The organism is Paenibacillus gorillae, from assembly GCF_000513275.1.
Classification (GTDB): domain Bacteria; phylum Bacillota; class Bacilli; order Paenibacillales; family Paenibacillaceae; genus Pristimantibacillus; species Pristimantibacillus gorillae.
The window spans coordinates 1-57,671 of record NZ_CBVJ010000106.1; the positions used below are offsets into that span (position 1 = coordinate 1).

Here is a 57,671-nt window from a genome sequence, read left to right on the forward strand (position 1 = left end):
CATCTCCAAAAAGAAATAAACCTCCATAAGCAGCCAATCGCCACCCGGCGCAGCTTGCCCACAAAGGTTTATCATCACTATCTATTAACGGTACGTCGATATGCCCGTCTCGTCGGTAAAGATCTGCAAGTGCGACGGCAGTACTGAGAACGTAAACGGCAGCCTGCCGCCATATTCCCCGTCCAGATTAATCTGGACGTAATCCGGCGTGGTCACCTTCAGCTCGCTCGTCCGAAAATGAATAAAATGCGAGTCGTTCAAATGCTCGCCGCGCAGCGCCATCGTCGCAAGGCGGATGAACTCCGCCAAATTGCATTTTTTCAGCAAAATGACATCAAACAGCCCGTCGTCCACCTTGGACTCCGGGGCCAGCTTCTCGAAGCCGCCAACGGAGTTGCTGTTGCAAATGAGAAACAGCATGAACTCCCCGTCAAAGCCGCCAACGCCAGCCGCTTCAAAGCTAAGCTGCGTGGGGCGAAGGCGGGTCATTTTCTCCAGCCCCTTCATATAATAGGCCAACTGCCCGATCATCGTCTTCAGCTTACTTGGAACGTCGTAAGTCAGCTCCGTCAGTGACCCGCCGCCGGCGATATTAATGAAATAGCGGTTATTCGCCTTCCCTACGTCTATCGGCCGAGTATACTGCTGAATGATCAGGTCGCAGGCATATTCCCAGTGCCGTGGAATTCCCATCGCCCGGGCAAAATCATTCGTCGTTCCCAGAGGTAAAATGCCAAGAGGCGGCAAGTTGGGCTTTTCAGCCAAGCCATTAATGACCTCATACAGCGTCCCGTCGCCGCCAGCTGCAATAATCATGTCGTATCCGCGCTCTGCGGCTTCGGCAGCAGCAAGTGTCGCATCGCCTTCGCCTGTCGTCGCATGGCAGCTTGCCTCGATACCGGCCTGATCCAGCTTTTGCAAAATATCCGGCAGCCGGCGCTTCATCTCTTCCCGTCCCGATGTCGGGTTATAAATTAATCTTGCTCTTTTATTTACCATACGATAAAGCCCCCACTACGAATACCGTTCCGTCGCCTCAAGCTGCTCCAGCCAGGTTGCGATCCGCCGTTCCACCCAACGTGCAACAGCAGGATGCGGCAGCATCGCTTCGCCGTTATAGCGATAGTCCAGTCCGGACAGCCGCTTCGGAATGACAGTATTCGTAAAATATCCTTTACTCAAAAATAACGGCACAACGATTACTGCTTCATTCGGTCTGTCCTGTTGAAGCTCCTGCATACGCGCCGCAGCTTGATCTGGCAGCAGCATAGCTGTTGCCGCATGCGCAAAGCCGCCAAGCTCTCTCAGCCGTTTCCCAAGCCGATTCAGCCCTTGCTGCCATCGTTCATGAAATACCGGCTCCTTACTGCCATGGCCTACCAGCAGCAGCGTCTCCTGGTCAGCAGCCGTCGATAAAGGCTTTATATTCGACAGCAGCAGCTCCACAATTTCTTCATCCTCATCGATCGGCTGGCCCATATGAATGCTGGTGGTATGCTTCACACGGAAGGTTCCAAGATCGCCCTCCAGCTCCGAGATCGGCGGCAGTCCGAAGGCTTGCCCAATTTCGTCGACATGCGTGCTGCCGGAAGACACGAACAATGGAAGAACGAATAGTTCCGTCACGCCCTGCGCTTCCAGCGCATCAATACCATCCTGAATGAGCCGTCCCTCCACAATCTCGAGAAACGACGAATACACCGGTACGCCCTGAAGAGATGTCGATGAAACGGCGGCAGCAGCCACCGCTTCATCGACAAGCCTTACCCACTCCGCTTCCCGCGATCCATGGCTGATAACGAGTATGCCAGGCTTCATTTCTTATCGTCCCAAACGCTCTAAAGCCATTTTATACCCGTCGTTGCCGTAATTCAAACAACGCTTCACCCGCGATATCGTTGCTGTACTAGCGCCGGTCTCCGCCTCGATCTGGTTGTAGGTGCTGCCTTTGCCCAGCATGCGCGCAACCTCAAGACGCTGAGACAGCGACTGGATCTCGTTGATCGTGCACAGATCGTCAAAAAAGACGTAGCATTCCTCCACCGATTTCAGAGTCAAAACCGCCTCAAACAACTGGTCGATCGCTTTATCGTTAAGCTTTTTAAGCTGCATGCAAATCCACTACTTTCCTATTAAGTTATTGCTCACATTGTAACTTTTTTAGGGCATTTTTTCAAGCATTACCGTTTCGACGCTTTACAGGACGGAAGAGTCTTTTATTAGGGAGACAGGGCTGCTATCCCGATTTTTTATTCATGACCCGTGACAATCGTCCAATCCGTATGTTTGCCTATCCCATAGACTGCTATTAAGCAGAACATACAATGAGAAAAGGGTTGTGATCCGCGTGAACTACCGCAACAACAACGGCGGCGGTTATCCGCAGCACTACTATCCGCCGCACTCGCCTCACGGCGGCCATCACCGCCAGGCGCTGACTCAGAAGAGCCAAGGCGTCTCCAGCCTGTCTCAGACATTCGGCGTGAACCCGGAGATTGACCCGCCCGTTTCGGCTGTTCCCATACAGGCATCTCTGGCTCCCGTCGTCGTACCTGCCACAGCTGCCGAACTGGTCGAGACGACCCAAGCGGCACCGGCAAAAGGGGGGCTGTTCTCCCTCGACAAGCTGGGTGACATCAAAGGCTTTGTCGATCGTCTCGGCGGCATCGACGGTATTCTGAACACTGTCACCAAAGTACAGAAGGTCGTCTCCACTGTGTCTCAGATGGCGCCGATGGTCAAAGTGCTGATGGGCTCCTTCAAGAAATCGAGCGATGATTCCGACGAGTCCGATGAATTTTTCCCGAAAAAAGCGCAAGCGCAGACGCAAACGTACCGGCACACCAAAAGGAAGGCGCAAACGTAAGGCGATTAAGAAAAAGCTGTAGCTATTCCCAGCTTCGCAACACTAGACGCAAGCCATCCGGCTTGCGTCTTTCTTTATTCGTCTCAAACCGCATGTTTCACACCTATTCTGCGAACCTGTCTTCGCTATTTAGCGAAGACGATTCGTTGCGTTTAAACTACACAGTTTCATTTAAAGCTGACCTCAACTAATCATCTGCACGCCTGATGAACAAGCTCCACAACGAACCTGATTCGCAAAACAGCGAATCAAACTTCGCTATATCAACACTAACTGATGCTAATACGGCTACAACGAACTAAATTTCGCTTTCCGTGAACCTTGCTTCTCCAATTGCGAACTTCTCTTCGCTATGGCTGACGCATCGGCTCGAACCACATGTTTTACACCATTTCTGCGAACCTGTCTTCGCTATTCAGCGAAGACGGTTCGTTGCGTTTAAGCTACGCAGTTACATATGAATCTGACCTCATCTAATCATCTGCTCACATAATGGACTGCCCCACAACGAACTTGATTCGCAAAACAGCGAATCAAACTTCGCTGTACTAACACTAACTGATGCTCAATATGGCTATAGCGAACTAAATTTCGTTTTCCGTGAACCTTGCTTCTCCAATTGCGAAATTCTCTTCGCTATCGCTGAAGCATCGCCTCGAACCACGTCTTTTGCACACATTCTGCGAACCTGTCTTCTCTATTTAGCGAAGGCGATTCGTTGCGCATACTTAGAAACTACATATGTAGCTAACCTCATGTAGTTAAACCCGCAGGCATGATGGACAAGCTCCACAACGAACCTGATTCGCAAAACAGCGAATCAAACTTCGCTGTTCCAACACTAACTGATGCCCAATACGGCTACAGCGAACTAAACTTCGCTTTCCGTGAACCCTGCTTCTCCAATTGCGAACTTCTCTTCGCTATTGCTAAAGCATCGGCTCAAACCGCATGTTTTACACCATTTCTGCGAACCTGTCTTCGCTATTTAACGAAGACGGTTCGTTGCAGTTAAAGTTGGTTCGAACGGACATTTTCTGTGCAGCTTTTTCCGAGTGCTTGTGCTATTGCATCTGGTTGGCCCAGTTCCGATGTCTCGTGCTGCATGACACGTATTGTTGACCCGGTCTCCTACTGTTTGTGCTTGCATGGTTTGTTCTGCATGGTTTGTGCTGCATGGCTTGTCATTCATCATTAGTTCTTTCTGCGTTGTGCGAATTAGGGTAAGCGGAGCGTTTTGAGTTCAGGACGACTTTTCGAAGGTTCTATCCATTAATCATCGTGCAAGCGATGGGGAAAATGGAATCAAGAACGGCGGTATGAACCAAAACGTGCAGCGAACCCGGCACTCGACAGCACACAGCAAAACGCGCAATGCCCTCACCACTCGAACGCCAGCATCACATAAAAAAGACTGCCGAGAACTCCCGGCAGCCTTCAATATCAGCTATTAATAAAACACATTATCGATAACCCAATAAACAGCATAAGCCATAAAGACAGTAATCGGAATCGTAATAATCCAAGCTACGAAGATACGGCCAGCGACCGACCAGCGAACGCTGGAGAAGCGCTTCGCACTGCCTACGCCCAGAATCGAGGACGTAATAACATGCGTCGTACTTACTGGCAAATGAATCAGAGTCGCAGTCAAAATAACGGCTGCCGAGCCAATATCGGCGGCAAAGCCATTAATCGGCTCGATTTTGAAAATCTTCGTGCCCATCGTTTTAATGATCTTCCAGCCGCCGACCGAAGTGCCCAGCGCCATTGCAAGCGCAGCGGACAGCTTAACCCATAGCGGAACGTCCATCGTATCTTGTATGCCTGCCGCTACCAAGGCGAAAGTGATGATACCCATTGCCTTTTGCGCATCATTCGTTCCGTGCGAGAACGATTGGAATGCAGCGGTAATGATCTGTCCGAAGCGGAAGCCTTTATTCACTTGATGCGGGCTGGAACGGGCAAAAATCCGTTTCAGAATCCACATGATGATAAAGCCCGCAGCAAACGCGATCAGCGGAGAAATGAGCAGCGCTTTGACGATATCGAGCAATCCGCTGCTGTTAATCGAACCCGTTCCTGCTCCTGCAATGACCGCGCCTGCAAGCGAACCGATCAATGCATGGGAAGAGGAAGAAGGAATACCGAACCACCAAGTGATTAGATTCCACACAATGGCTGATACAAGTGCAGCAATTACGATCTCAACGCCATTGGGGAGATCAGCCGGATTGGCGACGCCGCTGCCGATGGTTTTCGCTACGCCGGTAAAGGTCAGAGCGCCTACAAAGTTCATGACAGCCGCCATCATAATGGCAACGCGCGGTTTTAACGCCCGCGTCGATACCGAAGTAGCAATCGCATTGGCCGTGTCGTGAAAGCCGTTAATAAAGTCAAAGCTGAGCGCAAGAAAAACGACTACACATAGAACGATTAAATCCATTTGAATTGACTCCTACTCTCTACTATCTGGTTAGCTGTTGCGCATAATGATCGATTCCAACGTGTTCGCTACGTCTTCGCAATAATCGGTCGTTTGCTCCAGCATTTCGTAGATTTCTTTTCGTTTAATCAGTTCAATCGGATCCTTCACATTTGCAAACAAGCTCTTAATTGCGACGCGCAGCAGATCGTCCGCCTGGTTCTCCAGTTCGTTGATCGCAATATTCGGCTCGCGAATGGCAAGCAGTTTTTTCTCCGTCAGCAAGTAAATCGCTTTTTTGATTTGATTAGCAGAGCGCAGTAAAATATCGCCAAACAACGTGATATACTCGTCCTTTTCATGAACGTAGTACATTTCGAAGCGTGAAGCGCAAGCTTCAATGCCGTCGAGAACATCGTCGAGAGACGTCGTGAGCGCCATTATATCTTCCCGCTCAATCGGGGTAATGAACGTCTTGTTCAGTTCTTTGAGAATGGTATGGACGTATACGTCACATTTGCTTTCGTATTCTTTCATCGCCTTCGCGAAAGCTGTTACATCCGACAAGTCAGAAACCCCGTTAGAAAAATACTGTACTGCTTCAACCAAGGTGTCTGCCATTTCTTCAAACGTTTTAAAGAAAATGTCTTTTTTCTTAAACATCGTAATCCCCTTTACCTGACTGGATGTTGAGGCTTCATGAAAATGAGCCCAGATAATCTTAACATAGTTTACTTTAGTTTTGTTAAGGGAATGTAAAGGATTTATGAAAACTTTTATTTTTTTCGATTTTCGTTACAAATAATTAAAAAACACGCCCCGCAAGGAGCGTGCTTACAGCTTTTTCCTATCGACGTGTGGAATGGCCACCCCGTCAAATGGAAGCACTCTTCGCCTGTTAAGAGTGTTTCCGTAAAGGGCTCATTTTACCCAAAAATGATATGATCCTCAAAGGACGGCGTATTCGGCACAACATGAAAATACGTTACACCCGGCACAAATGGCAGCTCGGCTCCATCCTTCATAATACGAATCATATTATCACTGCTCCGCACCCATTCACAGGAAATCGCCTTGCCTTGCTGGAACAACATGGCCGAGCCTCCTGCATGAAGATCCACATCCAGCCGTCCCACATCATCGAGCGTTTTATGTCTCGCGCCAAGCACAACCAGATTAGCGGCTTTCAACTGCTCATTATTGTTCATATCGACATGAGGCTCGCCATTAATGGAGCGCTGGTACAAGCCGCTGGCTGCATCATAGGCGTACGATACTTTATAGTTTTTCAAAGTAAAGCCGATTTCAATAGTGGTTGCATCCGTACCGCCACCAGCTGCTGCCGACACTGGAACAGCTCCGTCCTGACTGCCCGGAATGAACGAATAGACCGGAACCGAACGGTCGCTTGCATAACCCCGCTTGTCAGCCCCATTCCGAAGCTTCTCCAGATCCGAATAAAGATTATGCGGCGCTTTCCGCTCCTTGCTGCGCCAGAAATAGCTTCCCGCATTCGAAATTTCATCCAGATAAGGCTTCTTCTGCTGCTGCAAAATCGCATATGCATCATTGCTGCCGCCTGCATGAGCAAGAACTGCACCGTAGCTTTCGCCAATATCAATCAAGTATGGACGAATACTGCGGATCGGACCAATGGATTCCGTAAGCTTGTCCGTGCTTTGGAAAATCGCGATCAATCGCGTGATACCGCCTTCCGCCAGCACTTCCCATACGATGTCTGCGTTCGTTAATCCTGATTGCGGGCGGGCAGGCTTTAGATTATTAATCATGACAGCAATCGGACGAGAGTCTGCTTCCGTATCTCTTCCCAGACCCGTTAATGGAGCCGTAAAAGGATGTGCAGGTGTCATTTCTGGCGCAGGAGCTTCTGTCGGATCTGTAGTTACTTCTACATTTGGGTTCTGTGCATTGCCGCCCTGACTACATGCCGCGAGCAGCACGACCATCATCGCAGCCGCTATTGTTAACAACGTCAGTTTGCGTAAAACTTGCATTCGATTGTTCATTTATTCTCCCGCCTTAGGTTCGTCATTGTCACGCGGTAGCGCTTTATTTCTATTTATCATTTAATCACATTTAGAAATAATTGTCTGCTCCAATGGACAAAAAAACGGCAGCGCCCGCTGGCACCGCCGTCTTGCTTCCTGCTATTAAATGCTCCAATGATGCCATTCCTGCTGCTGCCGGTCTAGTCCAGCCAGCCAGTTCGAGCTTACCCGGATCGCTTCCTCCTGATGCTTGCGGTTTGAGTACGTATGATTCGCCTGAAAAATAATTTCCTTGTCGCAGAGTCCCTCACTGCGTGTCCAGAACACCTTCTGGTACAGGAAGCTGTAGTCCACTGGAATGAGCTCGTCGCTCGTCCCGTGTACAAGAAGCACCTCGCCCCCAAATTTCGTTGCCGCTTGAAACGGCTGATGCTGGAGCAGCGAATCGAAAAATACCGGTTGCAGCGTAAAGCCTGAATAATCGGTATCGCCTTGCTGAACCGCTTCGTCATAGCCTGCACGGCCGACAATCCGGACGATATCGTTAAACGGATAAGCGACGGGCGACCATAGAATAAGCCGTTTCACCCGTCTGTCCCTCACAGCAGTCATAAGGGCAAGCGCACCGCCTAGACTATGACCGAGAAGTACAATCCGCTGAGGGTCAACACAGTCCATCGAGGAGATATAATCGATCGCAGTACGCGTCTGGTCGATCATACTCTCAAATCCAAGCGCGCCATAATCACCATTGCTTTCGCCACAGCCGCCGTAATCAAATCGCAGAACATAGGAGCCTTCTGCCGCCAATGCTCTTGCCGTCTTCACGAATAACCGGTCGACACCTACACGGCTGCCTACGAACCCATGGCATATAATAATCGCTTGTTTTTTAGCATTATCTTTGCCGACGCCGTCCTTCGGATAATGTAGCGTAGCTGCCAGCTCCAAGCCGTCATGACGCAGTATCAATTGCTTTTCCATTCCGATAACCTCCCGCATCCCGAAGCCTGTCAATATTTATAATTCCTACCCGAATACTATGATTAATTGACCTCATAATAGCATTCACCTGAACCTGCTGTCAACAGGTCAATCAAGATTTCTTATTTTGGACATACTAAAGCCACACCTATCCCCGTAAGAAAAGGAGTGACCGTCTTATGCCCGTATGGATCGAGTGGCTGACACAGCATTGGCTGTCTGTCATGCTCATTGCCGGCGCAATCATCGCGGTGTTGTACGTAATGATCAACCGGGATATGCTGTTCTACAAAGAATAGCATATCCCGCCCGGCAATATCTAAATTTGAAAGTTAATCTTCTTTCACAATTGGCAGTTTTACCGTTACAATCGTTCCGGCTCCGCGTTCGCTGTCAATCAACAATGCACCGCCGTGGAGCTCGGCGATTTCTTTGCAGATTGCAAGTCCCAGCCCGCTTCCTCCGTGTCCCGTATTGGCCTTGTAGAACTTTTCCGTGACATGAGGCAAATCCTCTTCGCTTATCCCGCTTCCCGTGTCCGCAACGGTTAACTGCGCATACGCCTTCTTCTCATTATCCTTGTCTGTAAACGTAGTCGTAGCGATCCGGACCGAACCTCCGCTTGGCGTAAATTTAAAAGCATTATCGATCAAATTAATGATGACCTGCTTCAAGCGATTAGCATCCCCATAGACAAAGATCGGATTTTTGCCAAAGGTTGCGATCAGCTTCACGCCGGTTTGTTCCTCGCGGACCCCAAGCTGATGCACCATTTCCCTCACCGGACTGTTCAAATCGAGCACTTCCGGCTGCAGCTCGATATTGCCGGCTGCCAGCTTTGAGAAGTCGAGCAGATCTTCAACTAACCCTGTCAGCCGGTCCGTTTCACGGCTAATGATGTTAAGCCCAAGCGAGGTCTCCTCGTCGACCGCCGATTCGCTCCCTTTCAGCGTTTCGCTCCACCCTTTAATCGAGGTAAGAGGGGTTCTCAGCTCATGCGAGATTGAAGAAATAAAATCATTCTTCAGCTTTTCCCGCTTATTCAGTTCCACGACCATGACGTTAAACGTCTCAGCCAGTTGCCCGATTTCGTCATTATTACGTTTGACCGCCCGGCGCGTCCAATCTCCGTCAGCCATATAACGCGCCGCACGCGTCAGTTCCTGAATCGGACGCACGATCCGCTGCGTCATCCACAGACTTAAACCTAGAAACAGCAAGACGACTCCTGCCCCTACGATAGCCGTCATTTGCGTAAGCCGCGTGACCATATCATCAATCAGCTCAACCGAAGCCGAATAACGAAGCAGCGAAACGACTCTCGTATCGTTATAGATAGGAATCGTAACCGAGGTAACCCGCTCACCATAGTAAGGGTCCTCTCCCTGCCAAGTGCCGTTATAGCCGTCCATAGCCGTTTTCACATCAGGGGTCGTATACTGTACCTGTTCAGCAAAACCGTCGGAGTCGATGGCTACTCTGCCATTGTTATCGAGAAGCTGGAGGCGGACATCCCCTTCAGCCATATATTGCAGCATATAATCGGCTTGATCGTGAACCTTCAAAGAAGCCAGCGATCGGCTATGCTGCGTCAGCGCATAGATCGCCCTTTGCTTAACGGAGCTTTGCGCGCTCCCATAGTAATAATTCCATATCAAAGTCAGGAACAAGCCTCCGAGCACACATACAACGAGAACGATTAGAAGCAGGTAGCTCCATACGATTCTTGTTTTCAGGCTGTTCATGGACGATCGCTCCGATTCCATCGATAGCCAAGTCCCCATACCGTCTCGATGAAGACCGGCTCTGACGGATTGTCCTCGATTTTTTGCCGTATCCGGCGAATGTTCACATCAACGACTTTCAAGTCGCCTACATAATAGCGGCCCCATACCTCCGTCAAAATGTCATCACGGCTCACGTTCCGGCCCTGCCGCTCCATGAGCAGCTTAACCAGCGTCCACTCCGTCGGAGTCAGGACGATTTCATTGTCATGCTTCCAAAGCTTGCGATCGGCGAACGTCAGCCGGAAGCGTCCGCGAACCAGCTCATTATCGGTCTGTGCCGCCGCTGCCGTCTCGGCGGCCGTATCCGTCCCCTGCACAGCATTGGGCTTGGCCTCAGATGCGGCTGCTCCTTCCAGCGGAGCAGCTGCCAGCGTGCTTTCAACAGGCTTCATCCGCCGATAGAGCGATTTGATTCTCGCGATTAATTCCCCTGGACTGAACGGCTTTTGCACATAGTCATCAGCCCCGAGCTCCAGTCCGTATATTTTATCCTCTTCCTGGGATTTGGCCGTTAACATAATAATGCCCATGCCCGGATAGAGGCGGCGCAGCTGCTCGCACACCTCGAAACCGCTAATTGTCGGCAGCATGACATCCAGCAGCGCAATATCGAAAGGCCCTTCGTTCGCCGCCAATGCCAACGCCGCTTCGCCATGATCAGCTTCAATGACTTCCATATCATTGCGCTTTAAGTTAATGCGTACGAAGCCGCGGATTGCTTCCTCGTCCTCCAGCAATAAAATTCGCATGACACACCTGCTTTATGTTTATATCGAATAACTATTCGTCTTCCATTACCCGCAACAGCTCGCTAACCTTCCCGTCCTCCAGCCTCATCGTCAGAAAGACCGCTTTATCCCCCTCGGGCATCGATTCCGGCGGCTCTGCGAAGGAGACCGCATAGACCAGGCCGTCTTTTATTTTCAGAACGGAATAGCTTCGGCCCTTCGATTTCCACTCTGCATCAAATGCATCCCGTTTCTTAAGAGGAATGGCATAGATGTCAGCCAGCTTTGTCTTATAGGCTCGCTCCCCGTTCCAATATTCAAAAGCAGCGATCGCATAATTGGCGCCTTTATCCGGTGCGCGAACCGTATAGTGCCCCATCCACGCTCCGGGAATCTGGAAACGGATTTGGTAGCCGTAATCGCTGTATTCCTCCAGCACCTTATGGAAGGCATCCGTCCCGTCCCATTGCATCCATTCGTTAATCCATTTCGTTTCAGCATAAGATAGATCGTCGTATCCAGGTGCAGGTCTCGGCAGCATTAATTCAATGATACCATCGCCGTTTACGTCCTCGCTCATAACCGGCGTCTCGGTAAAGACGGCATCCTCTGGCCCTGCCGACGCCGCCAGCTTCGGATAAACGAGCTGAAGCCGGCGGTTCTCCCAAGCGTACATGGCTGTATACATGGCGTGAGCGCCCATTGAAGCTTCTACGACGATCCCGTTCTGTTTCGGGGAGACGCGGCCAATGACCATCCGGTCGTACGCATTGACGCCGTCATACAATTCCAGCTGCTGCAATAATGTTAGTTCAGCGCTATCCCAATTGTACAGCTTCAACGTATAGGAAGGCAGACTCGCCTCCTGATAGGAACCGTCAGTTTGAATAATAGCGATTTCAAGCCTGCCGTCCCCATTCACATCTCCCACTTCGGCGTACGCATATGGAATGGAATCCACCGGCTGAAGCACCAGCTTGCCCTCCTCGTTCCGTACCGGCTTCGATTGGAAAGAATAAAATTCAGCTAGACTAGGGCTTTCGAAAGAGCCGACCCAGCCGATGGCAAGCTCCACTTTGCCATTTTGGTCGAAATCATCGATTTTAATCCAATCGATTTGCCTTGCCATTGGCTGCTGGATTATAAACCAAGAGCGCCAGACGCCAGAGGTCATCCGGAACACGACAAGCTCCGGAACGTTATACTCATTGTACAGCGAGACGATCGCCTCCGGCGTGCCGTCGCCGTTCAGATCGACTAGACGGATGGCGCCTTCTCCATCATCGCGAAGCGGCAGCGTCAGCTTGGAATAAGCGGGCCTTGCCGCTTCTACCGCCTTCATCAACGCCTGCTTGTCCGCTGTCTGCGACGGCTTCGTTAACAGATCTGCCGGTGCAGCCGTATATTTGCAGCCGGTCGCAAACATACACAGAAAGGCGGCTATTAGCGCCGCCCTGCTTAACATGCTTATATTCAAGGAAAGATTAACCTCCTTATCCTGCCATTTCATCAGGAGTCACGAACGTATAGCCCTTTTTCTTCAAATCATCAATCACATACGGAAGCATCTCCACCGTATGCTTTATATTTTTGTTGCCGAAAGAATGCATAAGAATAATAGCATGAGGCTTTGCCTTCTTGCGAATCATCTCCCGCATATCTGATACCGGCGTTCCTGCCCAATCACGGGTGTCGATATTCCAGCTGACGAGCTCGCGATCTTCGTCTTTCAGCATGCTTTTGAGCGTATCGGATACGGCACCGTATGGGGCGCGGAACATTTTCGGCTTGAAACCGACAGCCTCTTCAATAAGCTTATCCGCTTCATCAATTTCTTGCTGAATTTGCTCGGCATTGAGCTTGGCCATATCTTTATGATTCATGGAATGATTGCCGATTGCATGGCCTTCGTCTACAATTCGCTGCAGCACTTCGGGTTCCTTCTTCACCTGTTGGCCCACGACGAAAAATGTCGCTTTCACACCTTTTTCCTTCAATATGTCCAGTATAGCCGTTGTATACTTCTTATCCGGTCCATCATCAAATGTTAACGCGATAATTTTATCCTTGTAGTGATGCTCCACAGGGGGAGTCTCAGGTTCATGTTCTTGTTCCTTGTCCGGCGTCGTTACATTGCCCGGTTTACTTGGTTGTTCGGATGGTGGTGCCGTATGCTCGTCGCCCTTGCCTGTATCTCCGTTATCGATGCCGGATTTCTCCGGCGGCCGCGGATAATCGACAAGATCACCTTGTTCGACTGCACCTGGCTTATTGTTATTCTGATCGGTTTCATCTGCTTTTACAACTTTTCCAGTAATCTCTGCAAGCGAGAGGCCCATGCCTGTTCCGCAGCCTCCAATAATAATGCTAATAACGACAAGCATGACCGCTGCTGCTAGCGAACGACGACGAATTCTGCGTTTATTTCCCATCCTAATTCACCTTTCTACTTCCCCGGGTTGATAGTTTCATAGTACCGGAATAAGAGAGAGAGGGAGTTACAAATTAGTTACATGGTTTCGACATCTTCCAGCAGTTTTTACCAAGCCGCCTTTTGGACAAAAAAAGAGCCGGAAACGGCATCGGAACTGACTCCTGTATGAGGCAGGAATCATTCCCATCGCATATCACAGCTCTTTGACAATTAAACCCGGCAGAACTAAGCATACCGCCGCTTTCGGCCAAATGCCATCCTAATTGACTGATTGTCCGGTAGCCCGGCGCGACAGCCTGTGCGAGAGACTCATCCGTCAATGCAACATAAATCCGTTGCGTAGAAGCTGATTCTTGGGTATAGTCTTGGATACTGAACTTAAATAGTGTAAGGCTGCATCCGTCATAAAATCAACTGGACAGCCTAGACCATTGTAAAGGAGGATTTGATTCATGCTGCTGAATGAACATATGAGGGATGGCTACTTAAGCCGGCTGGGAAAGTTTGTGGCTGAACCCCCTACGCTTTCCTATTTGCAGAGGCTGCATAGAGCTCATGTGGAGAAAATCTCATGGCAGACGATTGATATTTTCGCCCGTAGAACGGTTTCCATTCATCCTCAGCACTCCGTGCAGCTCATTAACGGGCAGCGGAGCGGCTACTGTTTTCAATTAAATGGAGCCTTTAGCCTGCTGCTTCGTTCTCTCGGCTTCAAAGTGACGTATCATGATTCCGGTATTCAGCCTTTAGGACAGCAGCCGCGAATCGACTCCTTTCATGTGGGCTTGCTTGTAGAAATTACGAATGAGCAAGGTGAGCCGAAGCAGTGGATTGCCGATGTCGGACTTGGCGACATGCTTTATGATCCGGTTCCGCTCTTGTCTGGGTCTTATCAACAAGGGGGATTCCTCTATCATGTAACTTCTTCCGAGGCAGCCGAAGGCGGCTGGCGCTTGGTACATGCCCCTGGCTATTCCTATGCCGGAGTCGACTTTGCACCAGAACCGCTGCCGGATTTGAACCACTTCACTTCCCGTCATCATCATTACTGCCACGCCCCGGAATCACCATGGCTGCGGGTTCTGCTGCTGCAAAACCGCCATGCCGGAGGAAGCAACGAGCTGCGGGGCTGTATCTGGAAATCCAGGACGAGCTCTGGTGTAGAGATAACCGAAATGACGAGCAAGTCACAATGGCTCGAAATGATGGCCGATATATTCCATGAGCCGCTCACCCTGTACTCTGCATCGGACAAGGACGCCCTATGGAACAAAGTCAGCCGCATGCATGAAGAGTGGAAAACCGCGAAAAAAATAAAGCCCGCTGATCAGCGGCTTTACTTTTTTTCTATTAAAGTTTACAGACCTTTGAGCGCTTTCGCTGCAATATCCGTCCGGCTGTGCATGCCGTCGAAGTGAATGACGCTCACCGCCTCGTAAGCACGGGCACGAGCCTCGGCAATGTCGCGGCCGCGGCCGACGACGCCAAGCACGCGTCCTCCGTTCGTCACGATGCTGCCGTCTTTCTCAGCCGTTCCGGCATGGAATACGAGCGCGCCTTGCGCCTCTGCCGCTGCGAGACCGCTAATCACACGCCCTTTCGGATACGACGCCGGATAACCTTCCGAAGCAACAATGACGCATACAGCCGCTTCTTCTTTCCATATGATATCCAACTGATCCAGCCTGCCGTTAAGTGAAGCCAGTACGATATCGACCAGTTCCGTTTCCAGTTGAGGCAGGACGACCTGCGTCTCTGGATCGCCCATACGAGCGTTGAACTCGATCGTTTTGGGACCATCCTTCGTAATCATCAGACCTGCGAACAATACGCCTCGGAACGGACGGCCTTCGCTGACCATCGCTTTTGCCGTCGGAATGATAATGTTCGTGATTGACTCATCAATGATGGATTGAGGAATATGCGGAAGCGGCGCATATGTGCCCATGCCGCCCGTATTCGGGCCTTTGTCGTCGTCATAGACCGGCTTATGATCTTGTGCCGGAACCATTGCGCGAACCGTCTCCCCGTCTACGAATGCCAGAATCGACATTTCCTGTCCTTCGAGAAACTCCTCGATGACGATCTGGTTGCCGGCTTCGCCAAACACTTTGTCAATCATGGCTTCACGCAAAGCGCGCTCAGCTTCTTCCATGGAATAAGCGACCGTTACACCTTTGCCTGCGGCAAGGCCGTCCGCTTTAATGACGATCGGAATCGCTTGCTCGCGCAAGTATGCCGAAGCTGTCTCGTAATCGGTAAACGTCTCATACTTAGCGGTCGGAATGTTGTATTTCTTGAGCAGGTTCTTCATAAAAATTTTGCTGCCCTCAATCTCAGCCGCCGCTTTATTTGGGCCGTATACCGGAATCTGATGCGCTTCGAAAGCATCTACGATGCCTTCTGCAAGCGGATCATCCGGGCCTACGAATACAAGATCGATCGCTGCATCCTTCGCAAACTGCACCAGCTCGTCGAATTTGTTGACGGCAATCGGCACACATTCAGCCAGCTGCGCAATACCAGTGTTGCCTGGCGCACAAAAAATCTCCTTAACCTTCTCGCTTTTTTTCAGCGCCCATACGACCGCATGCTCGCGTCCGCCGCCGCCAATGACTAATATTCTCATGCTTGTGTTGCCTCCCCCCGCTAAGCTTTATTCTAGTGTTTGAAGTGGCGTACGCCTGTGAATACCATCGCAATATTGTTCGCGTTTGCCGCTGCGATCGATTCTGCGTCCTTCACGGAGCCGCCTGTTTGGATGATCGCCGTAATGCCATGTTTAGCAGCCAGCTCAACCGTGTCGCCCATCGGGAAGAAAGCATCCGATGCCAACGCGCCTCCGGCAGCTTGCTCGCCCGCTTGATCAAGCGCAATTCGTGCGGAGCCAACACGGTTCATTTGGCCTGCGCCTACACCGATCGTCATATCGTTTTTCACGACAACAATCGCATTCGATTTCACATGCTTCACGACTTTCCAGCCGAACAGCAGCTGCTTGAGCTCTTCAGCCGTTGGCTTGCGGTCCGTAACAAATTGCAGATCTGCTTCCGTCAGACTGCGAACGTCGCTCTCTTGCACGAGCATGCCGCCGTCTACTGTTGTAACGAGCCATTCCGGCTGACGCTCAGCAGCTGCTACCGACAGCTCACCGAGCTTGAGCAGGCGGATATTTTTCTTCTTCGACAAGATTTCCAATGCTTCCGGCGTGAAGTCCGGTGCAATAATAATCTCCAGGAAGATTTGGCTGAGCAGCTCAGCCGTGTCCGCGCCAAGTGTGCGGTTAGCTGCTACGATACCGCCGAAGATCGACGTCGGGTCGGCTGCATATGCTTTTTGATAAGCCTCATGAATGTTAGCGCCGATGCCTACGCCGCAAGGGTTCATATGTTTGATCGCTACGACAGCCGGCTCATCGAATTCTTTGACGATAGCAAGCGCCGCGTTAGCGTCATTGATGTTATTGTAGGAAAGCTCTTTGCCATGCAATTGCTCAGCAGTCGTAATGTTGCCCGCAGCCGCAAGCGGCTTACTGTAGAAAGCAGCCTTCTGATGCGGATTTTCACCATAACGAAGATCTTGTACTTTCTCGTAAGTAACGGTATAGCTTTCTGGAAGAGGCTCGCCCACTTGCTTCGACAAATAGTCGGCAATGAGAGTATCATAAGCTGCTGTATGGCGGAATACTTTCGCTGTCAGACGTTTGCGTGTCTCCAGCGTCGTGTCTCCGCTTGCTTTCACTTCTTCGATAACCGCAGCATAATCCGAAGCGTCAACAACAACGGTTACGAACTTATGGTTCTTAGCCGCCGAGCGGAGCATCGTAGGACCGCCGATATCGATGTTTTCGATCGCGTCTGCGTAAGCAACGTCTGGGTTAGCAATCGTTTGCTTGAACGGATACAGGTTCACGACAACCAGATCGATATAGTCCAGGCCAAGCTCTTTCATTACCTTCTGATGCTCTTCGTCATCACGAACGGCGAGCAAGCCGCTGTGTACCGCCGGATGCAAAGTTTTTACGCGTCCGTCCAGTATTTCCGGGAAACCGGTTACGTCCGAAATACCGATAACCGGGATGCCTTCCTTCTCCAGCAGGTTGAACGTACCGCCCGTCGAAATGATTTGCACGCCTTGATTGGCAAGTTCACGAGAAAATTCTACGATGCCCGTCTTGTCCGATACACTGATTAACGCTCTGCGAATAGCCACGCGATTATCCTCCTTATGAATTGAAAAATGATTTATCGTTAAGCTCCCATTGGAACCTTACAGCCTTATTTGATCCGGATTGCCAGGTATTGCTTCATTACTTCGAATCGAATGCAAAAGCTTACCCGCTCACAGTTACATGACGGCCGTCCAGCAAGACTTTGCCCTGCGCAATCAGCTGCGTCACCTGCGGCAGCAGCTGCTGCTCCGCCTCGTGAATTCGCTCGGCGAGAGAAGCTTCCGTATCGCCCTTCAGCACTTCAACAATGCGTTGTGCAATAATCGGCCCGCTGTCCAAGCCGCCATCCACATAATGCACGGTAACACCTGTTACCTTCACGCCGTAATCCAAAGCTTGACCGATGCCGTTCACGCCGGGAAAAGACGGCAGAAGCGACGGATGAATATTAATCATCCGTCCATAATAAGGCTCCACCAGCACCGGTGTAATGATGCGCATATAGCCGGCCAGTACGATCAGTTCAACACCGCGCCGTTCCAGCTCCGCAAGAATTTCCGTCTCATAAGCCTCGCGGGAAGGATAATCCTTCGGCTTAAATACGAACGCTTCTATACCAGCCTTCTTCGCGCGCTCGACAACAGGCGCGGATGGCTTATCACAAACAAGGAGCTCGATGGTCGCATCGAGCCCTCCTTGTTGCACCGCATCGGCCAGAGCCTGGAAGTTCGTTCCCTGCCCCGACGCGAAAACAGCTAACCGCAATGCTCCCATTACACTTCCGCTCCCGTGAATGTAACGATTTTGCTTCCTTCCGTTACAGTTCCGATGCGGTAAGCTTGCTCGCCAAGCTCAGCTGCAATGCGAAGCGCTTGCTCTGCCTGCTCGGCAGGAACAACCACGATTAACCCGATGCCCATATTAAAAGTCGTAAACATATCGCGGTTCGTAATTTGGCCTTTATCTTGCATCAACTGGAAGATTGGCAGGATCGGCCACGAGCCGTACTCGATGTCAACGTTAACGCCTTCCGGCAATACGCGCGGAATGTTCTCGATAAAGCCGCCGCCCGTAATGTGTGCCATGCCTTTAACATTCACTTGCTCGATCAGCTTCAGTGCCGATTTCACATAAATGCGCGTAGGCTCGATCAGAACGTCGCCAAGCACGGCGTCGTTAAGCTCCGGCAGGCGCTGATCCAGCGCATAGCCGCACTCTTCAAGCAGAAGACGGCGAACGAGCGAGAAGCCGTTGCTGTGAATGCCGCTGGATGCAAAACCGAGCACAGCATCACCAGCAGCGATCGTTGTACCGTCGATGATTTTTTTCTTGTCGACAACGCCAACCGTAAAGCCTGCGATGTCATACTCGTCGCCTTGGTACATGCCAGGCATTTCCGCCGTCTCGCCGCCAATCAGCGCGCAGCCGGACTGTACGCAGCCGTCAGCAATCCCTTTCACGACCGCTTCGATCTTCTCAGGAACAACTTTGCCGCATGCCAGATAGTCCAGGAAGAACAACGGCTCAGCGCCTTGTACGATAATGTCGTTGACACACATCGCAACTGCGTCGATGCCGATCGTGTCATGCTTGTCCATTGCAAAAGCAAGCTTCAGCTTCGTGCCTACGCCGTCCGTACCGGATACGAGCACCGGCTCCTCGTATTTGTCCTTGTTCAAGCCGAACAATCCGCCAAAGCCGCCGAGGTCGGTCAGCACTTCGGGACGGAACGTCTTCTTGACGTGCTTCTTCATCCGCTCAACCGCTTCATTGCCTGCCGCAATGTCGACGCCGGCTTTTTTATACGCTTCTGCCACTACAAGTCATCCCCTTTATATATGGTTGTTGCATTTTAACAGCTGCAGCTTTTATCCGATTCTTCGTTGACCGCAGTCGGGTAGTCATTGTCGAAGCAAGCCAGGCACATGCCCCGGTTATAAGCGCCGTCATTGCCGCCTACCGAGTCGATGAAGCCTTCATTGGTCAAGAACGACAACGAGTCCGCATTGATCATGTCGCGAATTTCCTCCACCGTACGGGAGGAAGCGATCAATTCCTTGCGATCCGGCGTATCGATGCCGTAATAGCAAGGGTTTTGGAATGGCGGCGACGTAATCCGTACATGGACTTCCGTAGCGCCTGCTTCGCGCAGCATGTTGACGATCCGGCGCGACGTCGTGCCGCGAACGATGGAATCGTCGATCATGACGACGCGTTTGCCTTCCACTACTTTACGAACAGCGGACAGCTTCATTTTTACCCCTTGCTCGCGAAGCTCCTGGGAAGGCTGGATAAAAGTGCGTCCGGTGTATTTATTTTTAATGAGGCCAAGCTCATATGGAATACCTGTCTGTTCCGCATAGCCAATCGCTGCCGAAATACTGGAGTCCGGCACGCCGGTTACGATATCCGCGTCCACGAACGCTTCCATCGCCAGCTGCTTGCCCATCCGTTTGCGGGCGGAGTGGATGTTGATGGTATGAATGTCGCTGTCGGGTCTGGCAAAATAAATGTACTCCATCGCGCAGGTCGCTCTGCGTTCCACTTCAGCATAACGATCCTCGCGCAGACCGTTCTCGTCCAGGTACAACAGCTCGCCCGGCTGAACGTCGCGCACATACTCAGCACCGATTGATTCAAATGCGCAGGACTCTGACGAGAAGACGTAACCGTCACCGATCTTGCCCATAACGAGCGGGCGCAGGCCGTTCGGGTCGGATGCTACAAGCAGCTTGTCATTCGTCATGATGAGGAACGCGAAGCCGCCGACGATCCGCTGCAGCGCTTCCTTAGCCGCCGTCTCGAAATCTTTCGGCGAACGGGCGATCAAGTGGGCGATAACCTCGGTGTCGCTGGACGTCTGGAAGATCGAGCCTTGGCTCTCCAGCTCCTTGCGAATTTCAGGCGCATTTACGATATTGCCGTTGGTTGCAACCGCAAGGTCGCCGTCCCGATAGCGGAAAATAAGCGGCTGCGCATTCGCCAGCTTGCTCTCTCCCGCCGTCGAATAGCGGACATGGCCGATCGAGCGGTCGCCTTTCAGCGAGCTGATCTTCTCTTTATCGAATACTTCCTTCACAAGCCCCATGCCGCGATGATAGGCAAAGCGGTTATGATCTTCCGTATCGACGGTGCAGATGCCCGCGCTTTCCTCGCCGCGATGCTGCAAGGCGTGAAGGCCGTAATAAGAAAGCGAGGAGGCGTTCGGGACATTGAATACCCCGAACACGCCGCACTCCTCACGTAATTTATCGAAAATATCGTCACGGCCGATGCCTTCGTTATAATGGCTTCCCGTCCACAGCGTTAGCTGTTTTATTTCATCAGACATGGAATCGCATCCTTCCAGACCTTCTCCAGTTGTTGTACCGGCGCAGCAACGCCGGACTTGCCGTTAATGTTAATGGTCAGGCTGCCGCCTTGTACCGTACCGATAGCCGCGTTAGTCAGCCCTTGCTCGCTAAGCAGCGATTGCAGCGCAGCCGCTTGCTCCGGCTTCGCCGACAGCAGAATGCGAGATTGCGATTCGCTGAACAGCGCGTGATCCGCACGAAGCTCTGTCGCTACGTTTACTTCTGCGCCGATGCGGCCGCTGATACAGGATTCCGCCAGCGCAACCGCGAGGCCGCCTTCGGACAAGTCATGCGCCGAAGCGACAATTCCTTGCTGAATTGCGCCAAGCACGGTGTTCAGCAATGTTTTCTCCGATGCCAGATCGATCACTGGAGGACGGCCTTTCGCTTCACCCGTCATTACGTATTGAAGCTCGCTGCCGCCGAATTCCGCTTTCGTCTCGCCTACTAGAATAATAACGTCGCCTTCTTGCTTGAAGCCTTGTGTTGTAATGTGATCTGTATCGTGAACGAGACCTACCATGCCGATAACCGGCGTCGGATAGATCGCGCCTTTTGTATTCTCATTGTACAAGCTGACGTTGCCGCCGATAACCGGCGTATCGAGCACACGGCAAGCTTCGGACATGCCGTCTGCGGATTTCTCCAGCTGCCAGAACACTTCGGGCTTCTCCGGGCTGCCGAAGTTCAGGTTGTCGGTAATCGCCAGAGGCTCTGCACCGGAGCACACGATGTTGCGCGCTGCTTCTGCTACTGCGATTTTGCCGCCTACTTCAGGGTCGAGGAATACGTAACGTCCGTTGCAGTCCGTCGTCATCGCAAGACCTTTGCGTGTGCCGTCAATTGTAACAACTGCAGCATCAGAACCAGGCTGAACTGCTGTTGATGTGCGAACCATGTAATCGTATTGATTGTAAACCCATTCCTTGCTCGCTACAGTTGGCGAAGCAAGCACTTTCTCCAGCGCGCCTGTCAGATCGGTAATTTCCGCGAAATCAGCCGTATCGATCGATGCGCTTGCTGCGAAGGAAGCTGGCTCTTGCGATGGCTTTTCGTATACCGGGCACTCGTCAACGAGCGCTTTAACCGGCATATCAGCCACTTCCTCGCCTTTATGGAATAAGCGGAGACGTCCGTCATCCGTTACTTTGCCGACTTTGGCGCAAATAATGCCCCAACGGTCAAAAATTTCTTTCGCTTGCGCTTCATGCTGCGGCTCAACGACGAACAGCATGCGCTCTTGCGATTCGGAAAGCATCATTTCATAAGGCGTCATGTCCGTCTCGCGCTGTGGAACTTCATCGAGGTACAGCTCAAGACCGTTGCCTGCTTTTGAAGCCATCTCTGCGCTGGAGCAAGTAAGACCTGCTGCGCCCATATCTTGAATGCCAAGCACGATGCCGGAATCGATCAGCTCAAGCGTTGCTTCCATAACGAGCTTCTCCATGAACGGATCGCCGACTTGTACCGCTGTACGCTTCTCTTCGGATTCTTCGGAAAGCTCAACGGAGGCGAAAGTTGCGCCGTGGATACCGTCGCGGCCTGTAGCCGGTCCTACGTAAAATACAGGGTTGCCAACGCCTTTAGCTACACCGCGCTGGATTTTGTCGTGATCGATCAAGCCTACGCACATTGCGTTAACGAGCGGGTTGCCCTCGTAGCTCTCATCGAACATAACTTCGCCTGCTACCGTCGGAATGCCGATACAGTTGCCGTAGCCTGCAATGCCGCTTACGACGTTCTCGAACAAATATTTAACGCGGTCATTTTCCAGACGGCCAAAACGCAGGCTGTTCAACAGAGCAACCGGACGTGCGCCCATCGAGAAAATGTCACGGATAATGCCGCCCACACCTGTCGCAGCGCCTTGATAAGGCTCAACGGCGGATGGATGGTTATGCGATTCAATTTTGAAAACAACCGCTTGGTTGTCGCCGATATCGACGATGCCGGCGCCTTCGCCAGGTCCCATCAGGACGCGCGGGCCGGTAATCGGGAATTTTTTCAGGATAGGCTTGGAGTTTTTGTACGAGCAATGCTCCGACCACATAACGCTGAATACGCCGATCTCTGTATAGTTAGGCTTGCGGCCCAAAAAGCCGCAAATAAGCTCATATTCATAATCCGTAACGCCAAACTGCGTGTAAATGCGCTGATCCGCGATTTGTTCCGCTGTAGGCTCCTTAGCCGTTAACTGCTGCGCCATGTTGTTCCCTCCATGCATTCAAAATCGATGTGAACATCCGTTTGCCGTCTTCCGAGCCGAACAATTGATCCATCGCGCGCTCCGGATGCGGCATCATGCCGACCACGTTGCCGCGCTCATTGCTTACGCCTGCGATATTGCCGACCGAGCCGTTCGGGTTCGTGTCGCCCGCATAGCGGAATACGATTTGGTTGTTCGCTTGAAGCTTGGCAAGCGTCTCGTCGTCGCAGTAGTAGTTGCCTTCGCCATGCGCGATCGGAATGCTGATCACTTCGCCTTGCGAATATTGATTCGTGAACGCCGTAGCGCTGTTAACGACTTCAAGCGGCGTTTGGTGACAGCGGAATTTCAGTCCGTTGTTGCGGATCAGTGCGCCTGGCAGCAGGCCCGCTTCCGTCAGGATCTGGAACCCGTTGCAGATGCCGAGGACGAATTTGCCTTCGTCCGCCGCTTTCTTCACTTCATTCATAACCGGGGCAAAACGGGAAATCGCGCCGCAGCGCAAGTAATCGCCATAAGAGAATCCGCCAGGAACGAGGATGGCGTCAAAGCCGCTCAGGTCCGTCGTTGTATGCCATACGTATTCGACTTGCTCGCCAATTGCTTCAACGGCTTTAAAGCAGTCGATATCGCAGTTGGAGCCGGGAAATACCAGAACCGCAAACTTCATCGTGTTAACCCTCCAGTTCGAAACGGTAATCTTCTACGACCGTGTTCGCGAGCAGCTTCTCGCACATCGCTTTAACTTGCTCTTCTGCTTGTGCACGGTCTGTCGTATCAAGCGTCAGCTCCAAATATTTGCCGATGCGCACTTTGCCGACATCTCCAAAGCCCATCGTGTGCAGTGCACCTTGAACGGCTGTTCCTTGCGGGTCCAATACATTTTCTTTAATGGTAACGTAGACGATTGCTTTCATTGTGGCCTCCTGGAAATGTGAGTTTTCCGAGATGGGAGTTAGAAGAAAATCGGCTGATGCCCGCCCTATCCGCGCGGGTGTCCGTCTTCATCGCGTTGAACATTGAAAAATTCTGATTCCACAGGATCGTGGAAATTTTTCAATTGTTCAAAAGCGAACGCCTTCGGCTTTCAGATCGGACACCCCCACTTCAATTCGCTCACAGCGATTTGTTCTAAAAACATCTCGGGTGGTCGGTGAAGAAAGGGTTGCTGCTCTGCCGCTTGTATAGCGGCCCGAGCTAATTGATTTGTAACTATTTATAATCAAAGTTCAAAAAGGCGGCTTTCAAGCTTGTTGAACCGTCTTATTCCGTTAGACGACGATAGATATCTAGATAACGATCAGTCGTCTCTTGCACGACCGACTCTGGCAGCGGAGCTGGCTTACTGTCGCGGTCCCAATCGGAGCCGAGAAGATAGGTACGAACCGGTTCCTTGTCCATGCTGTCGATCTCGATGTCGAGCGCATAATTGCCCTCGGCCCAGAAACGTGATGCATCCGGAGTAAAGATTTCGTCAATCAGAATAACTTTGCCGTCCACAATTCCGAACTCGAATTTGCAATCGGCGAGAATGATGCCGCGCTCTGCGCAATACGCGTGAGCAAATTCATAAAGCTTGATGCTGCGGTCGCGAAGCTCTTCAGCAAGCTCGGAGCCGACCATTTCCTGCATCCGCTCGAACGGAATGTCCTCGTCATGGCCAACGTCGTTTTTCGCTGCCGGCGTGAAGATCGGCCCTGCAAAACGTTCGTTTTTGCGCATGCCAGCCGGAAGCGCGATGCCGTTGATCGCTTGCGTTTGCTGGTATTGTCTCCAACCTCCGCCTGTGATATAGCCGCGAACGACGCATTCAATGTCGATCCGTTCTGCTTTGCGAGTGACCATAATACGGTTTCTCAGCAGCTCTGGCTCGCTAACGAGATCCCCCAGCTTTTCCACGTCGGTATGAATGACATGGTTGGGCTGAATCGAAGCCGTCTGCTCGAACCAGAATGCCGACAGACTGTTCAGCACATTGCCCTTCTCCGGCACAGCCGGGTCCAGCACATAGTCGAACGCGGAGATGCGGTCGGTGACGACGATCAGATAATGCTCGCCGAGATCGTACAGCTCGCGTACCTTTCCTTTATAGAGCAGCGGCGCTTTTACATACTCCGCAGCGGTAGACAATGCTTGCGATTGCGCAGTCATTCTCCTCTTATCCCCCTTAGTTCAATCCAAGACGTGTGAAAATCGTATCGACATGCTTCAGGTGCCACGAAGGGTTGAAGGCATCATCGATTTCTTCAGCGGACAGCAGGCTCGTAATTTCCGTAGTCGACTCGATAATGTCGCGGAATTGGCGCTGCTCTTCCCAGGCTTGCATCGCGCGCGGCTGAACGGTATCGTAAGCTTGCTCGCGGCTGAGGCCTTTGTCGATCAGCTTCGTCATAACGCGGCCGGAGAACGGTACGCCAAACGTGCGCTGCATGTTGCGTTTCATATTTTCCGGGAATACAGTCAGGTTGCCGATGATGTTGCCCAGACGGTTCAGCATGTAGTTGAGCAGCATCGTAGCATCCGGCAAAATAACGCGTTCTGCGGACGAATGGCTGATGTCGCGCTCATGCCACAGCGGCACGTTCTCGTAAGCGGTCAGCATATGGCCGCGGATAACGCGGGACAAGCCGGAGATGTTCTCGCAGCCGATCGGATTGCGTTTGTGCGGCATTGCAGAAGATCCTTTTTGACCTTTTGCGAATGGCTCTTCAACCTCGCGGAATTCCGATTTTTGCAGGGCGCGAATCTCAGTTGCGAATTTATCAAGCGAAGTCGCAACCAGTGCCAGCGTTGCCACATATTCAGCATGGCGGTCACGCTGCAGCGTTTGCGTCGAGATTGGAGCAGCCGTGATGCCAAGTTTGTTGCATACGAATTCTTCAACGAAAGGATCGATGTTCGCGTAAGTGCCGACAGCGCCGGAAATTTTACCGAACTGCACGCCGTTTGCCGCATGCTCAAACCGTTCCAGGTTACGTTTCATTTCCTCGTACCACAGCGCCATTTTCAGACCGAAGGTTGTTGGCTCTGCGTGAACACCGTGCGTACGTCCCATCATTGGCGTATCTTTATATTGAATCGCTTTTTCGCGAAGAATGCCGATAAAGCGCTCGATGTCTTTTTTCAGAATGGCATTGGCTTGAAGAAGCAAGTAGCCAGTTGCTGTATCTACGACGTCTGTCGAAGTCAATCCGTAGTGCACCCATTTGCGCTCAGGACCTACTGTTTCGGATACAGCGCGCGTAAAGGCGATAACGTCATGACGAGTGTCCTGCTCGATTTCGTAAATGCGGTCAATATTGAAGCTTGCCGACTTGCGCAACGCCTCTACATCTTCCTTCGGGATAACGCCAAGCTCGGCCCACGCCTCGCAAGAGCATAATTCTACTTCAAGCCAAGCTTGAAATTTGTTCTGCTCGGTCCAAATTGCTCTCATTTCCGGTCTGCTGTAACGCTCTAACATGTACGGGTCACACCTTCCAAATTGTAGTCTCTTCTATCCATTGCAGCGCTGCTTCCACGTTGTCGGCCAGTACGTTCACATGGCCCATCTTCCGCTTATGCACCGCGTCTTTCTTTCCATATAAGTGAAGCTTTGGCGCTACGTTCAACCGCTCTGCTGCCTCATCACGCTCTTGCACACGGGCAAGCAGCGGCTCAACATGCTGTCCTAATACGTTAACCATGACAACCGGCGTCAACAACGATGTATCGCCAAGCGGCAAATTGCATACTGCCCGCACATGCTGCTCGAATTGCGAGGTTCGGCAGGCCTCCATCGTGTAGTGACCGCTGTTATGCGGCCGAGGCGCCAGCTCATTGACATAAAGCCCGCCGTCTGTCGTCAGGAACAGCTCAACGGCAATCAGACCAACAACGCCAAGCCCTTCGGCAATCCGCATTGCCAGCTTCTCGGCTTCCCGCTGCACTTCATCGGATATACGGGCAGGTACAATTGACAGATGCAGGATGTTATCGATATGAATGTTTTCCGCCGCAGGGAATGCCTTGATCTCCCCCTGAGGGCTTCGCGCCGCGATAACGGACAATTCCTTCTCGAACCGGATGAATTGCTCCAGCACGAGCTCCGCGCCGCTGCGGCTCAGCGTCTCATAAGCTTCATCAATCTCCTCAAAGCTGCGAATAACCCACTGCCCTTTGCCGTCATAACCGCCTGTAGCGGTTTTCAACACGCAAGGCAGACCGAATCGTTCTGCAGCCGCTCTCAGCTCTTCTGCGCTGCGAATCTCGCTGTAAGGAGCCACTCGAACGCCTGCCGCTTCGATCGCCCGTTTCTCCCGCAAGCGATGCTGCGTCGTGTAGAGCAGCTCACTGCCTTGCGGCACGTACGATTCGGCCATGAGCATCGCAGCTACGCCTGCATCTACGTTCTCGAACTCGTAAGTAATGACGTCCGCACGCTTAGCCAGCTCTCTAGCGGCCTCGCGGTCATCGTAAGCGGCTATGATCTGCTCCGACACTTGACCGCAAGGCCCGTCCGGCGTCGGATCAAGCGCCACGAACCGGTAGCCCATCGCGCTGCCCGCCAGCGCCATCATTCGGCCGAGCTGGCCGCCGCCCAAGATGCCAATTGTGCTTCCCGGCGTAATCGTCCGTTCAGCGTTCATGCGCTTGTCTGCTTCTGTTGTCATAGCGTTTCACTGCTTTCCAGCACTTCCTGCTGAATGCGCGCGCGGCGCGCTTCCACACGAGCCATTAGCTCAGGATCAAAAGCGCCCAGCATTTGCGCCGCCAGCAAACCGGCATTCGTGCCGCCAGCATTCCCGATTGCAACCGTCGCTACCGGAATGCCGCCCGGCATTTGTACGATCGAGAGAAGCGAGTCCAGCCCGTTCAAGTTCGACGACTTGACGGGCACTCCGATGACCGGCAGCAGCGTTTTGGCCGCTACCATCCCTGGAAGATGAGCCGCCCCGCCTGCTCCTGCAATAATGACCTTTAGCCCGCGTTCAGCGGCTGTTTCTGCGTACTCAAACATTAAATCCGGGGTACGGTGCGCGGAGACTACTTTTTTCTCATAAGGAACCTGCAGTTCTTCCAACACATCGCAAGCTAATTTCATTGTGTCCCAATCGGACTTGCTGCCCATGATAACGCCAACCTTCGCAGACATGCGCTAAACCTTCCTTCATTTATAATTTGATATTCCCGGCACTTGGCCCAAAACGCACAAAAGTCCGGCTGGCAGCCGCAGAATATACACGATTGCTTTACCGGACCCGAGCGGAGCATCGTATACGCCTTCTCTAAATGAAAAGGCGATTCGATGCGATTGCTGGCAACAATTGGCTTTACTTCGCTAATGTGATAACGCAAAGACAGCAGAAGGCTGCCCTATGGAAGGGCAACCCGTTCAATTGTTTCAGCATGCTCGTAGTCCGAAAATATGGTTTTCGGGTAGAAACTTTCGGGCCAAATCCCGAGGATATACGAGTGTTCGACTATTGCGGCGGAATGTGCCGCCTTGACCTATTCTAGTTTATCCAATCCCTCCATAGCTGTCAATGAAATAAGAATAAAATACGAACATTTCCGAGCTTTCAAATTAAGAAAGTTCGTTTTTGTGTCAAGATGTATCAAAATATATAGGCTGTCCGCCAAAAGAAGCAGCATATTAACTTGTAATCCATTGTTCACATAGGAATATCTTGCCAGTTCACTGCCGTATAATCGTTACAGCGTATAAATTTAATTAGAAGGAGGTTTATCAACCGATGGCTTTTCCCGAAGACAGCCAATATGTCCCCGTCCTTGCGGGTGGCGCACCGCTTACAGATCCCGCCAATGATGTATCTCCCGATGAGTGCGATATTGTCGGCAGTACGCAGTTTCCGGCCGCCTATTACGCCTATGACGGGACCAATGTGTATTTCCGATTGCGTCTCAACAGCGATCCGCAGTTCAAAACCAGCTTTCGCAATTTTTCCTGGGGCGTCCTGTTCGACACTGACAATTCGCCATCTGTACTGGAATGGGAACTTGCAGTCAATGGCTTAGACAACACGCTGGAGCTTACGCAGACACAGACGGTGATCAGCCCGGCTGGCAATCCGGCAGTCACAGGCAGTACAAACCGCAGAGGAACGGTTCGCTTCTCTGCACCAATTATTAACTTTGGCATCGCCAGATCCAAAGCGGCAGCAGACGGGTCGAATTTCGGGGGAAACGGCGATTTTTTCCTGGACTTTTTAATCCCGGCAACGGTATTATTCCCTATTCTTGGTATCAGCACAGCTTCGCCGCTTCGTTTTTTATTTTTTTCATCGGCCAATAACAACAACTACAACAAGGATTTCACCTCTTTAAGCGACAGTCTGACCATTACAGGCGGGGATGTGCGGGCCGCGTTGTCCATTACGCAGACCGCTTCGAGCTCCGTCATTCAAGCCGGCCAGCCCGCATCGGTGGATGGGGTCATTACAGTCGTCAATACCGGACGAAGCACCGCCTCGACGATCTTTGCCGTCACTGCCTTCGCCTTCGACAAACTCGCCGCCTTCCAGGTTACGAGAACTAGTGCAGGAATGACCGCCTTCACTTCATTGAACCAGACGCTTACTTGGAATATCGGCAATTTGGCTGCAGGTGCAAGCGCAACGTTGTCCTATTCCGCATCTGGTTTATTTAATACGCCAGGCGGGCGGGTGCTGGACACGAAAATTGCTACAGGCGTCGATCTCTTCACCGGCGGAAAAATCACTTCGGCGCAGAGCACCGCGACGCTTAACGTCGTAAGCACGGGCGGCGTGAACGGAACGGTGCTGGACGGAGCTTCAGGGCTGCCTGTTGCTGGGGTATCTGTTCAGGTGTTAAAGCTTCCCGGCCTGTCTTCTGCCGGAACGGCTGGTACTGATGCAGCAGGCATTTATTCGATTGGCAATCTCGCGCCGGGCTCTTACCGGCTGCAGTTCGCTTATCCGAACTATAGCCCACTATCCTCGGATACCCAAGTGGCGGCAGGCGCTGTCACGACAGTGAACGTATTGCTTCAGCCGCTTCCCGCTGCCGTTCAAGGCGCCGTGACAGACGCTTCAAACGGCACGTCCATTGCTGGAGCAATCGTCAATCTAACCAACTGGCTAGGGGTCCATGTCGCACAAGCCGTATCGAATGCGAACGGAGCGTACGCCATTACAGGCATTACTCCCGGCTATTATCGAATCAGCTTGTCGGCAAGCGGCTTTCAGCTTAATGACCAGCCACTAACGCTGTCGCCAGGTGAGACACGCATAGTGAATGCCTCACTGCAGTCGAATCCGGGGGCGGTAGCTGGCACTGTAACCAGCGCTGGAGGCTCACCCATTGCTGGCGCTAAAATCGAAGCGCTCGACAACCGGAATAATGTGCTGTCTACGACGGTGACTGCGGCTGACGGCACTTATCGTCTTGATACGCTGCCGGCTTCCTCCAATGACCGTCTTCGGGTTTCTGCCCCGAATTACGTCACGCAGGTCATCGGCTTTCGCGTCCTGCCGGGACAGACAACGACAGTCAACCTATCATTATCCCCGATAGCAGGAAGCATAGGAGGCACCATCAGCGATGCCGAAAACCTGGCCCCTATCGGCGGAGCCAGCGTTCGCGTGTTTAACTCCGAAGGGCTGACGCTTCAAACCGGACTCAGCAATCCGGACGGAACCTATCTCATCCCGTCTCTAAGTCCGGGAAGCTACAGCGTTGTTTATGCCGCCCAGGGCTATGCGGGCAAAACGGTCGGTGCAATCGTTGCAGCAGGCACGCAAGCCAATGTCTCATTGGCTCTGGAACGTCTGGCCGGAGCAATCAGCGGCAGCGTAGCCTCCGTCGATGGACAGCCGATTCCCGATGTCGTTGTCCGCGTATTCTCTAACAATATCATTGTCGGAAGGGTTAACACTGCATTAGACGGGAGCTTCACGATCGGCAATCTGGCACCGGGCGATTACGTTGTATCTGCCCGGCCGGACGGCTATGGGGGCGTGACCCTCGGAGCCTCGGTCAATCCGGGGCAAACGACGGCGCTGAATTTCCTTCTTACTCCCAATCCCGGCTCCGCAGCCGGCATAATCACGGACAGCAATGGGAATCCGCTGCCTGGAGCCATAGTCTCCGTTCAATACAATGTAGACGGCGGCCCTGTTATTCTGACAAGAGTCATCGCCCAAAGTGACGGCCGGTACACGGTCTCCAACCTGATGCCGGGCAGCTATATTTTGAGCGTATCCAATGCCGGGTTTCAGAATCAATTTACCGCCGTGCTTGTCCGGTCCGGGCAAACTTCAACTGCGGATTTCATACTTCCCGCTTCGCCAGGCTCGATATCCGGAACTGTCCGCGACACGGCCGGCAATGCTATCTTTGGAGCCGGTATCGAGATTCGGGTTACGAACGCCAACGGGATAACCGTAAGCTCTCTGTTCACCGATTCCAGCGGCCGCTTTGTAGCTGGCAATCTGAAACCCGGCATTTATACCGTGGTTTCGGGGGCGGCCAATTATCAGCAAGGAACAGCGACCTGCACCGTATTCCCGGATGCATCCACCTCCGTTTCCCTTGTTCTGGCTCCGGACCCAGGAGCCATTCAGGGGCGTGTAACGGATGCTGTAACAGGCAAGGGACTGTTCGGGGCCATCGTCAATATTAATGATCAAGTCGGCTTCCTGGCTGGCTCGGTTTTAAGCGACGACGACGGGTTTTTCCGAATAGCTGGGTTTACGCCAGGAAGCTATACGCTGGTGGCCACAGATAACAATTATCAAAGCGAGACATTTGGCGCTATCGTCTTGTCCAATGCGGAGACGCCTGTCAGCTTTATGCTCAAGCCGAATCCGGCCACGATTACCGGTCTGCTGCAGCCCGCCGCTGCAGGCAGTCTCGTCCAGCTTTTCAATTCAAACAATGTGCAGATTGCTACCTCCGCAACGCTTGCGGACGGAAGCTTTACGTTCAATAACGTACAGGAAGGCAACTATTATTTAACGGCAAACGCCGCCGGATTCACCTCGCCGATTGTAGGCGCAAATGCCTTGCCGGGTCAGGTTACATCCGTCACCATTCCATTAACGCCTTCTCCCGGAAGCTTGTCGGGCATCGTAACCGATACAGGGGGTAATCCGATACCTGCCGCTTCCGTTAAAGTTCTGAACGGCAATGAATCGGTAAGGGGTATAGGTCAAGCGCAAGCAGACGGCACCTATACGGTTGGCAATCTGCCGGCCGGTACCTTGAACGTCGTCGCGTCAGCGCCATCCTACAGCAGCGCGATGAAAGGCGTGTCAGTTGGTCCCGGGGAATCAGTAACGGGTATCAGCTTCCAATTGACTGCCGATCCGGGCACCGTCAGCGGCCAGATTACGGATGGGGTGACGGGACTGCCGATTCCCGGTGCCGATGTAGAGCTGCGCCAAATTACCGCAAGCGGTCTGGCCGTGGCTTCGGTTTCCGCCACGCCTTTCGGAAATTATCAGTTCAATGGACTGCGTCCGGATACCTATACCGTCATTGCCCGTGCCTCAGGCTACGCCTCCAATACTGCCGGCGCTTTTGTCGGCAGAGGGCAAAGCACGATTGCCAGCATCGCCCTTATTCCGCTGTTCGGCGAACTTAATGGCCAGATATCCGATACGGCTGGTAATCCGATATCGACCGACAATACCGAGATCAAGCTTTATACGAAGGAGGGTTCTCTGTTAGAGACTGCCTTCGCCAATCAGCAAGGCGGCGTACGGCTAATTGAGCTGCCTGCAGGCGAATACATCGTCAATGTATCCTCTCCAGGCTATGTGTCGGCATCGGTAGGAGCGACGATCAAGGCGGGCGAGACAACAGCCGTTGCCGTTACGCTGACTCCTCAAACAAGCGTCGTCTCCGGCTTTGTTACGAATGCTTCTACCGGAGCTCCAATCAGCAGCGCCCTTATTAATGTGTATGATCTGTCCAGCCTGATTATCGAGACGACCTATTCGGATGAGGCCGGTGCCTATATCATTAATGGCTTGCCGGCCGGCGCATTCTCTCTTTCTACCGTTGCCGCTGGCTTCGGCTCTGCAACGGCCTCCGTCATTACAAAGGCAGGCGCTGCAGCCAGAGCGGATTTCACTCTAACACCTTCTCCCGGCTCGATCGCCGGATTTGTCAGCGACCTGGAAGATGGGAAAGCTTTGCAGGGAGCCCAGATCCGAATATTTAGCGGAGAAACCGGCCTTTTAATCGCTACTGTCGTTTCTGGAACGGGAGGGGAGTACCACTATACAGATCTGGCTCCAGGAATCTATACGGCCACTGCCGGCAGGAGAGGATACGCTTCAGCATTCGGCGGTTTTACGATCACGGCCGCTGCCGCTACCCGCTTCAGCTTCGCGCTTACCAAGCTGCCCGGTTCGCTTAACGGTACAGTGACGCGTGCGGTAAGCGGCTCCGGCATAGACGGATGCCGGGTTCAGCTGCATCAGTTCAACAGCTTCGGACCGGTTATCTCTTCCCAGCTTAGCGATTCCAACGGCTTCTATGATTTCGGCGACGTTGCGCCGGCTAATTATATCGTCGCAGCAGCTCTCTCCGGCTTCGTATCCGAGCAGACATCGGCGCTGGTATCACCAGGCGAACTAACATCTGTTCCATTCATGCTCCAGCAGGCGCCTACAGTTATTGAAGGAACGGTAACGGACGGCGCGAGCGGTACGCCGGTTCCGAACGCGCCGGTAACCGTCGTAGACGGCACAGGCGTTATCGGAGGGAACGGGGCAACGAATCCGCAAGGGCAATATGAAGTGCCAAGCACACCAAGCGGAGAACAAACGGTCGTAGTCAGCAAGCCGGGGCAGCAGACGGCAAATGCCTATGTACTGCAACGGCCTGGCCAGCAGCAGACCGTAAATGTCGTTTTAACGGGTCAGCCCCAATCAATAAGAGGCATCGTCACGGAGCAAATCAATGGCTCGCCGATTCCAGGCGCGATTATTAACGCGCTTGATCCGGTTAGCCAGCTTGTCAGGGTTACTGTTATTGCCGACGGCCTCGGCCGATTCGTTATCGAAGGATTGTCTCCGAGCACAAGCTATACGCTTACTGCAAGCTCTCCCAATTACGGTTCTCAAGCCATTCAAGCGGCTTCTGAAGATGGAACTGTTCAAGTAGCACTGCCCGCAGAATTCGGAACGCTGCAAGGAACAATACGTGATTCAGCAGGTCTTCCCCTGCGCAAAGCATTAGCGGAGATTATTACAGACAGCGGCGTAGTCATTCGCCAAACCGTAAGCAACAATAACGGCTTCTATGCATTCACCAATGTCGCCGCCGGCACAGCCAACGCCCGCTTCTCTTATCCAGGCAAACAAACCGTTGTGCTGAAGCCTCTTATCCAGAACATGCAGACGACAATTCTCAATGTCGTGCTGGCCGATGAAGAAGACGACGATGAATAATCCCGATTGTAGTTGAAAGTTTAAGTAAACGTTGCTGCGAAAAAAAAGCGACCCGTTGCGGCAATGTCATTAAGCTGCTTAACTTAATGACATTGCCGGTTACAGTCGCCTTTTTTCAATAACTTATATTATTTTTTCCAGCTCTCGACTCCGGTCTCGTATTGCTCGAACGGATGCTGAACCGAAGCTTCCATTATATCCGAATAGTACGCATGGCTTGCTGGAACGTCGGACCATTTCGCGTCAACTTCAACGTGCCATGGTTTGCGTTCATGCAGGCGGTTAAAGATCCGGACGACCTCTAGTCTCGTAATCGGCTTGTTCGGATTGAATGCCTTATCCGTAAAGTCAAACAGCAGACCTTGCTTCTCAACCGTTGCGATAGCTTTCTCCGCCCAGTGCCCGGAGAGATCTGTGTAGCTGCTTTCCTTCTCAACGTCCCATTTATACAGGTTCGTCAGCAATTGTGCAAATTCTGCACGTGTAATTTGTTTTGTCGGCTCAAACGTATTTTTGCCGGTGCCGACCATCCATTTGTTATTCGTAGCGATTGCGATCGCATCCGCTCCCCAGTATTTGGAGTCCACATCCGTAAACGATAGTTTCTTGGAGTTCGTGGATGGCTTGTACAAGCGGGACAGAATCGTAGCAATCTCCGCACGGACAATACCGCGGTCCGGCTTGAACGTTCCGTCCGGATAACCGATGATGTACGGATTATGAGTGCCGGAAGCTTTCACTTTCGGCTCCGCCGAGAAGCTGAACTTCACGATCGTTTCGCCGACATGAATGACTCCGCCTTTAATAAAGCTGTCATCTCCAAATTTCTCTTCGCGCTTATCAGTGCGGCTGTCGAATACAACATAGCCGTCCTTCTCGCCCAAGAAGTAGTAATCGGCATTGGCGTATACCATCCAGCCGTATTCACCTTTTTCCGAGCTGATTTGCGGGTTGTGGTTTTTGTTAGGTGCGAAATCCGGCAGCTCAGGCAGATTAACAAGCGTTCCAGGTACTCTGCCTTTGGAACGGTTCAGTTCGGTATCCGCCCAGTACAATTTCATGTTAACGCCGGCAATAGGCTCATTCGTTACTGTATCAAGAATTGTGCCGTACGGATCGACCAGGTCGACCGTCAGGCTTGCATTTCCATTGCTGTCGACGACAAGCTTGCCTGTAGGGCCCGCCAGTTTTTCACCATATGGTGCAATTACGTTCAACACAAGCTTGTACTCGCCTGCAGGAACTTTCGGAAGCGTAAAGCTGCCGTCTGCATTCATGACAATGTTCGGCACATTAATTTCCTGGCCGTTGGCCGACTTGATTTTACCCGATACCTTCAAGTTTTCTCCAACCAGCTTCGTGATTTTGTCCTGAACTGTTGTACCGCCATCGGACACAGTCACTTTTGTATTCATCGGCTGCTCAATTTCAGGTGTTGGCGGTGTATAAGGCACAGCAGGCGTAACTGTAACAACAGTGGACAGGCCCGCATATTTGCCCCCCTCAATCGACAAACGGATATAGTACGTTGTACCGTTGGTCAATTCGGTTACAGTCGCGCTCGTTGAATTGGCGTCCAACGTTTCAGTCGTCGTTGCAGGCGTGAAGTTAACGCCGTCCGTAGACTGCTCAACTACGATATTTGTTGCTCCCGTTAAAGCAGGGAACGTCAGAGTCGCTTTACTGCTGCCTCTAGTCGCCGTCAAAGTTGTCAGCTTTTCAGCTGGCGAAATTTGAACTACATTGGATGTTCCTTTATAGAAACCAGATTTGACTACCAGACGGAAGAAGTAGTTCTCACCGTTTGTCAAACCGCCAATCGTGGCGCTCTTTGAAATGCTGTTCAATATCTCTTGCGGAATAACTGGTGTAAAGTTAGTACCGTCCTCAGATTGTTCAACTACGATATCTCCGTCCTCAGCATCATTCAGAGCCGGGAATTTCAGTGTCACTTGTCCGTCCTCCGAGACAGCCGACAGAGTCGTCAAAGGACCTGGCTCCGCTGCAAGTACATAGACGGTGAAGACTTTCTCGCTTGTAAGCCCGTCTTTAATAATCGTTGCTTTCAGGTTTACATAAACGCCAGGCTGTGACGTAACTGGTCTCGTAACCGTTCCGTCCGGTGCGATGATCGAAGGCTGATCGGAGGACCAGATGGTCGTTACATCATCGTCTTGCTTAAACGTAATATTATTTTTTACCGAATTTTTAAAATCGCCAGAATCAAATTCAATATCCGTGCTGTCTTCTGCCTTTTCAATAGCTAGAATAGCTTCCCGATAGTCCGAAATGATCTCGTTCGCAACACGTTCCGCTATTTGATCAATGATATCCTCGATGTCTTGCCCGGAATCGACATGCATTCCGCCGTTAACAAGCTCATCGATAAAGCTTTGGCTTGTATCCGAATAAACCGAAGCTGTAACGCCTACATATTGGGCACCGTTGTTATTGAATGTGTCCTTCAGATTGGATTGTTTCGGTCCTCCATCCAAAGTCGTTTGAGGGTCATCATCAACGTTTACGACATAACGCAATGGAGCATTTGTATCCCATACAATTTCCTCAACCGCTTTGTCCAAAGTCTTGCTTGAAGTAGAGAACAGTCTCATATTGTCAAAAGCAAAAATAGAGATGATCTCACAGCTATGGCTTGTATAGCTCACAATCGGGCCGAACTCATTGCCATAAACGGCAGGAAGAGTGAGATCCTTAATGAGCTGTTCCCCGTTATCCCACATATTTAATTTCGATTCTGTTACATTAATTTTAATCGTGTGATGGGTAGATGCACCCTTCGAGTAGCTTGCGACTTGCGTTACGCCTGCGATCGAGGATAACGTTCTTCCTGTCTCGTTGTGCAAAGCCGTTGCGTCCACGCCGTTAATGTTGTAGACCTTGATAGATCCTTGTACATATAGAATAGCGTAACCGCTCAATTTGCCCGCACTATCAATCTGCGTATTGAAGAGAAAGCCTCCGCCCTCCATACTGTGATAATCGACTTTGGATTCATCCATATCGAAGGTAATAATTTTCTTGCCGGAAGGCGTACCGCTCGTCAGCATATAGTCCTTATAGGCCGGAGAGGTATAGCCGTAGAAAGTCAGTGTCTTGCCGTTATTTGACGATTGAACGTGATTGTAATCCGCAGTTTCAACCGACGGTTTAATTACATAACCATTATTGATGTACCAGCTGTCATAGCCGGAATGTACATGAGAGTCCGATACAGCTGCCGGATCTGCACTTGCGTCCATAATCGACACATATTTAGGATTAACACCCGCTGCAGCCAGTTTAGCTTTAACTGCTTCATTCAATTGGCTTTCAAGCGCACTGGAGTCATATCCAGTAGCGTTACTGCCGAAATTGTAGTAAACCTCTGCTACTGGCGATAGCGCATACGTCATTGACGCATTTGTAACTAACAAAAAGAATGCCATTGCCATTGCAATCATTTTCTTCTTCATCTGATCCACCCATTCTGTAAGATTAACAACAAAGTCTTGCGTTCATTCTTCAGCCTGCAGCTTCAAATTTGCATGCCGATAGAACTACCCAAATTAAGCGTTAAGCACCTTGCGAAACCCCACACCCCTCCAAACTATAGTAGATGTTATGTCCAACATAGCAGAGGCTTCTCTCAAAATTCTCTCAAATCTCTCTTTATTCGACATATCCCTGCGCACCATAAGTGCCTCACGGCGCGTATGGTGCGGAAATTGGTAGTTTTTTGAGAGATTATTCACGTATAGTAGTAGGTATAGGGGTGTGACATTAGAATGAAGAAATGGATCGGCTATTTGGGCGTGGCATGCGCTTTAATTGCCATACTCTATATGATTTTTAGCGATGAGGATACAAGCTCCGTCCATATTAAAGCGGCAGACGGCGTACTCGATTTGCGAGAATTGTCGGATACTCCTTTCGTATCGTTAGCCGGCGATTGGAAATTTACAGGTAATTCATTTATCGCCCCTGCCAATTTGTCTGCAATTGGAGTCAATATGGCGGTTCCAGGTCCTTGGACGCCAAAGACACAATGGGGCTCCTATCAGCTCACTGTGTATCTGCCGGACCAGTGGTCTGACATCGGTCTTCGCATAAGGAACATTTGGTCCGCCCATACAATCTACATCGATGGGTCAATCGTTGCGGAACAAGGAAGGACTGCTGTCACTAAGCAAGCAACGACTCCGGACAACCCGTCTTATGAAGTTTATTTCAAACCCGAAGGACAGCAGATTCTAATTACCATTCACGCTTCCAACTTCTACAATGCAAGAGGCGGAATCGTCCTGCCAATCGACATTGGCGACGCTGAGTCTATCAAGCAGGATGTGCAGCGGGATCTCTCCCTGGAATGGGCTGCAATCCTGTGCTTGCTGCTATTCGGCATGTACCATTTAACGATCTTTTTGCTACGGACGAAGGATGAAGCCTTCTTATACAGCGGATTATATTTTCTAATGCTGGCATTCGTTATCGCGCTTCGCGGAGAGCGGCTGCTCATACGCGAATTCCCGTCGTTCCCTTTCGAGCTTTACTTTCGCTTGCAAGATGCCAGTACATATTTGAGTTCCATCCTGCTGCTTTTCTTTATTGTCAAAATGATTCCTTCCGTTATGAAGCGGAGGACACTGCTGCTGCTTTTGCTTCCGCTCCTCATCTATGCAGCATTAAATGTCGTACTCCCCGCAAGAACCTTGTCGGGTATGCAGTATCCGTTTTTTTACTATACGGATGGATTATTTCTCGCCGTTATCGCTCGCATCGGTTATTTAACGGTAAAAAACCGGATCTCGATACGCAGAAACGAAGCCGTCATCCTCATTTCAATGCTGCTGTTTCTGGCTCTTTTCGCAATAAGCGGCTCGTCAGACAGTCTGTTCTTCTCCGGCCGCAACAGCTGGAACCGAATAGGCTTGATCGGAAGCGTAATGGCGATGAATGTGTTTCTAGGCATTCGTCTTATGAACCGGACGGAGGAATCGGAGCAGTTGACCGCCCGGTTGCAAAAGGCGAATGATACGAAGGACGATTTCTTAAAGGTTGCTACGCAAGATTTGCAGAAGCCTTTGCATGACGCCATCCATTTGATTAAATCGATTGCCCGGGAGCGCAATCACCATAAGCAGGGCGAGCAGCTATACTTAGCCGAGCAGCTCATTGGCAACATGGTTTATGTGCTAAGGGATTTGAATGATTTTACCCGCATCCGCTTTGACGATTATGCGATTCAGCTCAAGTCCACCAATCTCCGGATGGTGATGCAGCATGTTCTTCAACTGATGCAGCTTACCTTCGCGAAGAAAAAAATTCATATCGACGAAAAGATATCGAAGCAGCTTTACGTATGGGCGGACGAGCAAGCTTTGGCCCAAGTACTCCTGCGTATGATGACCGAGATTGCTCACGATACCGCCGAAGACAGCCTGTCCATTGAAGCCGTGCTGACCGGAACGGACATCCTGCTTCATGTGACGACAAGCCGCAACTCTATTGCCGCAAGCAGGGACCGGCAGCTTTCTTCAGGACTAATGATGACGGCGGAGCTCGTTCAACAAATGAATGGAAGTATCCACTATAAGCGTGCGGAGAGCGGCATCACCTTCACATTGAAGCTGGCTTTCAGCGAATTCAAGGAGCCGGATACCGTCACAGAACACGATTACAGCACACAAGCTGCTGCATCTGCAGAAGAACGTGAGCTTCAGACGCTTCTCATTGTCGATGATGATGTCATGCACGGGGAAGTGATGCGGGGCATATTGAGTGATAGCTACCAAGTACGAATTGCTTATACGGCTCAAGAAGCGCTGGACTATTACAGCAATCATCCGGATATCGCAATGATCATGATCGACGACATTATTCCAGGCAGCATGAACAGTCTCGAATTGCTTCAAAAAATCCGCAAACAATCATCTCTAATGGAGCTTCCGGTTATGATGATGATCTCATCGGAATATCCAAGACATATTGAGGCAATCTTTGCCTCAGGCGCTAACGATTATATTATTAAGCCTTTCTCGAAAGAGACATTAATGGCGAGGTTGAACGCTGTTGAACAAACGAAGCAATCGATGCAAAAAGCGATTGAATACGAAATGGCGTTTTTGCAAACCCAGATTAAACCGCACTTCCTATACAATGCGTTAAGCAACATCATTTCCTTCTGTTACACCGATGGGGAACGCGCCGCTTACCTGCTGACGATGCTTAGCTCCTTTCTCCGCTATATCTTTGATACGAGCCGGGACGGGCAATTCTCATCGCTGCAGAAGGAACTTGAAATCATTGAGGCTTATGTAGAGGTGGAGAAAGCCAGATTTGGGGAGCGGCTGACGTTCGCCTATGACATCGATCCGCTTATCGATACCGGGAACATTTTGATTCCAAGCCTGCTCTTGCAGCCTTTAGTCGAGAACGCCATTCGCCACGGCTTGTTTGATAAAGAAGGCCCAGGGCATGTTCAGGTATCAATCAGCATCCACGATTTTCTCTTACACATGCGGGTGGCTGATGACGGTATAGGCATGACTGCGGAGCGCCGCGCTCAATTGTTGGAGGGGGAAACTGCCAACGTCGGCATTGGATTTACGAATGTGCGCAGGCGTGTGGCCGATCTTACCCAAGGCAGTCTGGAAATCGACTCCTTGCCGGGCAAGGGAACGACCGTTCAAATTACGATACCGATTAAGGAGGGACTAGACGATGTGGAAAGTCATTCTCGTAGAGGATGAGAAACCGATACTGGGACTGCACGCCAGATTGCTTGAAACCTATGGTCCCTTCGAAATTGTGGGCCGTTTCGAATCACCGTTCGAGGCGCTGCAGGAAATACCTAAGCTGAATGTGGACGCGCTGCTCCTTGACATTGAAATGCCAAGGATGACAGGGCTTCAGCTTGCCCAAAGCTTAGTGGAGAACGGTATTGACGTGCCTGTGATATTCACAACTGCACACCAGCAATATGCGGTACAGGCTTTTCGCGTACAAGCGCTCGATTACCTCTTGAAGCCGATGACTCCAAATACGGTGAAGCAATTGGATGAGCGACTCCAGAAATATTACGGCAAAAAAGAGAAGCCCGCTCTTAAGAAAGAGCTCGACGTTCAATTGTACGGTGAAGCATACGTTAAAAAAAGCGAGCAGCTTGTGAAATGGCCTACTCGCATAACGGAAGAGCTATTCTACTATTTTCTGCTGCATGAAAATAAGCTGTGCTTAAAGTGGCGAATCATCGATGATCTATGGCCGAATATCGAGGAAAACCGCGCTCTCCCTAACCTGTACAACACGATTTACCGCATGCGGCAATTATTCATGGAGCTGGATGTGCCCATCGTCATTGATCGTATAAACGACGGGTATGTTATGAATGCCAATAACAGCGTCATCCTGGAGCCGAAGGAGCGTTCGGATGCACATCTGCTGGAATCCAAGGGGTATTTATGGGCGTACCGATTGGAGACGAACTGAGAGGTTCTTAACGAATATCCGCATTTTGGTTAAATTATCTGCACCTGCCGAATAGAGTAGTAGTAGATTGACAAGTTGGGGGGATCGGCAGGTGCAAATACATACCGTACGAAGAGGAGAATCTGTCTGGCAGCTCGCCAGACAATACGGGGTGAGCGTGGAAGCTCTAGCCGGGGTGAACGGATTGGAAGATCCGAACAGACTCGTCATCGGCCAGGCGCTCATCATTCCGACAAGCGCCGGCAGCCATACGGTATTGCCCGGCGAAACGCTATGGTCCATCTCTCAGCGATATGGAGCAACGCTGCAGGAGCTTGCTATCGTTAATAGTTTAAGCAATCCCGCCCTCATCTATCCTGGCCAAATCATCCGTATTCCCCAACCAGTCAAGCCGGTCATTGAGGTCAACGCCTACACGGAGAAATTCGATGAACAGGGCGTCGCAATAACAAATGAAATTGCTCCCTATCTCACCTACATAAGCCCCTTCAACTATCGCGTTCAGCCTGACGGATCCTTGAGCGCATTGGACGATACTGCCGTTATACAAGCCGCATACGGGAAAAAAGCAGCACCGATGATGGTCATTACCAACTTCGAAGAAGACAATTTCAGTACCGCCATCGCCCACGCCGTACTTACGGATCAGGCGGTTCAAAACCAGCTTGTAGCCAATATTATAGGTACGATGCGATATAAGGGCTATATGGCACTCCATGTCGATTTCGAATATGTTGCGCCAGCGGAGCGCGAGCTGTACAACCGATTTTTGCAGCGGCTCGTTAATACACTGCACCCGTATGGTTATCTCGTCTCTACTGCACTTGCTCCCAAGCTGACAGCCGATCAGCAAGGAACACTATACGAAGCGCATGATTACGCTGCGCATGGCCGCATCGTCGACTTCGTCATTCTGATGACTTATGAATGGGGCTGGTCCGGCGGAGCGCCGCTCGCGGTTGCCCCGCTGAACGAGGTCGTCAAAGTGCTGCAATATGCGTTATCCGTCATTCCAGCGGACAAAATCGTCATGGGCATGCCGCTTTATGGCTATGACTGGACTTTGCCCTATGCCCAAGGCAACAAGTGGGCGCCTTCCATCAGTCCGCAGGAAGCGGTCGCACGAGCTGCGAAATATGGCGCAGAAATACATTACGATCCCGAATCGCAATCGCCTTACTATCACTACTATGATGAGCAAGGCCATGAGCATGTGGTCTGGTATGAGGATGCCCGCAGCGTGCAAGCCAAACTCAACATTGTGAAGCTGTTCAACCTCCGGGGTGTCAGCTACTGGGTGCTCGGAGTCCCCTTCCCGCAAAACTGGTACGTGCTTAAGGAGAACTTCCGGATCAAGAAACTGCTGTAGCTGTTTCCGCAATTGCCATCCATTTCGCATCAAAATTTCTACCGTCACTCTCCGCCAGACAACACACAGAAACCCGGCAGCCATCATCGCATTCGATGATAACTGCCGGGTTTTACTTTACTCAATAACCTAAGCTGCTTGCCTATTACTCGCCTTGGCTCGCAAGCTTGCCGTTCACGAGGTTGTCGCCTTCAGTTTTACCCTCTTCAGTTGCTTTATTCGTTGTACGAAGCGGAATCTCTTTAATGAAGAATGTCAGTATAACCGCAACGACCAGAATGAGTGCACCTGTAAGGAACACGGTAGACAACGAGGAGCTCAGCGCATCGCGCAGCATTTCGATGACCTTTTGGAAAATAGGCTGGATGTCAGCCGGCAAGCTTTCCATCGTGCTTTTCAACGCCGGTTGGTCCGTTAGCATTTGCGGGTTCGCGAACTTCGCGAATTTCTCCGCAACAGCCGGATCAAGCTTCGACAGATCTGCTCCGTGTCCGGTTTTCGCCAGATCAGTCAAGTTATGCTTCAGGCTTGAAGCAAGTACAGTACCCATTACCGCGATACCGATCGTACCGCCAAGGTTACGGAACAGCTGCATCGTTGCTGTAGCAGCACCCAGCTCTTTATGCGGCACTGCGTTTTGAATCGTCAGCGAGAAGACTGGCATGCCAAGACCAAGTCCTAAGCCGAAAATAATCATCGCCAGAACGGCCATCCACACGCTGTTCATAAATACCATGATGACCATGCCCGCAAGCATGACTGGCATACCGATCAATGCAAAACGTTTGTATTTGCCTGTTTTACTGATCAGCGAGCCGCCGATTGCACTCGTAATTACCATTCCGATCGACATTGGCATTGTGACATAGCCAGCATGTGTTGGCGAGATGGCCAATACGCCTTGTACGAAGAACGACAAGTAGATAAGCGCGCCCATCATGCCAAAGTTCATAATAAAGCCGATTACATTAGAAAGAGTAACGGTTTTGTTTTTGAACATATAAAGCGGGAGTACCGGGTTTCTCGCCGATCTTTCGATCAGAAGGAAAATGATTAATGAGAGAAGCGTAATACCAAACAGACCGATAATTTCTACCGAAGCCCATTCGTATTTGGAGCCTGCCCATGTGAATGCGAGCAAAAGCGGTACGATTGTCGTCGTCAGGAACAAAGATCCTAGATAATCGATGGATTCGCCTTTCTTGTGTTCTGTTTTCGGGAACAGGAACAGGATCATCGCAAAAGCGACAACGCCCAGCGGCAGGAAGATCCAGAATACCCAGTGCCAAGCGAGATGGTCGATAATGTAACCGCCAAGAGTTGGTCCAATAACGCTGGAGAAACCGAATACAGCGGTCATCAGGCCGGTCCATTTGCCGCGTTCACGCGGAGGGAACAAATCGCCTACTGCGGTAAAAGCAGTCGCCATAATAATACCGGCACCTACACCTTGAATACCGCGGAAGGTAATGAATTGATAAACGTCAGCAGCCAAGCCGGAAGTAAATGCGCCGATAACGAACAATAATATACCGACGAGCAAGAACGGCTTCCTTCCATAAATATCGGACAGCTTACCGACCAGTACTGTAGCGATTGTGGAGGTCAGCATATAAATCGTAATTGTCCAAGTGTACAGCTCCATCCCATCCAAAATCGCAATGATGCGAGGCATTGCCGTACTAACGATCGTCTGGTTGATAGCTGCGAAGAACATCGCGACCATAATGGCGACCATAATGGTTAACTTGCGTTTGCTTGATAAGTGCTCCATGATTGTCTTTTCTCCTTATAATTATAATTTCTCTATATTCGCAATCAGCTGCGCAAAAATGCGCTTCAAATGCTGAATGTCTTCATCAGGCAAACTGGTAAACAACGATAAAATCGTCTCGCTTTGCGAATCCAGCAGCTCTTCAATCATTAATTTGCCCTTCGGCGTAATTTCAATGTAGACAACCCGGCGGTCATCCGTCGCCCGCTCGCGCACAACGTAATCTTCGGCGACAAGCTTGTCGGCAACCCCAGTAATGGCACCCGAAGTAATCCCCATGGAATCCGCCAGCTCGGAGACCTTAAGTCTCCCCTCCAAATGAAGACGAAACATCATTTTAAATTGCGTGTAGGATAAATTGTGTGTCATTCGTTTGTTCCACTCTTGATTAATTGAACGAAGCACACTGCGGAACTGCCCTGAGAACGCAATCAGCTCAGCGCTTCTGTCCATTCCAATCCCCCCTTTCACATTTGCGGGAGCCTAATTTATCATTTACGCTCGGGCGAATTACTTTAGAACTAAAACAATTAACAGCAAAGTATTTACTACTATATATCTATTTCATAAAGCAGTCAATTGACAAAAAAAGCCTTCCGCAAGGCTGCAGACGGCTGTCGTCGGCATATGACCTTACAGAAGGCTTAAATCTTGATAAAGCTCGTTATCGCGTCGTTTTAAGCATCAATCCATACTGTTTTCTCGGAAGCTGGCGTTCTTTTGCCGTCTGGAGGCGTCATATCAGCATAACCAAGATAGATTAAACCAATTAGCTGCTCCTCGGCATCCAGTCCAAATGTATCCTTCATCAGCGGATGATACATTTGATCTCCGGAACGCCATACACCAGCAAGACCGTTGGCGTGAGCCGACAGCAGCAGGTTTTGAACAGCTGCATGTGAAGCGGCGATTTCCTCAGCCAGCGTGGCCCGCGGATCATCGGAAGGCGAGCATACAGCAGCGATTACAACCGGGCTGCGGTATGCTTTCGCACGCTCCTTCTCCAAGCGTTCTTCAAGCGCTGCACCAATCCCCGTGTCCAGGGACGCAAGTGCGACACGGGCATAGCCCTCGCCCAGCTTCGATCTGCCATCGCCAGTCATAACGATGAATTTCCATGGCTGGGTATTGAAATGGCTTGGAGCCCAAGTTGCGGCTTCCAGTATTTTTTCGATCAAAGCCCGGTCAACCGGGTCCTTCTTCAGACGTCCAATCGATCTTCTGGTGCGAATTGCTTCTTCTAAATTCACGATTTCAACCTCTCCCTTATACACCTATTTCATGCTAGTCACACATTAATTAAACCAGTTAGCGTACTCCCCGTATCCTTCTTTCTCCAGGTCAGAGCGCGGAATAAAGCGCAGCGATGCGGAGTTAATGCAATAGCGAAGCCCGTTCGGGCCCGGACCGTCGTTGAACACATGCCCAAGATGCGAATCTCCCTCAGTGCTGCGAACTTCCGTGCGAACCATGAAGTGGGTCGTGTCGGTTAATTCTTTAACGGCTGATTCCTTCAAAGGTTTCGTAAAGCTTGGCCAGCCGCAGCCGGAGTCGTATTTCTCACGGGAGCTGAATAGCGGCTCGCCAGAGACGATATCGACATAGAGTCCTTCTTCTTTATGATCCCAGAACTCGCCGGTAAAAGCGCGCTCGGTCGCATTGTTCTGCGTCACTTCATATTGCAGCGGCGTCAAGCGGCCCTTCAGTGCATCCTTATCCTTGTTGGCCGTCCAATTATGCTCAATAAAAGCGTCGCGTCCCGAGCCTTTGCGATACATTTTATACCGAAGCTTATTGGTATGATGGTAGCCCTGATGATAGTCCTCTGCCGGATAAAAAGGCTTCGCAGGCTCGATCTCCGTCACGATAGGACGATCGAAACGTCCGCTAGCCTGAAGCTCCGCTTTGGAAGCCTCTGCCTTCACCCGTTGCTCTTCTGTATAGTAAAAGATAGCCGGTCGGTACGATTCGCCCCGGTCATGGAATTGTCCGCCCGCATCAGTAGGATCGGTCTGGCGCCAATAAACGTTCAGCAGCTTCTCATAGGAGAATACTTGCGGATCAAACGTAATATGAACGACCTCGGCATGGCCTGTCGTCTCCGAGCAAACCTCTTCATAAGTCGGGTTTTCCTTATGGCCTCCGCTATAGCCGGATACAACAGACAAAATGCCAGGCGTCTCCTCAAACGGCTGTACCATGCACCAGAAGCAGCCTCCTGCAAACATTGCTTGTTCCACTTGCTGACTCATTTATTCGAACCCTCCTAAAAAGTTTTGCGAAGCAAAACTTCGCTTCGTAAGCATTTGCTTTAAAGTTTTGCGAAGCAAAACTTACTTCGTAAGCATTTGCTTTAAAGTTTTGCGAAGCAAAACTTCGCTTCGTAAGCATTTGCTTTAAAGTTTTGCGAAGCAAAACTTCGCTTCGTAAGCATTTGCTTTAAAGTTTTGCGAAGCAAAACTTACTTCGTAAGCATTTGCTTAAAGTTTTGCGAAGCAAAACTTCGCTCATGAATTTTAATTATTTTGTAAAGCACGATACACCTGTGCTCCGTTTTTACGGAAGCACCCTAAGCAAGCAATTACCCCGTTTTTACGGAAGCCAAACTTGCTTCATGAGCTCATCTTTCAAGCTCTGTTGACTCTTATTATAACGCATCTAGTCAATCCCACAAACTGCTGGGCAGACCTGGGAGCTTTTCTTTGTTACAATGTAGTGACACCCGCAACATTCGCCATCATTCGACCGTTTTATTGTATAGCTATTGGTTGAACGCAGTTCGTTCACTTCCCGTCTTCCTAATCAATTACGACACAGAAGAGGTGAACGCATAATATGTCTAATCATGCACCGTTGGAGTCAGCCGCATCCTCGATTTACGAGCGATCGCCCCGGACTCGGAGGAGCAAAAAGTATTTCTTCTTATTTATAATGGTCTGGCTTATGCTGATTCTAATCGGCATCGCCGGTGCCAAGCTTTACAGCGATCATATTCAGCAGCAAGTAGCCGCCGATCTGGAACGCCAGACCTCTTCGCAAATTGCCGATATGCAGAAGCAGTACGAGGAGCGCCTGGACAAGCTGGAAGCCAGCTATAAAGAGGACCTTGCCAATCTAGAAGGGAAGGTCGATGCGCTTAACGAGCTGCTTACCTTTACAAAAGACAATGCTGATGTCAAAACAGATAATAGCAATAAGCTGTATAGCCAGTTAAATGAAGTGAAGAAGAAGCTGAACGAACTGCAAAAAAGCTTGGATGTGCTGAAATGAGCAACAACAGTGTCCGCTATTTGAACCGTACGCTGCTGCTTGCCTGCACGCCTTTTCTGGGTATGCTGGTATGGCTGTTGTTCTCCGACGTGGCCGTCGTAATGGGCGAGGGCGCTTTTCCCAAATTCGAATCAAGCGCAAGTGCCACTGAAGAGCAAGTGCCGCAGCCAGCCGCCAAAGCGGTGGAGGGGCTGAGCAAAGCTCAAGACACTGCAGCCGAGACGAGCCAATCCATTAAAAAGCAAATTAAGCTGTACACCCAAACGAACGAGGAAATGAAGCAGATCGTCAATAAAGCGACTACGCAAGCCAAACGGCCGTATGAGATTTACGACCGCATCATCACCTCCAAGCTTGGCAAGCCTTCCGGCACCATCGATACAAGTAACCTGAGAGCGCAGTTGTTCTACATACAGGCCGATTACTTCAATGCTTATGCGCTCAAGCTGAAGCTAAAGACGGGAGATGCCATGCAGATGGCGCTTGGCGGCGACCGGTACGGCGGCGCTGAGACGACGCTGGAGGCCGTCAAACGGACAGGAGCCTTTGCGGGTGTTAATGCAGGGGGATTCGCCGATGGCGGCGGCAAACGTTACCCGCTCAGCACAACGATGCTAGACGGCGAATATCTGGACGGGTTCGAGCCAACCTACTCCGATCTCTTCTTCGTTGGTTTGAATGAAAGCAATAAGCTGATTGGCGGCAAGTTCACGAACCGTCAGGAGCTTGATAACAAAAACGTCAAGTTTGGCGCATCCTTCGTCCCCGTCCTGTTGAAAAACGGCATCTCGACGACGATTCCGCCGAAATGGCAGTCGAGTCCAGCTAGAGCTCCACGTACCGTCATTGCCAACTACAAGGACGATCAATTGCTTATCCTCGTCGTGGACGGGCGCAATGAGGGCGGCAGCTCCGGCGCTACGCTGGCCGAGCTTCAAATTCTACTCCATCGTTACGGCGCAGTAGACGGCTATAATCTGGACGGCGGAGGCTCCTCTTCTCTTATCTGGAACGGACGCATCATTAATAAGCCTTCAGACGGCCAGCTTCGCAAGCTGCCAACCAACTTTTTATTTTTCAAATAATAGGTTCGGCCTCATTTATTCTTTATAAAATAAAGAAGCGGTACCCTTTGAGCCAATGCCATTAAGTTAACTAACCTTAATGACATTGCTTTTGGGTGCCGCTTCTTCCTATTGCCGGGGCGCCGGTCCAATCCGCCTCCAGCCTATTCGATTCTAGCCTGTAGCTTCGCTTATTCTCCGCCGAGGAAAATAAAGCGTCCCAGCACAAGCGCTGCGATAATCCACATGAGCCAGTGAACTTTGTACTTGCCTTTGCCAGATACGTTAGCAACTGTCGCAAGCAATACATAAGTAACTACGCCGAACGAAATGCCGTTCGCAATGTTGTAAGTGAAAGGCATCAGCGCCAGCGTCAAGAACGAAGGAATGGCATAGACCATGTCCGAGAAGTCGATCTCTTTGATCGATTGCATCATCAGTACGCCTACAATGATCAAAGCTGCATTCGTCGCCGAACCCGGAACGAGTGCAATTACTGGTGCTACGAAAATAGCGATCAGGAAGCAAATGCCCGTCGTAACTGACGTCAGGCCTGTCCGGCCGCCTTGCGCCACACCTGCGGAGCTTTCTACGAATGCCGTTACTGTACTCGTACCCAGCATTGCGCCGCCGCTTACACCAATCGCATCGACGAACATCGCTTTGCCGACGCGTTTTGTGCCTTCTTCTTTATTTTTCATCAGGCCGGCACGGTTTGCTGTACCAACTAGCGTTCCGAACGTATCGAACAGCTCAACGAACGTGAAGGTCAAGATGACCGTTACAAGACCTACTTCAATAACGCCTGCAAAATCGAAATGTACGAAATTCAATTTACCGAAGTCAGGAACCCATGTTTTGCCTGTCAGCGTTTCTTTCACATTGATTTGACCCGTAAGCAAGGAAATAACGGTTGTGCCGATGATACCGAACAAAATTGCACCCGGTACACGCAGTACCATCAGAACTGCGATCAGAACGAGACCAACAATCGTCATGTACACATCTGGCGAAGCGAGATGTCCCAGGTGGATAACGGTCTCAGGACCAGCAAGGTCTGTATAAGCACCAGCTTTCACATCACCGAAGGTCGTTGCCGCAATCGTCATCAGGCCGCTGCCTTTCAGACCGATAATCGCGATAAACAAACCGATACCGACGGTAATCGCATGCTTCAGACTGTCCGGTACAGCTGTAATCATCATCTGACGAATTTGCGTCAGCGTTAGAATAATAAAGATAATACCGGAAATAAAGACGGCAGTCAGACCCATTTCAATCGAAATCGGCTTGTTCGTCGCCGCCGATGAAATGATGACCGATGCAAAATACGCGTTAAGCCCCATCCCAGGCGCAAGCGCCACAGGGAAATTCACGAACAAGCCCATTGCGATGGAGAAAATACCCGCTGACAAAGCCGTCGCCAGAAATACTGCCGTCCAATCCAAGCCGGCTGGCGTCAGAATAATCGGGTTGACGGCCAGAATATAAGCCATCGTCATAAATGTCGTCAGACCGGCCATAATTTCCGTTCTGATGTTAGAACCGTGTTCCTTTAGCTTAAAGAAACGTTCCATTATTAACATAACCCCCCAAAAATGTGTGCAAGCAGTACAAAGAGCCTAGGAATCGGGACATGCGGACTACCGCTGTCTCATCTCCTAGGCTCTGCAAAACGCGGAAAAGTATACCGTGGACCGACGGACTTTTCCTCGCCTTTCGTAGCCTGATCATTTACGGTGATCGAGTAGAGACTCTCAAGCCAATTCTTGAGATTATACGAAAAGAGTTATAAAGTTATATGTTTGCCGTCTCTTATTCTAAAGATTAACGATTCCTTTTGTCAATAGATTTCACGAACGTTACCATCGTAATCTCTTGCAATATTCGGTTTTAACTAAGCATTGGCAACAAGCTCCTCAGCTCATCCTCATTAGGACGTCTGCCATAATCCGCAATTTCGAACGGTTCGGCATATCGGACCTTGGCGGCATGCGCTCCGTATTCTCGTTCTAAAGTCGCAGTCATCTCCGGCGAAACGTCCAGGAAGCTGCTCCAATGCTCCAGAATATAATCCCGTCTTGCCTCCCAGCCTTGCGGAACTTGATCCAGCAGGCCTCGCTGCCATGGCGCGAATTCATAGAACTGAGAAGCATGGGCATCGCAGCTCAGCAGCTTTTTCTCCAGCACTGGGCCAATGTCTATGACAATATCAGCGGTGTAGGAGGCGCGTTTGCCATAGTCCGGCATTAGCAGGAACAACGGGGAAACCTCAAGCGGCGGCGTATCCGGTACCGTATTCGGCACCTTTGCGATGAAATCCGCAGCGTCGCGCACCAGTCTCCCTGCATTCCTGTTATCGACATGTCCGGTCCCTTCGGGATGGAAAGTAATGACGATATCTGCCTGCCAATCACGAATTTGCCGGATGACCTCCTCCCGTACCTCAAATCCGGTCGTCAGCCTGCCGTCGGAGATTGGCAATATGCCGTAGGCCAGCACCCCAAGCCGTTTCGCTGCCTCCACAGCCTCGGCCGCTCTGCGCTCCACCAGCTCTTGTCCGCTGATCGCAAAATGGCCGCAATCGCCATTCGTCAGCGAGACGAACTTTACCCGGTGGCCAAGCTCTGCGAACAGAGCCGACGTTCCTCCTGCATAAATCTCTGCTTCATCAGGGTGAGCTGCGATAATAATTACGTTAATTGGTTTTGTCATTGTCCAAGTCTCCTCATTAGTACATCGTTTGTTATAAGCGTCGTAATCGATTGCTATTACAGTTGAGCTTTCTCTTAACCTTTCACCGCCCCAGCCGTTAACCCTTTAATTACCGTTTCCTGGGAGAAAATATAAAGCACAAGCAGCGGCAAAATGGAGATCGCAATCGCCGCCATCATCGCCCCGTAATCGGTGCCGTAAGCGTTCGATACGAGCGACAGCAGCACCGAGATCGGCTGCATATCGCGAATCGGCAAGTAGACGAGCGGCAGCAGCAGCTCATTGTACGACCATAGAAAGACCATGATCGACACCGTCGCGAATATCGGCAGCGACAACGGCAGCGTAATCCGGTAGAAGATTTTCCATATCGCCGCTCCGTCCATGACTGCCGCTTCCTCCAATTCTCCCGGCAAGGAAGCCATAAAGCCGGTCATCATCATAATCGCGAAGCTTAGATTGCCGGCAATTTGGGGCAAGATGACCGATAAGTACGTACCATTCAGCCCAAGCTTCTCGATAATGACGAAGTTCGGGATAATGACGGCGAATTGCGGCAGCAGCATACAGATGACAAACAAATAATTAAAATATGGCTTAAGCCCAAACTTGAATCTCGCTAATATGAAAGCGGCCAATCCGCCGAACAGCGATACGCCCAGCACGACAGATCCCGATATGATCAGACTGTTGGCGAAGCCTTTGACGATATTGATATTGCCATACTCGCCCAGCTTCCAATAATTCGTAAAATTAAATTGATGCGGCAGCGCAAAGGACTGCATTAAAATTTCATCCGACGTTTTGAAGCTGTTGAGCAGCACCCACAGCAGCGGCAGGATCGTCGTACACGCCCACAGAACGAGCAGCGCATACACCATCAGCTTCGCTGCGCCTGGCCGAAGCCCCTTATTCACCATATCCGTATCTCCTTCTCAAGCAGACTGATTGTTGGCTTCATTAATAGCCAGCAGCCTCTTTTTTCACGAGCCGATTGAGCGCTACGGTAATCACAATGCCAAGCACCATCATGGCGATAACGATCGTACTCGCATAACCGGCGTTTTGGCCATTGAACGCTTTCGTATACATATAGGTGCTGAGCAGCTCGCTCGAATTAAGCGGCCCGCCCTTCGTTACGATATAGACAACGTCGAACACCTTCAACGCCCCAGCCGTCGCCAGCGTCAGGCAGGAAGCGATGACGTCCCGTAAAAGCGGAATCGTAATATAAATCGAGCGGCGGTAGCCGGTAATGCCATCGAGCGTTGCGGACTCGTATATTTCCTCTGGAATTTTGGACATGCCCGTCAGAAAAATAACGAAGTAAAAGCCGACATACTGCCAGAGAATCGGGATCAGAACGAGATAAATCGCGCTTTTCTCTGTCAGCCACACCTGCTCGCCCCAGCCGAAGGCCCGCATGAGCGCGTTCAGCAAGCCATAATCGTAGTTATAGATCAAGGAGAACATCAATCCGATGGCCGTACCAGAAATCACGATCGGGAAAAAGAACACCGTACGGAAAAACTTGAAGCCGCGCTTGATGCTGTCGGTCAGCAGCGCAAGCACAAGACCGCCGCCCGCTTGAAGCAGAATCGCACCGGCAACGAGAATAAACGTATTTTTGAACGCAATGCCAATAACCGGGTCCTCAATTAATTGCCGATAGTTGGCCAAACCGTTGAAATGCTTCGTATTGGAAAAGTTATACCAGTCTGTGAAGCTGTAATAGACTGACTGCCCCAGCGGGTATAGCAGAAATATAGCCAGCAGCAGCATCGTTGGCGCCAGAAACAATACGATATATCTTTTATCTTGGAAAATCACGGCTGAACGCCTCCCTTTCTATCGTTCCTCGTGCCGCTCCGGGCACGTCTTTCTAGCGAGAACGTGCCTGGAGCGGATCTCGGAGCGCAGCCTATTTGGTCGCTTTATCGTTCAACTTCTTAGCTTCTGCCAGCACTTCCTCGGCTGTCTTCTTGCCGCCGGAAAGGTAAGCCAATCCTTTGGTGAATTCCGTATACGATTCCCGCGTCACATAAGAGTCGATTGGCATAACGAAGTCCTTAGCCGCAGCAACCATCGCATTGCCGTCCGTCAACAGCTTAGCCGTTGCATTCGTCGCCGTCGCCTGCACCGCGTACGTGCCGCCGATTTCGGCGAATTTGCCCGCAACGTCAGGGGAAGTGATGAATTTAATGAACTCCAGCGACATCGCATATTTGTCTTGATCCTTGTTGTTCTTCATATACCAGCCGGAGCCAAAGCCCGACACGATCATATTCTCGCCTTTGCCTCCAGGCACGAGCGGGAACGGCAGGATTTCAATGCCTTCAATTTTGCTGTTGCCTGCGGCCGTCCACGAACCGTTGAACATCATGGCCGCCTTGCCTCCGGAGAATAAAGCCTGCGCTTTCTCGTCATCCAGCGTCAGCGCATCTTTCGGAAACGCCTTCTTCTCGCTAAGCTCGCGGAAGATGTTCAATGCCGGCGCCCAGGAAGCATCATACGCCTTTTGCTGGCCTTCCGGCCCCACTTGGGAGAGCACAAGCGCTTCCTGCAAATAAGGGGTCGTAAGCGACGTCGCGAAAGGAATAATGCCATTAGCCGCAAACGTGTCTACCGCTTTCATAAATGCATCGTAGCTAGCAGGCGCTTCCAACTGGTACTTGTCGAACAAGGTTTTGTTCCAGAACAGCCCCTCGTAAAATCCGATATAAGGAAGCGCATACAATTTGCCGTTGTATTTAACCTTCTCTATAATGCCGCTATTGAATTGCTTCGCCCAATCTGCGTCCTTCGCCAGTTCATCCTCCCATGATACGATGTCGCCGGATTCGGTCAGTATCGCCGTCTCGCTGCCATTGAAGTAGAACATAACGTCAGCCAGGTTCCCCGTAGCCGCATCCGCCTTTACCTTCGTCCGGAGCGCTTCATTGTTGACCGGCGTCGACTCGTCGACGATCTTCACATTCGGATGCTTGTCTTTGAACTGCTGAAGCGCATTCGTCCATGCCGGCACCCAAGGGTCCGAACCCGCGAAGCTTGTCGCTACGCGCAGCGTAATCTCTTTGTCTTTGCCTTTGTTCTCCCCTTTGTTTTTTTCTCCGGCATTGCTGCCGCCTCCGCACCCCGCCATGAACACCATAATCGCTACAAGTGTCAATAAGACCGTTGTTGCCTTGCTCCCCGTCTTCTTCATCGCTCAGCTCTCCTTTATTGTTCATTCATCTATTGAAACCCGGAGAGCATCCAATGCTGCGATACTCTTGCCGGGAACCAACCACGCATTATAATTAATTAACTTTATTAATTAATTGAACAAAATCTAATGAACGAGTCAATTAGATTCCGCTTCCTCCAGAAGCTCGGTGAAGATCGTCTCTAAGCCAATCGCCACGCCGCCGATAAGAACCGCTTTCGTCTTTAAGGACGTATGGACGATTGCCGCTTTCGTGGAAGGCATAAGTGCCGATACTTCCTCCTTAAGCGTATCGGTGTAAGCCGGTCCCAATGACACGAACCCGCCGCCTAGAACGATTGTATCCAGATCCAGCAGTTGAAGCAGATTCACGACGACTGCGGCCAGCATTTGCGCGCGTCTCTTCACCTGGCGGACAGCCAGCTCATCGCCGGCATGTACGGCTGCCATAATGTCGTTGAAGCCCGCTGGCTTACTCGTCGAGATCTGCTGCAAGCTGCTGGCAGCGCCGTTTGCAAGTTCAGCCCGAACGTCGCGTACCAGTGCACCGATCGATACCTGATCCTGCAGCCGAACCGGAGCAGCATCGCCCGTTCCAACCAGGTAGCCTGCAATTTCACCCGATGCATGAAAGCTGCCGGGATAAAGCCTGCCATCCAGCACAATGCCGAGTCCTAAGCCAACGTCTGCGCTTAGGAATACAGCGTTGCTGCAGCCTTGAGCGGAGCCGAAGCTCATCTCGCCGATTATCGCGGCATTAATATCCTTTTGCAAGAGCACCTTCGTCAGGAAGCGCTCTGACAGCGGCTCTCTGAAGTTCACCGTTCCTAGCGATTCGAGGTAGGAACCGCATTTCACCAGCCCGCTTTCCCCGTCTACCTGTCCGGGCACCGAGACCGATATCATCAGCAGCTGCTCCTGGCTAATACCCGAGGTCGCAAGAAGCTCTTCGATTTTGCCTGTCAGCAGCTCCATCAGCTGTCCCAGCTCGTATTGCTCGATATCGAACTTCAGCTCCTGTACGATCTCGGGCTTCAAATTCGCGACAGCTACGTTCACGCACGGATTGCTCAGATCAACCGCAATGATATAACCGAACCCGTCATTCAACCGCAGCCTGCTTGCCTTGCGGCCCACTCCGGAGGAAGCATCCTCCGTTTCCCGGACGATGCCCAGCGCCACTAGCTGATCTACGTTCGTGCATACGCTCGGAACGCTCAGATTCAGCAGCTTCGACAGCTCGCTTCGTGTTGCGCTCTCCCGCTGCCGGATCGTATCTATAATCAAATTTTGGTTCGTAATGCGAACGAACTGCTGCTTTGCTGATTTTTTTGCCAAAAGGAAACCCCATTTCATTCAACCTGCTAATTAATTAAGAAACTTAATTAAACAATAGGCGGGGAAGAAGAAGTTGTCAAGCTTTAAAAATATTAGAAGCCGTACGCTCTGCCAAAGCATTCAATTGCTTCCTTCGGCAGAGCGTGCCGTCTTCAATAGTCCCGCTTACTTCGCTTCAAAAAAACGAGGCAAATAGCTGCGGTTAGCTTCCAGCATTTCGTCCAGCATCGGCTTCGCTACGGCAACATCCGGAACGAGCGGGTGATGTACCATCGCTTGCAGCGCAATGCCTTTATCGCCGCTCACTGCCGCTTCAATCGTCAGCGACTCATAGGTTTTCACCGCATGAATCAGTCCTTTGATGCCTTCCGGAACACGTTGCGGCGGGATTGGAATCGGACCCTGTCCCGTAACGACACAGTTCACTTCAATGCTGGCATCATCCGGCAGGAAATCTAGAATGCCGTTGTTGCGGACGTTCAGCGTTTGGATGTCTTTTTTATCCGTATACAGTGAGTGCATCAGGTTAACAGCCGCTTCGGAGTAATAGGCACCGCCGCGCTGCTCCAGCTGCTTCGGCTTCTCCGACAGATTCACGTCCTTGTAGAGCTCGAACAGCTCTGTCTCGACACGGCTGACGACCTCAGCGCGTGTTCCGTTTTTCTCCAGCGACGCTTTCATCTCGCTAAACATCGTGTTCGTCATATAGAAGTAACGAAGGTAATACGTCGGAATCGCATTCAACGAAGTGAGGAAATCCGCGTCCCAGTCGAACGCTGTGACGTTGGTTGCCGAATAGTCCTTGCCGCCGTTGATCATCTCCTCCAGCTTGTCTTCGCCATGTACATAAGCAGCCGTTACCCAGTGCAAGTGGTTGATGCCGACGAATTCAGGCAATACTTCGCCCTCCGTCACGCCGTATTGCTTCGCCAGAAACTTCTGGAAGTTGATTGGCGAGTTGCAGAGGCCGACTGTTTTTACTTTGCTGTACTTTTGCACAGCTTCCGTTACGATACCGGCAGGGTTGGTAAAGTTGAGCATCCAGGCATTCGGAGCCAGCTC

At 51.1% G+C, this 57,671-nt stretch carries 43 protein-coding genes and 2 riboswitches (1 of these 45 running past the window's edge); of the genes, 8 read left to right on the forward strand and 35 right to left on the reverse strand.

Features of this window, described 5'->3' with window-relative positions:
* Nucleotides 1–84: 84 nt before the first annotated feature.
* Genes TY10_RS19625 through TY10_RS19635 form a run of 3 tightly spaced genes read right to left on the reverse strand, consistent with a single transcriptional unit; the run spans nucleotide 85 to nucleotide 2,112 of the window.
* The gene (locus TY10_RS19625; RefSeq protein ID WP_042167154.1) at nucleotides 85–999 is read right to left on the reverse strand and encodes a diacylglycerol kinase; all 915 of its coding nucleotides are present in this window, start codon (nucleotides 997–999) and stop codon (nucleotides 85–87) included.
* A gap of 15 nt (nucleotides 1,000–1,014) precedes the next feature.
* Complete coding sequence (locus tag TY10_RS19630; RefSeq protein ID WP_042167156.1) at nucleotides 1,015–1,818, reverse strand: sirohydrochlorin chelatase; 804 nt, start codon at nucleotides 1,816–1,818, stop codon at nucleotides 1,015–1,017.
* Between the two features lie 3 nt (nucleotides 1,819–1,821).
* Nucleotides 1,822–2,112 carry a YerC/YecD family TrpR-related protein gene (locus TY10_RS19635; RefSeq protein ID WP_042167158.1) on the reverse strand — a complete coding sequence of 97 codons (291 nt, stop codon included), beginning with the start codon at nucleotides 2,110–2,112 and terminating at the stop codon, nucleotides 1,822–1,824.
* Between the two features lie 226 nt (nucleotides 2,113–2,338).
* On the opposite strand from TY10_RS19635, the gene TY10_RS19640 reads away from it, so the two are divergent.
* Nucleotides 2,339–2,866: a hypothetical protein gene (locus TY10_RS19640; protein ID WP_052350657.1), complete on the forward strand. Its 528-nt coding sequence runs from the start codon at nucleotides 2,339–2,341 to the stop codon at nucleotides 2,864–2,866.
* 1,450 nt (nucleotides 2,867–4,316) lie between these two features.
* On the opposite strand, the gene TY10_RS19645 is transcribed toward TY10_RS19640, so the two are convergent.
* From TY10_RS19645 to TY10_RS29990, 8 genes are all read right to left on the reverse strand, one after another.
* The gene (locus tag TY10_RS19645) at nucleotides 4,317–5,312 is read right to left on the reverse strand and encodes an inorganic phosphate transporter (RefSeq protein ID WP_042167159.1); all 996 of its coding nucleotides are present in this window, start codon (nucleotides 5,310–5,312) and stop codon (nucleotides 4,317–4,319) included.
* 30 nt (nucleotides 5,313–5,342) lie between these two features.
* On the reverse strand, nucleotides 5,343–5,954 hold the full coding sequence (locus TY10_RS19650) for a DUF47 domain-containing protein (protein WP_042167162.1): 612 nt from the start codon (nucleotides 5,952–5,954) through the stop codon (nucleotides 5,343–5,345).
* 263 nt (nucleotides 5,955–6,217) lie between these two features.
* Nucleotides 6,218–7,318, reverse strand: a complete 1,101-nt coding sequence (locus TY10_RS19655; RefSeq protein WP_081735376.1) for a DUF3048 domain-containing protein — start codon at nucleotides 7,316–7,318, stop codon at nucleotides 6,218–6,220.
* A 144-nt stretch (nucleotides 7,319–7,462) separates the two neighbouring features.
* Entirely contained in the window at nucleotides 7,463–8,284 is an 822-nt protein-coding gene (locus tag TY10_RS19660; protein ID WP_042167164.1) for an alpha/beta hydrolase, read from the reverse strand.
* A gap of 332 nt (nucleotides 8,285–8,616) precedes the next feature.
* A complete protein-coding gene (locus TY10_RS19665) occupies nucleotides 8,617–10,029 on the reverse strand; it encodes a sensor histidine kinase (protein ID WP_042167165.1) in 1,413 nt (470 codons plus the stop codon).
* Nucleotides 10,026–10,820 (reverse strand): response regulator transcription factor, encoded by a 795-nt coding sequence (locus tag TY10_RS19670; protein WP_042167167.1) that lies wholly within the window; start codon nucleotides 10,818–10,820, stop codon nucleotides 10,026–10,028. The genes TY10_RS19665 and TY10_RS19670 overlap by 4 nt, the downstream gene beginning before the upstream one ends.
* Before the next feature lie 31 nt (nucleotides 10,821–10,851).
* The gene (locus TY10_RS19675; protein WP_042167169.1) at nucleotides 10,852–12,276 is read right to left on the reverse strand and encodes a hypothetical protein; all 1,425 of its coding nucleotides are present in this window, start codon (nucleotides 12,274–12,276) and stop codon (nucleotides 10,852–10,854) included.
* Nucleotides 12,277–12,292: 16 nt separating this feature from the next.
* Nucleotides 12,293–13,231 (reverse strand): polysaccharide deacetylase family protein, encoded by a 939-nt coding sequence (locus tag TY10_RS29990; RefSeq protein WP_052350658.1) that lies wholly within the window; start codon nucleotides 13,229–13,231, stop codon nucleotides 12,293–12,295.
* A gap of 454 nt (nucleotides 13,232–13,685) precedes the next feature.
* On the opposite strand from TY10_RS29990, the gene TY10_RS19685 reads away from it, so the two are divergent.
* Nucleotides 13,686–14,651, forward strand: a complete 966-nt coding sequence (locus tag TY10_RS19685) for an arylamine N-acetyltransferase family protein (protein WP_063510453.1) — start codon at nucleotides 13,686–13,688, stop codon at nucleotides 14,649–14,651.
* On the opposite strand, the gene purD is transcribed toward TY10_RS19685, so the two are convergent.
* From purD to purE, 12 genes are all read right to left on the reverse strand, one after another.
* A complete protein-coding gene (purD, locus tag TY10_RS19690; protein ID WP_042167172.1) occupies nucleotides 14,591–15,862 on the reverse strand; it encodes a phosphoribosylamine--glycine ligase in 1,272 nt (423 codons plus the stop codon). The two genes, TY10_RS19685 and purD, sit on opposite strands and share 61 nt — an antisense overlap.
* A 32-nt stretch (nucleotides 15,863–15,894) precedes the next feature.
* On the reverse strand, nucleotides 15,895–17,445 hold the full coding sequence (gene purH, locus TY10_RS19695; RefSeq protein ID WP_042167174.1) for a bifunctional phosphoribosylaminoimidazolecarboxamide formyltransferase/IMP cyclohydrolase: 1,551 nt from the start codon (nucleotides 17,443–17,445) through the stop codon (nucleotides 15,895–15,897).
* Between the two features lie 121 nt (nucleotides 17,446–17,566).
* Nucleotides 17,567–18,178: a phosphoribosylglycinamide formyltransferase gene (gene purN / locus TY10_RS19700; protein ID WP_042167177.1), complete on the reverse strand. Its 612-nt coding sequence runs from the start codon at nucleotides 18,176–18,178 to the stop codon at nucleotides 17,567–17,569.
* The gene (gene purM / locus TY10_RS19705; RefSeq protein WP_042167180.1) at nucleotides 18,178–19,221 is read right to left on the reverse strand and encodes a phosphoribosylformylglycinamidine cyclo-ligase; all 1,044 of its coding nucleotides are present in this window, start codon (nucleotides 19,219–19,221) and stop codon (nucleotides 18,178–18,180) included. Before purM ends, purN begins: the two co-directional genes overlap by 1 nt.
* Before the next feature lie 35 nt (nucleotides 19,222–19,256).
* Entirely contained in the window at nucleotides 19,257–20,735 is a 1,479-nt protein-coding gene (gene purF, locus TY10_RS19710) for an amidophosphoribosyltransferase (protein ID WP_042167182.1), read from the reverse strand.
* Nucleotides 20,720–22,963, reverse strand: a complete 2,244-nt coding sequence (purL, locus tag TY10_RS19715) for a phosphoribosylformylglycinamidine synthase subunit PurL (protein ID WP_042167184.1) — start codon at nucleotides 22,961–22,963, stop codon at nucleotides 20,720–20,722. Before purL ends, purF begins: the two co-directional genes overlap by 16 nt.
* Entirely contained in the window at nucleotides 22,941–23,633 is a 693-nt protein-coding gene (gene purQ / locus TY10_RS19720) for a phosphoribosylformylglycinamidine synthase subunit PurQ (RefSeq protein WP_042167186.1), read from the reverse strand. Before purQ ends, purL begins: the two co-directional genes overlap by 23 nt.
* Before the next feature lie 4 nt (nucleotides 23,634–23,637).
* Nucleotides 23,638–23,880, reverse strand: a complete 243-nt coding sequence (gene purS / locus TY10_RS19725) for a phosphoribosylformylglycinamidine synthase subunit PurS (RefSeq protein WP_042167190.1) — start codon at nucleotides 23,878–23,880, stop codon at nucleotides 23,638–23,640.
* A gap of 346 nt (nucleotides 23,881–24,226) precedes the next feature.
* Nucleotides 24,227–25,114 (reverse strand): phosphoribosylaminoimidazolesuccinocarboxamide synthase, encoded by an 888-nt coding sequence (locus TY10_RS19730; protein WP_042167193.1) that lies wholly within the window; start codon nucleotides 25,112–25,114, stop codon nucleotides 24,227–24,229.
* A 16-nt stretch (nucleotides 25,115–25,130) separates the two neighbouring features.
* A complete protein-coding gene (purB, locus tag TY10_RS19735; RefSeq protein WP_042167196.1) occupies nucleotides 25,131–26,426 on the reverse strand; it encodes an adenylosuccinate lyase in 1,296 nt (431 codons plus the stop codon).
* A 7-nt stretch (nucleotides 26,427–26,433) separates the two neighbouring features.
* Nucleotides 26,434–27,615, reverse strand: a complete 1,182-nt coding sequence (gene purK / locus TY10_RS19740) for a 5-(carboxyamino)imidazole ribonucleotide synthase (protein ID WP_042167199.1) — start codon at nucleotides 27,613–27,615, stop codon at nucleotides 26,434–26,436.
* On the reverse strand, nucleotides 27,612–28,097 hold the full coding sequence (purE, locus tag TY10_RS19745; protein WP_042167203.1) for a 5-(carboxyamino)imidazole ribonucleotide mutase: 486 nt from the start codon (nucleotides 28,095–28,097) through the stop codon (nucleotides 27,612–27,614). The genes purK and purE overlap by 4 nt, the downstream gene beginning before the upstream one ends.
* 241 nt (nucleotides 28,098–28,338) lie before the next feature.
* Nucleotides 28,339–28,437: riboswitch (purine riboswitch) on the reverse strand.
* Nucleotides 28,438–28,698: 261 nt separating this feature from the next.
* Between purE and TY10_RS19755 the strand changes: the two genes are divergently transcribed.
* Entirely contained in the window at nucleotides 28,699–34,386 is a 5,688-nt protein-coding gene (locus TY10_RS19755; RefSeq protein ID WP_042167209.1) for a carboxypeptidase regulatory-like domain-containing protein, read from the forward strand.
* A gap of 128 nt (nucleotides 34,387–34,514) precedes the next feature.
* Here the strand turns inward: TY10_RS19755 and TY10_RS19760 are convergent, their stop codons facing one another.
* Nucleotides 34,515–37,859, reverse strand: a complete 3,345-nt coding sequence (locus TY10_RS19760; RefSeq protein WP_042167212.1) for an S-layer homology domain-containing protein — start codon at nucleotides 37,857–37,859, stop codon at nucleotides 34,515–34,517.
* Nucleotides 37,860–38,171: 312 nt separating this feature from the next.
* Between TY10_RS19760 and TY10_RS19765 the strand changes: the two genes are divergently transcribed.
* From TY10_RS19765 to TY10_RS19775, 3 genes are all read left to right on the forward strand, one after another.
* Nucleotides 38,172–41,135: a histidine kinase gene (locus TY10_RS19765; RefSeq protein WP_042167214.1), complete on the forward strand. Its 2,964-nt coding sequence runs from the start codon at nucleotides 38,172–38,174 to the stop codon at nucleotides 41,133–41,135.
* Nucleotides 41,107–41,874 carry a response regulator gene (locus TY10_RS19770; protein WP_042167217.1) on the forward strand — a complete coding sequence of 256 codons (768 nt, stop codon included), beginning with the start codon at nucleotides 41,107–41,109 and terminating at the stop codon, nucleotides 41,872–41,874. Before TY10_RS19765 ends, TY10_RS19770 begins: the two co-directional genes overlap by 29 nt.
* Before the next feature lie 91 nt (nucleotides 41,875–41,965).
* The gene (locus tag TY10_RS19775; protein ID WP_042167219.1) at nucleotides 41,966–43,243 is read left to right on the forward strand and encodes a glycoside hydrolase family 18 protein; all 1,278 of its coding nucleotides are present in this window, start codon (nucleotides 41,966–41,968) and stop codon (nucleotides 43,241–43,243) included.
* A 145-nt stretch (nucleotides 43,244–43,388) separates the two neighbouring features.
* Here the strand turns inward: TY10_RS19775 and TY10_RS19780 are convergent, their stop codons facing one another.
* From TY10_RS19780 to msrB, 4 genes are all read right to left on the reverse strand, one after another.
* Entirely contained in the window at nucleotides 43,389–45,017 is a 1,629-nt protein-coding gene (locus tag TY10_RS19780; RefSeq protein ID WP_042167220.1) for an MDR family MFS transporter, read from the reverse strand.
* Nucleotides 45,018–45,038: 21 nt separating this feature from the next.
* Entirely contained in the window at nucleotides 45,039–45,470 is a 432-nt protein-coding gene (locus TY10_RS19785) for a MarR family winged helix-turn-helix transcriptional regulator (protein ID WP_042167221.1), read from the reverse strand.
* Between the two features lie 224 nt (nucleotides 45,471–45,694).
* Nucleotides 45,695–46,267 carry a nitroreductase family protein gene (locus TY10_RS19790; RefSeq protein ID WP_042167223.1) on the reverse strand — a complete coding sequence of 191 codons (573 nt, stop codon included), beginning with the start codon at nucleotides 46,265–46,267 and terminating at the stop codon, nucleotides 45,695–45,697.
* Nucleotides 46,268–46,312: 45 nt separating this feature from the next.
* A complete protein-coding gene (msrB, locus tag TY10_RS19795; RefSeq protein ID WP_042167225.1) occupies nucleotides 46,313–47,269 on the reverse strand; it encodes a peptide-methionine (R)-S-oxide reductase MsrB in 957 nt (318 codons plus the stop codon).
* A gap of 583 nt (nucleotides 47,270–47,852) precedes the next feature.
* Between msrB and TY10_RS19800 the strand changes: the two genes are divergently transcribed.
* Nucleotides 47,853–48,287, forward strand: coding sequence for a hypothetical protein (locus tag TY10_RS19800; RefSeq protein WP_042167227.1), 435 nt, complete (start codon nucleotides 47,853–47,855; stop codon nucleotides 48,285–48,287).
* Entirely contained in the window at nucleotides 48,284–49,372 is a 1,089-nt protein-coding gene (locus tag TY10_RS19805) for a phosphodiester glycosidase family protein (protein WP_042167228.1), read from the forward strand. The genes TY10_RS19800 and TY10_RS19805 overlap by 4 nt, the downstream gene beginning before the upstream one ends.
* Before the next feature lie 170 nt (nucleotides 49,373–49,542).
* Here TY10_RS19805 and TY10_RS19810 read toward each other — a convergent pair whose 3' ends face one another.
* The 7 genes from TY10_RS19810 to TY10_RS19840 all read right to left on the reverse strand — a co-directional run.
* Complete coding sequence (locus TY10_RS19810) at nucleotides 49,543–50,928, reverse strand: NCS2 family permease (RefSeq protein ID WP_042167229.1); 1,386 nt, start codon at nucleotides 50,926–50,928, stop codon at nucleotides 49,543–49,545.
* A 125-nt stretch (nucleotides 50,929–51,053) separates the two neighbouring features.
* A riboswitch (purine riboswitch) is annotated at nucleotides 51,054–51,154 on the reverse strand.
* 90 nt (nucleotides 51,155–51,244) lie between these two features.
* Nucleotides 51,245–52,066, reverse strand: coding sequence for a PIG-L deacetylase family protein (locus tag TY10_RS19815; protein WP_042167230.1), 822 nt, complete (start codon nucleotides 52,064–52,066; stop codon nucleotides 51,245–51,247).
* 74 nt (nucleotides 52,067–52,140) lie between these two features.
* A complete protein-coding gene (locus TY10_RS19820; protein WP_042167231.1) occupies nucleotides 52,141–52,986 on the reverse strand; it encodes a carbohydrate ABC transporter permease in 846 nt (281 codons plus the stop codon).
* 40 nt (nucleotides 52,987–53,026) lie between these two features.
* On the reverse strand, nucleotides 53,027–53,896 hold the full coding sequence (locus TY10_RS19825; RefSeq protein WP_238327799.1) for a carbohydrate ABC transporter permease: 870 nt from the start codon (nucleotides 53,894–53,896) through the stop codon (nucleotides 53,027–53,029).
* Nucleotides 53,897–53,987: 91 nt separating this feature from the next.
* Entirely contained in the window at nucleotides 53,988–55,271 is a 1,284-nt protein-coding gene (locus tag TY10_RS19830; RefSeq protein WP_042167235.1) for an ABC transporter substrate-binding protein, read from the reverse strand.
* Between the two features lie 138 nt (nucleotides 55,272–55,409).
* Nucleotides 55,410–56,609, reverse strand: coding sequence for an ROK family protein (locus TY10_RS19835; protein ID WP_162160647.1), 1,200 nt, complete (start codon nucleotides 56,607–56,609; stop codon nucleotides 55,410–55,412).
* Between the two features lie 165 nt (nucleotides 56,610–56,774).
* Nucleotides 56,775–57,671: the 3' portion of a 6-phospho-beta-glucosidase gene (locus TY10_RS19840; protein WP_042167239.1), read on the reverse strand. 414 nt of this gene lie beyond the right edge of the window; the window shows 897 of its 1,311 coding nt (coding positions 415–1,311); its start codon lies off the right edge, out of view; it ends in the stop codon at nucleotides 56,775–56,777.

Bases quoted from the DNA above. Each gene is read 5' to 3' on its own strand.
- TY10_RS19650 (WP_042167162.1), bottom strand. From the start codon at position 5,954: ATGTTTAAGAAAAAAGACATTTTCTTTAAAACGTTTGAAGAAATGGCA.
- purD (WP_042167172.1), bottom strand. From the start codon at position 15,862: ATGAGAATATTAGTCATTGGCGGCGGCGGACGCGAGCATGCGGTCGTA.
- TY10_RS19800 (WP_042167227.1), top strand. From the start codon at position 47,853: ATGTCTAATCATGCACCGTTGGAGTCAGCCGCATCCTCGATTTACGAG.
- TY10_RS19760 (WP_042167212.1), bottom strand. From the start codon at position 37,859: ATGAAGAAGAAAATGATTGCAATGGCAATGGCATTCTTTTTGTTAGTT.
- TY10_RS19810 (WP_042167229.1), bottom strand. From the start codon at position 50,928: ATGGAACGTTTCTTTAAGCTAAAGGAACACGGTTCTAACATCAGAACG.
- purN (WP_042167177.1), bottom strand. From the start codon at position 18,178: ATGGGAGCATTGCGGTTAGCTGTTTTCGCGTCGGGGCAGGGAACGAAC.
- TY10_RS19635 (WP_042167158.1), bottom strand. From the start codon at position 2,112: ATGCAGCTTAAAAAGCTTAACGATAAAGCGATCGACCAGTTGTTTGAG.
- TY10_RS19730 (WP_042167193.1), bottom strand. From the start codon at position 25,114: ATGACTGCGCAATCGCAAGCATTGTCTACCGCTGCGGAGTATGTAAAA.
- TY10_RS19820 (WP_042167231.1), bottom strand. From the start codon at position 52,986: ATGGTGAATAAGGGGCTTCGGCCAGGCGCAGCGAAGCTGATGGTGTAT.
- TY10_RS19830 (WP_042167235.1), bottom strand. From the start codon at position 55,271: ATGAAGAAGACGGGGAGCAAGGCAACAACGGTCTTATTGACACTTGTA.
- TY10_RS19785 (WP_042167221.1), bottom strand. From the start codon at position 45,470: ATGGACAGAAGCGCTGAGCTGATTGCGTTCTCAGGGCAGTTCCGCAGT.
- TY10_RS19805 (WP_042167228.1), top strand. From the start codon at position 48,284: ATGAGCAACAACAGTGTCCGCTATTTGAACCGTACGCTGCTGCTTGCC.
- TY10_RS19665 (WP_042167165.1), bottom strand. From the start codon at position 10,029: ATGAACAGCCTGAAAACAAGAATCGTATGGAGCTACCTGCTTCTAATC.
- TY10_RS19670 (WP_042167167.1), bottom strand. From the start codon at position 10,820: ATGCGAATTTTATTGCTGGAGGACGAGGAAGCAATCCGCGGCTTCGTA.
- purS (WP_042167190.1), bottom strand. From the start codon at position 23,880: ATGAAAGCAATCGTCTACGTTACCATTAAAGAAAATGTATTGGACCCG.
- purF (WP_042167182.1), bottom strand. From the start codon at position 20,735: ATGTCTGATGAAATAAAACAGCTAACGCTGTGGACGGGAAGCCATTAT.
- TY10_RS19685 (WP_063510453.1), top strand. From the start codon at position 13,686: ATGCTGCTGAATGAACATATGAGGGATGGCTACTTAAGCCGGCTGGGA.
- TY10_RS19765 (WP_042167214.1), top strand. From the start codon at position 38,172: ATGAAGAAATGGATCGGCTATTTGGGCGTGGCATGCGCTTTAATTGCC.
- purB (WP_042167196.1), bottom strand. From the start codon at position 26,426: ATGTTAGAGCGTTACAGCAGACCGGAAATGAGAGCAATTTGGACCGAG.
- purE (WP_042167203.1), bottom strand. From the start codon at position 28,097: ATGTCTGCGAAGGTTGGCGTTATCATGGGCAGCAAGTCCGATTGGGAC.
- TY10_RS19655 (WP_081735376.1), bottom strand. From the start codon at position 7,318: ATGAACAATCGAATGCAAGTTTTACGCAAACTGACGTTGTTAACAATA.
- TY10_RS19770 (WP_042167217.1), top strand. From the start codon at position 41,107: ATGTGGAAAGTCATTCTCGTAGAGGATGAGAAACCGATACTGGGACTG.
- purQ (WP_042167186.1), bottom strand. From the start codon at position 23,633: ATGAAGTTTGCGGTTCTGGTATTTCCCGGCTCCAACTGCGATATCGAC.
- TY10_RS19630 (WP_042167156.1), bottom strand. From the start codon at position 1,818: ATGAAGCCTGGCATACTCGTTATCAGCCATGGATCGCGGGAAGCGGAG.
- TY10_RS19780 (WP_042167220.1), bottom strand. From the start codon at position 45,017: ATGGAGCACTTATCAAGCAAACGCAAGTTAACCATTATGGTCGCCATT.
- TY10_RS19645 (WP_042167159.1), bottom strand. From the start codon at position 5,312: ATGGATTTAATCGTTCTATGTGTAGTCGTTTTTCTTGCGCTCAGCTTT.
- msrB (WP_042167225.1), bottom strand. From the start codon at position 47,269: ATGAGTCAGCAAGTGGAACAAGCAATGTTTGCAGGAGGCTGCTTCTGG.
- purK (WP_042167199.1), bottom strand. From the start codon at position 27,615: ATGACAACAGAAGCAGACAAGCGCATGAACGCTGAACGGACGATTACG.
- TY10_RS19755 (WP_042167209.1), top strand. From the start codon at position 28,699: ATGGCTTTTCCCGAAGACAGCCAATATGTCCCCGTCCTTGCGGGTGGC.
- TY10_RS19815 (WP_042167230.1), bottom strand. From the start codon at position 52,066: ATGACAAAACCAATTAACGTAATTATTATCGCAGCTCACCCTGATGAA.
- TY10_RS19660 (WP_042167164.1), bottom strand. From the start codon at position 8,284: ATGGAAAAGCAATTGATACTGCGTCATGACGGCTTGGAGCTGGCAGCT.
- purL (WP_042167184.1), bottom strand. From the start codon at position 22,963: ATGGCGCAGCAGTTAACGGCTAAGGAGCCTACAGCGGAACAAATCGCG.
- TY10_RS19625 (WP_042167154.1), bottom strand. From the start codon at position 999: ATGGTAAATAAAAGAGCAAGATTAATTTATAACCCGACATCGGGACGG.
- TY10_RS29990 (WP_052350658.1), bottom strand. From the start codon at position 13,231: ATGGGAAATAAACGCAGAATTCGTCGTCGTTCGCTAGCAGCAGCGGTC.